At 55.0% G+C, this 57,671-nt stretch carries 52 protein-coding genes, 4 tRNA genes and 1 pseudogene (1 of these 57 running past the window's edge); 42 read left to right on the top strand and 15 right to left on the bottom strand.

Translation table 11 applies throughout. From position 1 onward, the window contains the following. The coding region annotated (locus tag IEX04_RS18955; RefSeq protein ID WP_456152230.1) for a transposase-like zinc-binding domain-containing protein crosses the window boundary (this coding region is incomplete at its 3' end): on the bottom strand, positions 1–17 show 17 of its 146 nt. 129 nt of the annotated region lie to the left of the window's left edge. A gap of 38 nt (positions 18–55) precedes the next feature. Continuing rightward, a complete protein-coding gene (locus IEX04_RS18100; RefSeq protein WP_188687446.1) occupies positions 56–538 on the bottom strand; it encodes a VOC family protein in 483 nt (160 codons plus the stop codon). A 367-nt stretch (positions 539–905) separates the two neighbouring features. On the opposite strand from IEX04_RS18100, the gene IEX04_RS18095 reads away from it, so the two are divergent. From IEX04_RS18095 to IEX04_RS18060, 8 genes are all read left to right on the top strand, one after another. Next, positions 906–980: transfer RNA gene (locus IEX04_RS18095), tRNA-Pro, on the top strand. A gap of 155 nt (positions 981–1,135) precedes the next feature. Further along, a tRNA-Pro gene (locus tag IEX04_RS18090) sits at positions 1,136–1,210 on the top strand. 87 nt (positions 1,211–1,297) lie between these two features. Beyond that, positions 1,298–2,626, top strand: coding sequence for a trigger factor (tig, locus tag IEX04_RS18085; protein ID WP_188687445.1), 1,329 nt, complete (start codon positions 1,298–1,300; stop codon positions 2,624–2,626). A gap of 246 nt (positions 2,627–2,872) precedes the next feature. Beyond that, entirely contained in the window at positions 2,873–3,472 is a 600-nt protein-coding gene (locus IEX04_RS18080; protein WP_096254622.1) for an ATP-dependent Clp protease proteolytic subunit, read from the top strand. A 51-nt stretch (positions 3,473–3,523) separates the two neighbouring features. Beyond that, the gene (locus tag IEX04_RS18075; RefSeq protein WP_096254623.1) at positions 3,524–4,183 is read left to right on the top strand and encodes an ATP-dependent Clp protease proteolytic subunit; all 660 of its coding nucleotides are present in this window, start codon (positions 3,524–3,526) and stop codon (positions 4,181–4,183) included. A gap of 167 nt (positions 4,184–4,350) precedes the next feature. Next, entirely contained in the window at positions 4,351–5,643 is a 1,293-nt protein-coding gene (clpX, locus tag IEX04_RS18070) for an ATP-dependent Clp protease ATP-binding subunit ClpX (RefSeq protein WP_096254624.1), read from the top strand. Positions 5,644–5,683: 40 nt separating this feature from the next. Next, complete coding sequence (locus IEX04_RS18065; protein ID WP_188687444.1) at positions 5,684–6,292, top strand: mycothiol-dependent nitroreductase Rv2466c family protein; 609 nt, start codon at positions 5,684–5,686, stop codon at positions 6,290–6,292. Between the two features lie 592 nt (positions 6,293–6,884). Next, on the top strand, positions 6,885–7,877 hold the full coding sequence (locus IEX04_RS18060; RefSeq protein WP_188687443.1) for a trypsin-like serine peptidase: 993 nt from the start codon (positions 6,885–6,887) through the stop codon (positions 7,875–7,877). A gap of 325 nt (positions 7,878–8,202) precedes the next feature. Here the strand turns inward: IEX04_RS18060 and IEX04_RS18055 are convergent, their stop codons facing one another. Then, positions 8,203–8,691: a DUF4870 domain-containing protein gene (locus IEX04_RS18055; protein WP_096254628.1), complete on the bottom strand. Its 489-nt coding sequence runs from the start codon at positions 8,689–8,691 to the stop codon at positions 8,203–8,205. 214 nt (positions 8,692–8,905) lie between these two features. After that, positions 8,906–11,524, bottom strand: a complete 2,619-nt coding sequence (gene valS / locus IEX04_RS18050) for a valine--tRNA ligase (RefSeq protein WP_096254629.1) — start codon at positions 11,522–11,524, stop codon at positions 8,906–8,908. A gap of 201 nt (positions 11,525–11,725) precedes the next feature. On the opposite strand from valS, the gene IEX04_RS18045 reads away from it, so the two are divergent. From IEX04_RS18045 to IEX04_RS18945, 13 genes and pseudogenes are all read left to right on the top strand, one after another. Next, the gene (locus tag IEX04_RS18045) at positions 11,726–12,490 is read left to right on the top strand and encodes an SDR family oxidoreductase (RefSeq protein ID WP_188687442.1); all 765 of its coding nucleotides are present in this window, start codon (positions 11,726–11,728) and stop codon (positions 12,488–12,490) included. A gap of 10 nt (positions 12,491–12,500) precedes the next feature. Further along, positions 12,501–13,193: a sirohydrochlorin chelatase gene (locus tag IEX04_RS18040; RefSeq protein WP_096254631.1), complete on the top strand. Its 693-nt coding sequence runs from the start codon at positions 12,501–12,503 to the stop codon at positions 13,191–13,193. Positions 13,194–13,293: 100 nt separating this feature from the next. After that, complete coding sequence (locus IEX04_RS18035) at positions 13,294–14,994, top strand: nitrite/sulfite reductase (RefSeq protein ID WP_096254677.1); 1,701 nt, start codon at positions 13,294–13,296, stop codon at positions 14,992–14,994. Beyond that, positions 14,991–15,701: a phosphoadenylyl-sulfate reductase gene (locus IEX04_RS18030; protein WP_188687441.1), complete on the top strand. Its 711-nt coding sequence runs from the start codon at positions 14,991–14,993 to the stop codon at positions 15,699–15,701. Before IEX04_RS18035 ends, IEX04_RS18030 begins: the two co-directional genes overlap by 4 nt. 16 nt (positions 15,702–15,717) lie before the next feature. Next, on the top strand, positions 15,718–16,641 hold the full coding sequence (cysD, locus tag IEX04_RS18025; RefSeq protein WP_188687440.1) for a sulfate adenylyltransferase subunit CysD: 924 nt from the start codon (positions 15,718–15,720) through the stop codon (positions 16,639–16,641). A gap of 1 nt (position 16,642) precedes the next feature. Beyond that, positions 16,643–17,938, top strand: a complete 1,296-nt coding sequence (gene cysN / locus IEX04_RS18020; protein ID WP_188687439.1) for a sulfate adenylyltransferase subunit CysN — start codon at positions 16,643–16,645, stop codon at positions 17,936–17,938. A gap of 91 nt (positions 17,939–18,029) precedes the next feature. Continuing rightward, positions 18,030–19,013, top strand: coding sequence for an ABC transporter substrate-binding protein (locus tag IEX04_RS18015; RefSeq protein WP_188687438.1), 984 nt, complete (start codon positions 18,030–18,032; stop codon positions 19,011–19,013). Beyond that, complete coding sequence (locus IEX04_RS18010; protein ID WP_096254636.1) at positions 19,004–19,744, top strand: ABC transporter ATP-binding protein; 741 nt, start codon at positions 19,004–19,006, stop codon at positions 19,742–19,744. Before IEX04_RS18015 ends, IEX04_RS18010 begins: the two co-directional genes overlap by 10 nt. After that, complete coding sequence (locus IEX04_RS18005; protein WP_096254637.1) at positions 19,719–20,576, top strand: ABC transporter permease; 858 nt, start codon at positions 19,719–19,721, stop codon at positions 20,574–20,576. Before IEX04_RS18010 ends, IEX04_RS18005 begins: the two co-directional genes overlap by 26 nt. Next, complete coding sequence (cobA, locus tag IEX04_RS18000; protein ID WP_096254638.1) at positions 20,569–21,348, top strand: uroporphyrinogen-III C-methyltransferase; 780 nt, start codon at positions 20,569–20,571, stop codon at positions 21,346–21,348. Before IEX04_RS18005 ends, cobA begins: the two co-directional genes overlap by 8 nt. 18 nt (positions 21,349–21,366) lie before the next feature. Next, positions 21,367–22,821, top strand: a complete 1,455-nt coding sequence (locus IEX04_RS17995) for an FAD-dependent oxidoreductase (RefSeq protein WP_096254639.1) — start codon at positions 21,367–21,369, stop codon at positions 22,819–22,821. Between the two features lie 257 nt (positions 22,822–23,078). After that, positions 23,079–23,504, top strand: a pseudogene (locus IEX04_RS18950) (3'-5' exonuclease); the annotation flags it as partial. Between the two features lie 107 nt (positions 23,505–23,611). Next, on the top strand, positions 23,612–24,082 hold the full coding sequence (locus IEX04_RS18945; RefSeq protein WP_229677246.1) for a BRCT domain-containing protein: 471 nt from the start codon (positions 23,612–23,614) through the stop codon (positions 24,080–24,082). A gap of 139 nt (positions 24,083–24,221) precedes the next feature. Here IEX04_RS18945 and IEX04_RS17985 read toward each other — a convergent pair whose 3' ends face one another. From IEX04_RS17985 to IEX04_RS17970, 4 genes are all read right to left on the bottom strand, one after another. Next, positions 24,222–24,665 (bottom strand): DUF2871 domain-containing protein, encoded by a 444-nt coding sequence (locus IEX04_RS17985; RefSeq protein WP_188687436.1) that lies wholly within the window; start codon positions 24,663–24,665, stop codon positions 24,222–24,224. Beyond that, the gene (locus tag IEX04_RS17980; protein ID WP_188687435.1) at positions 24,658–26,763 is read right to left on the bottom strand and encodes an MMPL family transporter; all 2,106 of its coding nucleotides are present in this window, start codon (positions 26,761–26,763) and stop codon (positions 24,658–24,660) included. The genes IEX04_RS17985 and IEX04_RS17980 overlap by 8 nt, the downstream gene beginning before the upstream one ends. A gap of 96 nt (positions 26,764–26,859) precedes the next feature. Continuing rightward, complete coding sequence (locus tag IEX04_RS17975; protein ID WP_188687434.1) at positions 26,860–27,477, bottom strand: response regulator; 618 nt, start codon at positions 27,475–27,477, stop codon at positions 26,860–26,862. Then, positions 27,474–28,754 (bottom strand): sensor histidine kinase, encoded by a 1,281-nt coding sequence (locus IEX04_RS17970; protein WP_229677244.1) that lies wholly within the window; start codon positions 28,752–28,754, stop codon positions 27,474–27,476. The genes IEX04_RS17975 and IEX04_RS17970 overlap by 4 nt, the downstream gene beginning before the upstream one ends. Before the next feature lie 203 nt (positions 28,755–28,957). Here IEX04_RS17970 and IEX04_RS17965 point away from each other — a divergent pair, with 203 nt between their 5' ends. From IEX04_RS17965 to ndk, 5 genes are all read left to right on the top strand, one after another. Then, entirely contained in the window at positions 28,958–30,160 is a 1,203-nt protein-coding gene (locus tag IEX04_RS17965) for a glycerophosphodiester phosphodiesterase family protein (protein WP_188687433.1), read from the top strand. Between the two features lie 489 nt (positions 30,161–30,649). Next, positions 30,650–33,889 carry an isoleucine--tRNA ligase gene (gene ileS, locus IEX04_RS17960; protein WP_188687432.1) on the top strand — a complete coding sequence of 1,080 codons (3,240 nt, stop codon included), beginning with the start codon at positions 30,650–30,652 and terminating at the stop codon, positions 33,887–33,889. After that, positions 33,886–35,241, top strand: a complete 1,356-nt coding sequence (locus IEX04_RS17955) for a bifunctional folylpolyglutamate synthase/dihydrofolate synthase (protein ID WP_096254646.1) — start codon at positions 33,886–33,888, stop codon at positions 35,239–35,241. Before ileS ends, IEX04_RS17955 begins: the two co-directional genes overlap by 4 nt. Then, on the top strand, positions 35,241–35,675 hold the full coding sequence (locus IEX04_RS17950; RefSeq protein ID WP_096254647.1) for a DUF4233 domain-containing protein: 435 nt from the start codon (positions 35,241–35,243) through the stop codon (positions 35,673–35,675). Before IEX04_RS17955 ends, IEX04_RS17950 begins: the two co-directional genes overlap by 1 nt. A 35-nt stretch (positions 35,676–35,710) precedes the next feature. Beyond that, entirely contained in the window at positions 35,711–36,127 is a 417-nt protein-coding gene (gene ndk, locus IEX04_RS17945) for a nucleoside-diphosphate kinase (protein ID WP_096254648.1), read from the top strand. Positions 36,128–36,328: 201 nt separating this feature from the next. Here the strand turns inward: ndk and IEX04_RS17940 are convergent, their stop codons facing one another. The 6 genes from IEX04_RS17940 to IEX04_RS17915 form a co-directional block, all read right to left on the bottom strand. Beyond that, positions 36,329–36,580 (bottom strand): type II toxin-antitoxin system Phd/YefM family antitoxin, encoded by a 252-nt coding sequence (locus tag IEX04_RS17940; protein WP_096254649.1) that lies wholly within the window; start codon positions 36,578–36,580, stop codon positions 36,329–36,331. A 222-nt stretch (positions 36,581–36,802) separates the two neighbouring features. Continuing rightward, positions 36,803–37,333: a GNAT family N-acetyltransferase gene (locus tag IEX04_RS17935; RefSeq protein WP_229677243.1), complete on the bottom strand. Its 531-nt coding sequence runs from the start codon at positions 37,331–37,333 to the stop codon at positions 36,803–36,805. Positions 37,334–37,407: 74 nt separating this feature from the next. Further along, positions 37,408–38,697 (bottom strand): AI-2E family transporter, encoded by a 1,290-nt coding sequence (locus tag IEX04_RS17930; protein ID WP_188687431.1) that lies wholly within the window; start codon positions 38,695–38,697, stop codon positions 37,408–37,410. A 196-nt stretch (positions 38,698–38,893) separates the two neighbouring features. Next, positions 38,894–39,478, bottom strand: coding sequence for a GNAT family N-acetyltransferase (locus tag IEX04_RS17925; protein ID WP_096254651.1), 585 nt, complete (start codon positions 39,476–39,478; stop codon positions 38,894–38,896). A gap of 168 nt (positions 39,479–39,646) precedes the next feature. After that, positions 39,647–40,030, bottom strand: a complete 384-nt coding sequence (locus tag IEX04_RS17920) for a ribosomal maturation YjgA family protein (protein WP_229677242.1) — start codon at positions 40,028–40,030, stop codon at positions 39,647–39,649. Beyond that, a complete protein-coding gene (locus IEX04_RS17915; RefSeq protein WP_188687430.1) occupies positions 40,014–40,634 on the bottom strand; it encodes a vitamin K epoxide reductase family protein in 621 nt (206 codons plus the stop codon). Before IEX04_RS17915 ends, IEX04_RS17920 begins: the two co-directional genes overlap by 17 nt. A gap of 496 nt (positions 40,635–41,130) precedes the next feature. On the opposite strand from IEX04_RS17915, the gene IEX04_RS17910 reads away from it, so the two are divergent. The 12 genes from IEX04_RS17910 (at position 41,131) to IEX04_RS17855 (ending at position 52,607) form a co-directional block, all read left to right on the top strand. Continuing rightward, positions 41,131–44,169: an Rne/Rng family ribonuclease gene (locus tag IEX04_RS17910; RefSeq protein ID WP_188687429.1), complete on the top strand. Its 3,039-nt coding sequence runs from the start codon at positions 41,131–41,133 to the stop codon at positions 44,167–44,169. A 231-nt stretch (positions 44,170–44,400) separates the two neighbouring features. Continuing rightward, positions 44,401–44,709: a 50S ribosomal protein L21 gene (gene rplU, locus IEX04_RS17905; RefSeq protein WP_096254656.1), complete on the top strand. Its 309-nt coding sequence runs from the start codon at positions 44,401–44,403 to the stop codon at positions 44,707–44,709. A gap of 50 nt (positions 44,710–44,759) precedes the next feature. Further along, the gene (gene rpmA / locus IEX04_RS17900) at positions 44,760–45,014 is read left to right on the top strand and encodes a 50S ribosomal protein L27 (RefSeq protein ID WP_096254657.1); all 255 of its coding nucleotides are present in this window, start codon (positions 44,760–44,762) and stop codon (positions 45,012–45,014) included. Between the two features lie 126 nt (positions 45,015–45,140). Further along, complete coding sequence (gene obgE / locus IEX04_RS17895; protein WP_096254658.1) at positions 45,141–46,724, top strand: GTPase ObgE; 1,584 nt, start codon at positions 45,141–45,143, stop codon at positions 46,722–46,724. A 2-nt stretch (positions 46,725–46,726) separates the two neighbouring features. Beyond that, positions 46,727–47,884 (top strand): glutamate 5-kinase, encoded by a 1,158-nt coding sequence (proB, locus tag IEX04_RS17890; protein WP_096254659.1) that lies wholly within the window; start codon positions 46,727–46,729, stop codon positions 47,882–47,884. A 10-nt stretch (positions 47,885–47,894) separates the two neighbouring features. Continuing rightward, a complete protein-coding gene (locus tag IEX04_RS17885) occupies positions 47,895–49,190 on the top strand; it encodes a glutamate-5-semialdehyde dehydrogenase (RefSeq protein ID WP_229677241.1) in 1,296 nt (431 codons plus the stop codon). Between the two features lie 121 nt (positions 49,191–49,311). Beyond that, a complete protein-coding gene (locus IEX04_RS17880; protein WP_229677240.1) occupies positions 49,312–49,506 on the top strand; it encodes a hypothetical protein in 195 nt (64 codons plus the stop codon). A 2-nt stretch (positions 49,507–49,508) separates the two neighbouring features. Continuing rightward, positions 49,509–50,114, top strand: coding sequence for a nicotinate-nucleotide adenylyltransferase (gene nadD / locus IEX04_RS17875; protein ID WP_096254662.1), 606 nt, complete (start codon positions 49,509–49,511; stop codon positions 50,112–50,114). Positions 50,115–50,196: 82 nt separating this feature from the next. Further along, positions 50,197–51,771, top strand: coding sequence for a hypothetical protein (locus IEX04_RS19050; protein ID WP_188687428.1), 1,575 nt, complete (start codon positions 50,197–50,199; stop codon positions 51,769–51,771). Positions 51,772–51,819: 48 nt separating this feature from the next. Continuing rightward, entirely contained in the window at positions 51,820–52,188 is a 369-nt protein-coding gene (rsfS, locus tag IEX04_RS17865) for a ribosome silencing factor (protein WP_105673914.1), read from the top strand. Between the two features lie 82 nt (positions 52,189–52,270). Next, positions 52,271–52,343: transfer RNA gene (locus IEX04_RS17860), tRNA-Ala, on the top strand. Positions 52,344–52,534: 191 nt separating this feature from the next. Next, positions 52,535–52,607: transfer RNA gene (locus tag IEX04_RS17855), tRNA-Ala, on the top strand. 144 nt (positions 52,608–52,751) lie between these two features. Here IEX04_RS17855 and IEX04_RS17850 read toward each other — a convergent pair. Continuing rightward, entirely contained in the window at positions 52,752–54,140 is a 1,389-nt protein-coding gene (locus IEX04_RS17850) for a DUF4232 domain-containing protein (RefSeq protein WP_188687427.1), read from the bottom strand. A 497-nt stretch (positions 54,141–54,637) separates the two neighbouring features. Between IEX04_RS17850 and IEX04_RS17845 the strand changes: the two genes are divergently transcribed. The 4 genes from IEX04_RS17845 (at position 54,638) to IEX04_RS17830 (ending at position 57,617) form a co-directional block, all read left to right on the top strand. Beyond that, the gene (locus tag IEX04_RS17845; RefSeq protein WP_105673918.1) at positions 54,638–55,732 is read left to right on the top strand and encodes a magnesium and cobalt transport protein CorA; all 1,095 of its coding nucleotides are present in this window, start codon (positions 54,638–54,640) and stop codon (positions 55,730–55,732) included. A 16-nt stretch (positions 55,733–55,748) separates the two neighbouring features. Then, positions 55,749–56,375, top strand: a complete 627-nt coding sequence (locus IEX04_RS17840) for a GyrI-like domain-containing protein (RefSeq protein WP_188687426.1) — start codon at positions 55,749–55,751, stop codon at positions 56,373–56,375. 6 nt (positions 56,376–56,381) lie between these two features. Beyond that, the gene (locus IEX04_RS17835; protein WP_188687425.1) at positions 56,382–56,849 is read left to right on the top strand and encodes a protein-tyrosine phosphatase family protein; all 468 of its coding nucleotides are present in this window, start codon (positions 56,382–56,384) and stop codon (positions 56,847–56,849) included. Between the two features lie 78 nt (positions 56,850–56,927). Continuing rightward, on the top strand, positions 56,928–57,617 hold the full coding sequence (locus tag IEX04_RS17830) for a DNA alkylation repair protein (protein WP_188687424.1): 690 nt from the start codon (positions 56,928–56,930) through the stop codon (positions 57,615–57,617). The last annotated feature ends 54 nt before the right edge of the window (positions 57,618–57,671 follow it).

Genomic DNA, 57,671 nt, shown 5'->3' with positions numbered 1-57,671 from the left:
TTCGCAACTTTTGCCACGGTACATGCTTTCAAAGCATGTGTTGGTGGTGTTAGCCCTAGTGGTTAGTTGTTTTGAGGGGTTTCTGTACACACTTTTTGGCACTTAACCCGCAGAATTCATTCCCCTCGGGATCTGAAAGCACTACGTGATCTAGATGTCCGTGCATGAAGTGTTTGGATAGTTCCTTAGCCCCGAGCTGTATTAGCTGCTCGACTTTCGCTTCAACTCGAGCCCCGCGTTGCTCGGCGGGCTGGTCGCGACCCAGTCCTATTTTCACGTCCAGATGAATACGATTTTTCGCGATTTTGGCTTCGGGCACCTTGAGCATTGAAATTTGCGGGCCGACACCGGTCGGGTCGCAGATGACTGCACCGTCATCCCATTCCGCTGGTGGCACTTCGCAAGCAATCAGCCAGTCCTCCCAGGAGACGAAGCCGGCGGGGGCTTCAGCGTCCACATATCCCAGCGCAGCCTTCCAGAAGCTAGCAAGTTGTGCAGGAGCTGCGCAATCAAAAGTCAGTGTCCATGTAGTCAGCATGGCTAAAAGGGTACTATTCACCGCTGTGTGGGCAGTGGAAGGCTACCAACAAACCCGGAAAGCACAGTTCGAAACGTAGGTCGGAGAGTTGACTGTGAGCGTTCCGGGCTATTTCTGTGAAGAACATGGAAAAAGCTTGTTACTCAACTCACCTTTTTCGGTGTTTTACCTCAAAAACAGACGTCAACGCCAGAAAACCCGCGTAAATTCGCAGAAGTTAGAAGTTTTGAACACGAGGAAGCCGATTTTGCTTTTAGCTCGAACCCGTGTAAATTTATTTCTTGTGATCACGCAGGGATAACAACTTCCCAGCAAAGATTCACAAGACGTTGGCTCAGGTGAAAAGCGATTTTCACACAGAGCACAACGGGGTATAGCTCAGCTTGGCTAGAGCGCGCGCTTTGGGAGCGTGAGGTCGCAGGTTCGAATCCTGTTACCCCGACTCATGAGATAAGTTCTTCGGAAATTGTTGCATGATAAAAAGATCTAAAGATAATTTAGTTCTTGTGATCACCGGAAACAATAAAAAGTATCTGGCAAGAATCGCAAACGATTAGTGGATACAGGATGACTCGGGTTAGACTGTTCACTGCTAATCGGGGTGTAGCTCAGCTTGGCTAGAGCGCGCGCTTTGGGAGCGTGAGGTCGCAGGTTCGAATCCTGTCACCCCGACTCTGTCGAACAACCCCGCAACGCCACCATGTTGCGGGGTTTTTTGCAGATAAAACCTAATTCTTAGACACTCAGGAGTACAACGCTGTGAAGAGCGCCGTCGAAAACGTCAACCCGACCCGGGTGAAACTGACCGTTGAGGTTCCTTATGAGGAACTGAAGCCCCGCGTCGATGAGGCGTACAAGACCATCGCTCAGCAGATTCAGGTTCCAGGCTTCCGTAAGGGCAAGGTGCCGACTCGTATGATCGATCAGCGCGTTGGTCGCGGATACGTCATCGAAACCGCTGTGAACGAGGGCCTGAACGACTTCTACCAGAAGGCTATGGTCGAGAACGAACTGACCCCGCTTTCCCGCCCAGAGGTTGACATCACCGAACTTCCTTCCATCGAGAAGGAAGGCGAAGGCCAGTTGGTCTTCACCTTCGAAGTAGATATCCGTCCGAAGGTTGAACTACCTGACTACAAGGGTATTGAAGTTTCCGTCGAGGCTAAGGAAGTTGCTGACGAAGACATCGATAAGGCCCTTGATGACCTGCGCGGTCGCTTCGGCACCCTGAAGGATGTTGAAGCACCAGCTGCTGCAGATTCCTTCGTCACCTTGGACCTGACCGCAGCGGTCGAGGGCGAAGAGGTAGACGCAGCTCAGGGCCTGTCCTACCAGGTTGGTTCGGGCAACATGCTTGAGGGCATGGACGAGGCTGTTACTGGCCTTTCAGCAGGCGAAGACGCCACCTTCGAGACCACCCTTGCCGGTGGCGAGCACGCAGGCAAGACCGCGATCGTCAAGGTTGTTGTCTCTGCGGTCAAGACCCGTGAGCTGCCAGAAGCAAACGATGACTTTGCTCAGCTAGCTTCCGAGTTCGACACCCTCGCAGAACTACGCGAATCGCTGTCCAAGGATGCTGCCGAAGGCAAGATCACTGAGCAGGGCGTAGAAGCTCGCGAGCTAGTTCTCGACAAGCTGGTTGAACTGGTTGAGGTTCCTGTTCCTGCTTCCGTAATCGACGAGCAGATCGAACAGCACTTCAACGCACCAGATGCTGAAGCTGACCACGACACCGAAGAGCACCGCGCAGAAGTTCGCGAGAACACCGAGCGTGCTTTCAAGAACGAAATCATCCTTGACGCCGTTGCTGACGCCGAGGAAGTTGGCGTTGAGCAGTCCGAGCTGATCGACTACATCGTGCAGACCGCAGGTCAGTACGGCATGGAGCCAAACCAGTTCGCGCAGATGCTTGACGGCGCCGGCCAGGTTCCAATGTTGATGGGCGAAGTTCGCCGTCGCAAGGCACTTGCCAAGGTTCTTGAATTCGCAACCGTCACCGATTCGAACGGTGCCGCTGTGGACCTGACTTCATTCGTGAAGCCAGCTGGCGAAGAAGAAGCTGTAGAGGAAACCGCAGAGGCTAAGTAGTCTCGCAACCTCGGTAGCCACCTACCCACTTGGAAACAAGTTGGTAGGTGGCTACTTTTGTGTTCGCTGTCGGTATAGTCATGCGCCGTGAGCGAAACAAGGGCATGAAACCGCGCATCTAGCAGTTGAAGTCAGTAATCTCAAAGTAACCAGTTGCAGCTTTGGGATTCGAAAAAGAATTTCAAAATCTGATCTACACGTTTGGAAGAGGTAGAGAACATGTCAAATGATTCGCGCACTCCCACCATGGCCTCCGTTGACCCGGCCGGCCGTGAGGATTACATCTACAACCGCTTGCTCAAAGAGCGCATCATCTGGCTGGGCTCCGAAGTCCGCGATGACAACGCGAATGCGATTTGCTCACAGCTGCTCTTGCTCTCTGCGGAGGATACTGAAAAGGACATCTACCTTTACATCAACTCCCCAGGCGGATCGATCACCGCAGGCATGGCTATCTACGACACCATGAACTTCATCCCGAACGATGTGGTGACCGTGGCAACCGGTCTGGCCGCATCGATGGGCCAGTTCCTGCTGTCCTCGGGTACCCCAGGCAAGCGCTATGCGACCCCTAACGCTCGCATCCTCATGCACCAGCCTTCGGGTGGCATTGGCGGAACTGCTTCGGACATCAAGATCCAAGCCGAACTGATCATGCACATGAAGAAGGTCATGAGCGACCTGACCGCGGAGCAGACCGGGCAGAGCGTCGAGCAGATCCTGATCGACAACCAGCGTGATAAGTGGTTCACCGCTGAGGACGCGCTGGAATACGGATTCTTCGACCAGATCGCAAAGCATGCCGGTACGGTCACCGGTGGCGGCGGCGTCGACGCCGGCAAGTAGTCGGCCTTAGCTATCGCCCTGAACCCCAAAGATTTGTCCAAGGAGAAAACCATGAACTTCAATCCGGAAGCCGTTAGCGGTCAGATGCCGTCGGCTCGCTACATCCTGCCACAGTTCGAAGAGCGCACCCCGTACGGGTTTAAGCGCCAGGATCCATACGCCAAGCTGTTCGAGGATCGTATTATCTTCCTCGGCGCGCAGGTCGATGATGCATCGGCAGATGACGTCATGGCCCAGCTGCTGGTTCTTGAGTCGATGGACCCAGAACGCGATGTCACCCTGTACATCAACTCACCAGGTGGATCCTTCACCGCGATGACCGCGATCTACGACACGATTCAGTTCATTCGCCCAGAAGTACAGACGGTCTGCCTCGGCCAGGCGGCCTCCGCCGCGGCCGTACTGCTAGCCGCCGGTACCCCTGGCAAGCGTCTGGCCCTGCCAAACGCGCGCGTGCTAATCCACCAGCCATCGATGGGTGGCGGCGAACGCGGTACCGCGACCGATCTGCAGATTCAGGCCGAAGAAGTTATGCGCATGCGCTCGTGGCTCGAAGAAACCATTGCAAGTCACTCGGGCCAGAGTGTCGAGAAGGTCCGCGACGACGTTGAACGCGATTTGTTCATGACTGCTGCCGATGCCAAGGAATATGGCATCGTCGACGAGGTGCTTACTCCACGTAAGCTCACCCGCGCAGTTCTTGGTCACTAGGACTTACTCGGAATAATTACTGAGTACTGGCGGTTTACCTTGTAGGTGTGTTCTCCACAAGAGGATTGCACCACGCAGGTAGACCGCCATATTCAGCTAATTTGGGGGTTACCTGACCTAGAATTGGGATAGTCCACGGCAACTCAAGCAAACAGGAGATCGGTGCGATGGGACGTATGGGCGAAGGCTCGGATCTGTTGAAGTGTTCTTTCTGCGGAAAGAGCCAGAAACAGGTAAAGAAGCTAATAGCAGGCCACGGAGTCTACATCTGTACCGAATGCATCGAACTGTGCAATGAGATCATTGCCGAAGAGTTTGCTGAAGAACAGGTCTCCGAAGATTTTTCGTTGCCAAAACCACGAGAAATCTTCAATTCCTTGGAAGAGTACGTGATCGGTCAGGAGAACGCTAAGCGTGCTCTATCCGTCGCCGTGTACAACCACTACAAGCGAATTCATGGTACTCAGGAGCATTCTCCTGTTGCTGCCTTGAATAGCGAGAACCCTCTAGATGATGTTGAGGTTTCGAAATCTAACATCATGCTAATTGGTCCCACCGGTTGCGGTAAGACCTACTTGGCGCAGTCGTTGGCTAAGAAGCTGAACGTTCCGTTCGCCGTAGCCGATGCAACCAGTTTGACTGAGGCCGGTTATGTCGGTGAAGACGTTGAAAATATTTTGCTGAAGCTGATTCAAGCCGCAGACTTTGACGTCAAGAAGGCCGAAACTGGCATTATCTACATTGACGAAATTGACAAGATCTCACGAAAGAGCGAGAACCCTTCAATTACTCGGGACGTTTCCGGTGAAGGCGTTCAGCAAGCTTTATTGAAGATCCTTGAAGGTACCGTCGCAGCAGTTCCGCCTCAGGGTGGACGCAAACACCCACATCAGGATTTCTTGCAGCTGGATACGACGAACATTCTGTTTATTGTGGCTGGTGCCTTTGCAGGACTCGAGGAAATTATTTCCTCCCGTGCTGGTCGAAAGGGTATCGGTTTCGGGGCGCCACTGACCGCAATTAAGTCTGAGGCTCCGTCTTATTCCGATGTTCGTCCCGAAGACTTGCTGAAGTTCGGGTTGATTCCAGAATTCGTTGGACGCTTACCGGTGATTGCTACGGTAGAGCATCTTGACCGTGGAGCATTGATTCGAGTTCTCACGGAACCCAAGAATGCACTGGTCAAGCAGTACCAGAAAATGTTCCGTATGGACGGCGTTGAGCTGAGCTTCGAACCACAGGCCTTGGACGCAATTGCTGAACTGGCAATTGAACGTGAAACCGGCGCACGTGGGCTTCGCGCAATTTTGGAAGAGACTTTGGGTGGCATCATGTTTGAGCTGCCTAGCTTGGAAGATGTAGCAGAGGTAGTCGTGACTCGTGGAACTGTCTTGGATAAGGATGAGCCGTTGCTCCTTTCCCACGAACTTGCAGCGAAGCGCAACAAAAAATCCGCATAGTTTAGAGTTCCATTAATTTTTCGTAGGAAGTTGAAGGTTCATGCCACAACGCACACAAGTTGATTTCTGGTTCGACCCAATCTGCCCCTTCGCTTGGGCCACTAGTCGTTGGATCAAGGAAGTTGAAAAAGTTCGTGACATCGACGTTCGGTGGAGTGTGATGAGCCTTTCGGTGCTCAACGAAGGTCGTGACCTTCCTGAAGATTACCGCGCATCAATGGATAACGCCTGGGGTCCAGTACGAGTGATCATCAAGGCCGCGCAAGAGCATGGCGATGAGGTTATAGACCAGCTCTACACCGCAATGGGCGAACTAATTCATTATGAGAAAGTTGAAGACCGCGCTGATGTCATATCCCGCGCGTTAGCAAAGGTCGGGCTTCCAGCTGAACTAGCGCAAGCTGCCGGCACCGATGCCAATGATGCAGCACTACGGGCAAGCCACGAAGGTGGTATCTCCAAGGTTGGTCAAGACGTCGGCACCCCAGTCATCGCAGTGGACGGAGTAGGGTTCTTTGGTCCGGTCATTACCAGAATCCCAACTGGCGAAGACGCGGGCAAGATGTTTGATGCTGCGGTGCAGCTGGCATCTTTCCCTTACTTCTTTGAAATGAAGCGCAGTCGGACCGAAAGTCCAGTCTTCGATTAATCCGCGCTCTACAAGCCTCGTGCAATCTGCTCAGTCATATTATGGCGGGTCTGATTGTACGAGGTTTTTGTTTAATTAGTGCCAGCAACAATCTTCGTAGACCTGTTATGCGTTAGTTAATGAAGTTGACCTATCATAAACGAGAGATAACCGGGGGAGCGCTCTCACTGACTACTTGAGAGTTAATGTTTCGCTCAGTGGTAACTTTTCGTGAATAAATTTTGGCTGACTTTCGAATTTCCAGAATATGAAGTGCGTCACTGTTGTTTCACAAATTTTAATTGCTTCAAGTCTTGCATGGTGCGTACACCTACTGATAAGTAGGTTTCATTTTCCAAGCGATTTCTTGCGCAGGATCGAGAGACTCCCGTAAATGAGATGCCCGTGCTCCGATTTTTTGTTGGGATCGCTCTTAGTTTTTTGTTACAAGAAATTCGTAGCTTCATAGTTTTTACCAATTAGCGTGTTGAATGTATAAAATTCTTCGCGAACGGTCCTATGTATTACTTGAAAGATGTGTTTGACTAACTCCCACAGGTGCTCCGGCACATGCTTTCGACGGCGGCCCCCATCCGCCACACAGGGAGAAATCGTGCAAGACAAAATCCAAAACCATGCCCCCAAGGCAAGCCTGCGCAAAGGTCGAGCAATAGCTGCACTTTTGCTTGCCGGCGGACTGATCGGTGGAAGTGCTTCAATGGCCATGGCTGCCCCCACAGCCCCCACCGACAAAGTCGAATCAACAACCATCAGCCAGGCAAAGGCTGAAAATGCGATGAACTACTGGACCTCCTCGCGTATGAAGAACGCCAAGTCCGCTGACGTTCTCACGCACGGGAAATCCGCTACCAAGGGTGCACAGAAGGCGGGGGAGTCAAAGAAGATTTCCGGCCAGAAAGCAACGAACCCGAAGAATAAGGGTCAAAAACCGAAGAAATCATCATCGGTCACTCCGGTGTCCCACATTGGTAAGGTGTTCTTCACCCTCGGTGGCTCCGATTATGTGTGCTCGGGTAACTCAGTTGTTTCGGCCAATGAATCAACAGTTTCCACTGCTGGTCACTGCGCCAATGAAGGCCCTGGTGCCTTCGCAACCCGCTGGGTCTTCGTGCCTGCGTACGAAAACGGTAACGCACCGTACGGATCTTTTGCCGCAACCGAATTGGTGACCCCCACCCAGTGGAGCAACGGCGGAGATATTACCTTTGACACTGCCTTTGCCGTGGTCTCCGATAATAGTGGAGTCAGTTTGGCTGATCAGGTCGGAGCTTCTGGCGTTGCGTTCAACCAGGCTCGTGGATTAACATACACAGCTTTCGGTTACCCGGCAGCGAGCCCATTCAATGGCGAGACGTTGCAGTCATGCTCTGGTTCGGCAATTGATGATCCATATGGACAGAGCGATTCTCAGGGCATCCCATGCGATATGACCGGCGGATCTTCGGGTGGTCCGTGGTTCCTTGGCGGATCCAGTGCCTATCAGAACTCAGTCAACAGTTTTGGCTACAGCGGAGTGCGTAACACGATGTTCGGGCCCTACTGGGGCACCGTCATCGAGCAGGCATATAATTCTGCACAAAACTAGCAGGAAGTGAGTTGGGCGGAATGTCGAAGAAGACATTCCGCCCAGCTTGGTTAAGGATGAAGTGATGGAATCACGAGACGATGACGCGGTGACAGGCGAGAACGATTCAACTATCGTTCACAAGATAGCCCAACCGGTTAGTGAACAGGTTGCCCATTTTAACGAAGTAAACCGACGCAAAGCGAAGCCGATGCAACGGATAATAGCTTGTTCTGAAGAGTCAGATAAACCTGCCTCTGAGAAGTGACCCGGGGCCGCACCAATTCCCGTATCCGGCCAACGAGAGGCAATAACCGATGCTCGGCGACGAACAGTTTCGACAGTTTTAGCTTACAAACGCGAAATTAATTGGATACTTGTACGCGCGTCCGGCCTGGTACTCATCTGGTGCTTTGACTGCGGCCATAATAGCAATAACAAAGCAGACGATGCCGCCGAGGACACCAATCACCCATCCAATGACAGGTATGAAAGCTAGCAAGCCAATAATTGCGCGAATGATGCTGAAGTTCAGTGTCTGCTGATGAAAGTCGCGAACCAGCGGATTGCTTCGTTCCTTATCGATCACAAAGAAAATGAGTGCCGGAATGATTCCAAAGAATGCCGAAAGCCATCCATTAAGTTGAATGCGTTGGAGGCTGTCGTCTGCGATTTGTCCTGGCTGAGGAGCTGGAGGAATACCTTGCTGTCCATAATATGTACCGGTCGACTCAGCGCTGGGATTCCCAGTTGGTGAATTGTTTGTTGGGGGAGTTGTTGAACCGCCCTCATCATCTGGTTTGAACTCGTTGGGGTCTTCCGGTGTGGTTGTCATTTGAGCCTCTCAAGAGTCGAGCCTGATTGCTTACTCTGACCGTACACCGTTAAACCAACGTTCCGTTTAATAGAGATCAAATCGTTATTACACTTGATTTTGTCGTAGTTCAACAGCTGTTAAACTACGAGGAACGAATCGTGAACTATCTCAGAAACAACGAAGGCCGCCGAGAAGAAAATCTCGACGGCCTTCGTGTCGTAGCTAATGAAGATTAATCTTCTTCGGCAGGAGCCAATTCCACGTTCACAACGGTGAGATCGCCCTCGGCTTCAACCAAAGTCAGTTCACGTGCGTTTCCGGCGGACTTTAGGTCGGTGAAGCCTGCACGCAACTGCTCAATCGCAGCTGCTGGTGCGTGGATTTCACCAGAAAGCACCTCGGTGCGTTGTTTGACCTTAGCGTCTGACTTAGCCTTACGGATACCCGACAGTGCGTGGCCAACGGTCGGAAGAACCATGGCATCAGCACCTTCGGTGGCTGCGCTGAGATGAGCAACGCTTGGCCACTGCGACAGGTGAACCGAACCGGTGCGCCACCAGCCCCAAACTTCTTCGGTAGCAAACGGCAAGAACGGTGCAAACAAGCGCAGTACCGAGTCAAGGGTCGTTGCGAGCGTTGCGAGAACGCTGGCCTGTTCAGCTTCACCATGACCGCCATAGGCGCGATCCTTGATCAATTCAACATAATCGTCAGTGAACGACCAGAAGAACGACTCAGTGATATCCAGAGCACGCGCATAGTCGTAGTTTTCAAAGGCACGCTGAGCATCCTCGATCACGGTCGACAGACGTAACAGCAATGAACGATCCAGACCGTTGGTGACCAATGATGCGTCATTGGTCAGCACATTTGCCTCGGTGGCACCCAAGTTCAAGACGAACTTAGAAGCGTTAAGAATCTTGATCGCCAGGCGGCGGCCAATCTTCATCTGGTTGATTTCGTAGGCGGTATCGGCGCCCAACTTGGCACTAGCGGCCCAATAACGAACCGCGTCGGAACCAAACTTCTCCAACACCTCGTTTGGTACCACTACGTTGCCCTTGGACTTGGACATTTTCTTCCGGTCTGGATCTAGAATCCAGCCGGAAATGGCAGCATGCTTCCAAGGAACATCGTTGTGCAGCGCATCGGCACGCACCGCAGTTGAGAACAACCAGGTGCGGATGATGTCGTGGCCCTGTGGGCGTAGATCAAACGGGTATACCTTGGAGAAGAACTCGTCATCGCGTCCCCAACGGCCCACAATCTGAGGGGTCAGCGAGCTCGTTGCCCAAGTATCAAGCACATCGGCATCACCGATGAAGCCGCCAGCTACACCACGCTGGTCTTCGGTATAACCGATTGGCGCATCAGCTGCCGGATCAACCGGAAGCTGTGCAGTCTCAGGCAAGATCGGAGCGTCATAGTTAGGCTCGCCATGCTCATCAACCTTGTACCAAACGGGTACAGGTACGCCGAAGAAGCGTTGGCGGGAAACCAGCCAGTCACCATTTAGGCCAGAAACCCAGTTCTCATAGCGCGAGCGCATGAACGATGGGTGGAATTCGATCTCCTGCCCGCGGGCAATCATTTGCGTACGACGCTCTTCGTCACGGCCACCATTTCGGATGTACCACTGACGTGAGGTGACGATTTCCAAAGGCTTATCGCCCTTTTCGAAGAAGTTCACCGGACGTGAAACTTTTTTAGGTTCACCATCTAGTAGATCTGCTTCGCTGAGCATCTTGACGACGGTTTCCTTCGCGGAGAACACGGTTTTCGCCGAGATCTCTGCGTAGGCTGCCTGACCGGCCTCGGTGGTGATCCACTCCGGGGTGTCTGCCAAAATACGGCCGTCACGGCCAATGATGGCACGAGTTGGTAGCTGCAGTTCACGCCACCAAGTTACGTCGGTCAGGTCGCCGAAGGTGCAGACCATGGCGATACCCGAACCCTTGTCTGGCTGAGCCAGTGGGTGTGGGTAAACGGTAACCGGCACGCCGAAGATCGGCGAGGTGACGGTTTTGCCGAACAGGTGCTTGTAGCGCTCATCGTCTGGGTGAGCGACCAGGCCGGCACAGGCTGCGAGTAGTTCCGGGCGAGTGGTCTCGATGAAGACCTGTTCGCCACCGTCAGCGTTGAATGCGTAGCGGTAGTAGGCGCCTGGCATTTCGCGGTCTTCGAGTTCTGCTTGGGCCACCGCGGTACGGAAGGTGACATCCCACAGAGTCGGAGCTTCGGCCATATAGGCATCGCCCTGCTTTAGGTTTTCCAAGAACGCTCGCTGAGACACCGCACGGGCGTTGTCGTCAATGGTGCGGTAGGTCATGCGCCAGTCAACGGACAGGCCAAGGGTGGAGAAGAGCTGTTCGAAGACCTTCTCGTCCTCTACTGCTAGTTCTTCACAGAGTTCAATAAAGTTTTTACGGCTGACCACATCCCAGTCGCGCTGGTTTTTGGCCGGCGACTCGGGCGGGCGATAACCCTCGATATATGGTTTGGTCGGGTCGCAACGAACACCGTAGTAGTTCTGTACGCGACGCTCGGTTGGAAGACCATTGTCATCCCAACCCAGTGGGTAGAACACGTTCTTGCCGCTCATGCGCTGGAAGCGGGCCAGCACGTCGGTCTGCGTGTAGGAGAACATATGTCCTACGTGCAGGGAACCGGAAGCGGTTGGTGGGGGAGTGTCAATGGAGTAAACGTCCTCGCGGGTCGTGTCCTCGTTGAAGTGATAGGTGCCCTCGGTGCGCCACCGGGACGAAAGACGTTCCTCTAGGCCTTCCAAAGCGGGCTTGTCAGGAACGGAAACCGTTGCGGGCGTGTCTGTGCCCAAGTTGTCTTCTGCCATGTTTCTATTCTTTCATGTTTCATAGGCCAAGGAAGCATTGAAGTTCATGGTCTGGGCCACTTGAGCCAGGGATACATGACTAGCGTAGACAAATGGGCGAAACTTAATCTGTAGGGCGTCATCTCGAGGCCGGATAAACGGCTTACGTAAGAGAAATTCATCGCTTCGCATACGGGCACCCCAAAGTTCTAAAGTGGGCATATGACTAATTCTCAAAATCAGAACAATTCACGCTCTGCCCTCGTCACCGGTGCTTCGAGCGGCATCGGTCAGGCCACCGTCCGTGCCTTGCGCGCACAGGGCTGGAACGTTTTTGCAGTGGCACGTCGTGCAGACCGGCTGGAGTCCTTGGCCGCCGAAACCGGCGCAGTTGCACTGACTGCAGATGTCAGTGTTCAAGCCGATGTTGATGCGCTGGTCAGCGTCGTTGAAGCACAAGGCGGGGTCGATACGCTCATCAACTGTGCTGGCGGAGCACGCGGTAGTGATCACTGGGCCGAAGCAAAAGATGAAGACTGGGAATTCATGTGGCAGGCAAACGTCATGGGAACCATGCGGTTGACTCGGGCGCTATTACCTTCCTTGCGTACCAGCGCAGGCACCATTTTGAACGTTACCTCGACCGCCGCACTTTCCAGCTATGAGGGAGGTAGCGGATATAACGCCGCTAAAGCAGCGCAACGAGCCATGACTCAGGCGCTGCGCCTGGAAGAAGTTGGCAACGGGGTCCGTGTCATTGAGGTTCTTCCAGGACTCGTCCACACCGAAGAATTCGCGTTGCGCCGGCTCGGAACGAAAGAAGCGGCCGAGAAGGTATATGCCGGGGTCGCCGAACCGCTCACGGCCGAGGACGTGGCAGAGGTGATCCGCTACGCGGTCAGCGCCCCGTCACATGTGAACCTGGACGAAATCGTGATTCGGCCACAGGCTCAAGCCGCCAATCACAAGCTGATCCGCCAGAGCTAATAAACCGGTGATGAAGAAAACCCACGTCCTCGCTGCGTCCCATGGCACCGATAATCTTCGCGGTCAACAACTGATCCACGACTTACGTACACAGCTCGAAGAACTGGCACGTAGTGAGATACACACCGAGTTGGTCTGGCACGAGGCGTATGTTGATGTTCAACAGCCGCAACTTGCTCAAGTGCTCGCCTCATTGCCCGAGGGGGAAGCCGCGGTAGTACTGCCGCTGCTGGTCGCCGACGGAGTACATACGACTCAGGACATCGCCCAGGCAGTAGCAGCACGGCAAAACACGGTCGCGGCCAGTCCGTTAGGTGCTTTGCCAGAACTTGCTTACCTACTAAGTCAGCGCGCCATGGCTCAGCTGGAGCCGAATCAGAAGGTTCTCCTTGCTGCGGCCGGGACCCGGCTAGAGCAAGGCCAAGAGCAACTCAGGGACTTAGCAGCGCAGATCTCAACGCATCTGGGTCAGGAAGTTCAGGTGACCTACTGTGCTGGGGCCAAACCGCTGATTAATGAACTGCTTTCCGAGGAACTGAAGCCAAAGACGCTGGTACTTAGCGCGTTGTTGGCCGATGGACTCTTTCAAACACGGCTAGTTAGCATGGGTGCCCGGATCACCACAAGCCCATTGCTCCCTGACGTCATGATCGCTAAATGTTTCCTCATAAGACTGCAAGTGGCCCTGAAACAGAGCTCATAATTGTCCTCAGATGACGAAGTTCGCGGTGATTAAGTAAAGCGCGTTCATGTGACTACTCGTGGTTGCCAGCCCCCGGGGGCTGGTTTCTACGCTGGCTTACATGACGCAAACTACTGCACCCGGTCGCCCCAAGCGGGCAGCCAAACCCCAAGGTCAATGGAAGATTGACGGCAAAGCACCGCTCAACCACAACGAGGAACTCAAAGCCGCCGACGACGGTCTGAACGTCCGCGAACGTATCGAGCAGATTTACGCGCTTAAGGGTTTCGACTCAATTGATCCAGACGACCTGCACGGGCGCTTTCGCTGGTGGGGCTTGTACACCCAACGAGCCCAAGGCATTCCCGGTGGTAAGACCGCCACGCTGGAGCCGCACGAACTTGAAGACAAATACTTCATGCTTCGGGTGCGCATCGACGGCGGAGCACTAAGCACCGATCAGCTTCGGGTGATCGCCGGGATCTCTACCGAGTTCGCCCGCGACACCGCGGACTTCACCGACCGCCAGAACATTCAGTTGCACTGGGTAGATGTGGTGGATGTACCCGAAATCTGGCGCCGACTCGAAGCCGTGGGGCTGAACACCACCGAAGCCTGTGGAGACGTACCCCGAGTCATCCTAGGTTCGCCCGTGGCAGGCATCGCCAAAAATGAGATCATCGACCCAACTCCCGTGATCCAGGAGATCGCTCGGCGCTATGTGGGCAACCCGGATTTCTCCAACTTGCCGCGCAAGTACAAGACCGCCATTACCGGCCACCCAAACCAAGATGTCGTCCACGAGATCAATGACTTCGCGCTAATCGGCGTTGAACATCCGGAACTTGGCGTCGGCTATGACCTCTGGGTCGGTGGTGGGCTCTCCGCCAACCCACGCTTGGGCGAACGACTCGGCACATTCGTCCGCGCAGAAATTGCTGCCGACGTTTGGGAGGCAGTCACTTCCATCTTCCGAGACTACGGCTATCGGCGGCTGCGCAACCGGGCACGCCTGAAGTTCCTGCTCGCCGATTGGGGCACCGAGAAATTCCGTCAGATCCTCCAAGACGAGTACCTGGGGTTTGAACTTCCCGACGGGCCGCCGGCGCACAAGCCACAGGACGCGGGAGATCACTGCGGAGTGCACGAGCAGAAGGACGGCCGGTTCTTTATCGGGCTGACTCCGCCGGTTGGACGCGTCTCGGGAACCATTCTGAACAAGCTGGCGGACCTGGTTGAAGCGACCGGTTCTACCAGGCTGCGTACCACCCCACACCAGAAAATCATCGCCCTAGACATCCCCGCAGACCACGTTGATGCCTTTACCAGCGCGGTGCAAGAACTGGGCTTGGACCCGTTTCCCGGCTTAATCAAGCGCTCCGCTATCGCTTGCACCGGCATTGAGTTTTGCAAGCTAGCCATCGTGGACACCAAGGACACCACCATCGAGGCGGTGAAACAAATCGAATCAAGGCTGGCGGACCACAAAGGAAAACTTCCCAAGGCCCTGTCCTTGCATGTTAATGGTTGCCCAAACTCCTGCGCGCGCATCCAAACCGCCGACATCGGTTTGAAGGGGCAACTGATCACCAACGCGCAGGGCGAGCAGGTTTCCGGCTTCCAAGTACACCTAGGTGGAACACTGGCCGGATTTGAAAACGGTGAGGCTGGCTTAGGCCGCACCGTTCGCGGACTGAAGGTCGCGGCAGATGAGCTTCCCGAGTACGTGGAACGAGTTGTCAAAAGCTATTCAAGGAAGTCAGAAGAGAACGAATCTTTCGCTGCCTGGGCACACCGCGCCGACGAGGAGGACCTGGTATGAGCACCGTGCAACGCAGCGAAGCAGAATTGCGGAAGATCGCCGCAATCGGAGCCGAAGAGCTTGGTTGGGACTCTACCGCCGAACAGGTCATCAATTTTGCGGCCAACCATTTCGCGGTCCGTGAGATCGCGGTTGCCTGTTCCATGGCTGACGCGGTCTTACCGCATTTGGTTTCGGCCGCGATTCCAGATGTTGACGTGCTGTTCCTTGAGACCGGGTATCACTTCGCCGAAACCATCAGCACCCGCGACGAGGTCGCCCGGGCTCTGCAGGTACGCATCATCAAGGTACTGCCAGAACTCACGGTGGATGAGCAAGATGCGAAATTCGGCAGGGAGCTCTTCGCGCGTGACGCGGCAGCCTGCTGCCAGATGCGAAAAATGGATCCGCTGAAAAATTCCTTGAAAGACTATGGCGCCTGGTTCACCGGGGTGCGTCGCGAGGAGGCGCCGACCAGAGCCAACACGCCGCTGGTGGGCTTCGACGAAAAACACGGGCTGGTGAAATTCAACCCGCTGGCCGCCTGGTCCTTTGACGAACTGATTGGCTACGCCACCGAGCACTCGGTGCCGGTGAACATGCTGCTCACCCAGGGATACCCCTCCATTGGATGTCAACCATGTACCAGGCCGGTAGCCGAGGGCGAAGATCCCCGCGCCGGCCGCTGGGCAGGCCTAGCAAAAACTGAATGCGGCATACACATCTAGTGAAGGAGAGAAGCAAATGACCATCACAGTCAATGCACCCAGCCAAGCACGGCGCAGCGTCCTCGACGAGCTCGAAGCCGAATCAATTCACATCATCCGTGAAGTGCTCGCCGAATTCGAAAATCCCGGTTTGCTCTTTTCCGGAGGTAAAGACTCGGTGGTAGTACTACACCTGCTGGCTAAAGCAGTGTTTCCGGCCCGTGTGCCGATTCCTGTAGTGCATATCGATACCGGCCACAACTTCGGCGAGGTACTGAAATTCCGCGACCAGGTCGTGGCTCGCTACGGGCTGAACCTCGTAGTTGGTTCGGTACAGGAATATATCGACCGCGGGGAGCTGACAGAACTGCCAGATGGCACCCGAAACCGTTTGCAAACCCGGGTGCTATTAGACACCATCGAGGCCAACCGCTTCGATGTGGTCTTCGGTGGGGCCCGCCGCGATGAAGACAAAGCCCGGGCCAAGGAACGCATCTTATCGCTGCGCGATGAATTCGGAGTCTGGGATCCACGTAACCAACGCCCGGAAATCTGGAATCTCTACAACGGGCGCCACGCACCCGGTGGGCACGTCCGCGCCTTCCCGATCTCCAACTGGACCGAACGCGATATCTGGGCGTACATCAACCAAGAACAAATCGAGTTACCGCCAATCTACTTTGCCCACAAGCGCCAGGTCTTTGAACGAGACGGTATGTGGCGAGCGGTCACCGGCGTCTCGCTGCCGGCCCAGGGAGAAATCGTCAGCATTCGCCAGGTGCGCTATCGGACCGTAGGAGACGCCAGCTGCACCGGTGCGGTGCTCTCGGCCGCCGACACCGTACCGAAGGTACTGGACGAGTTGGCCTTGGCTACCGTAACCGAACGCGGCGCCACCCGCGCCGACGACCGAATTTCAGCGGCTGGAATGGAAGACCGCAAGACCGAAGGGTACTTCTAAAATGACCACCACACTGTTACGTATCGCCACCGCTGGCTCGGTAGACGACGGAAAATCAACGCTTGTCGGACGGCTGCTCCACGACGCCAAAGCAATTCTCGCCGACTCGCTAGATGACATTGCGCGCACCAGCGCTGAACGTGGTTTTGGCGGTGAAACCCCGGCGCTGGATCTGGCGTTGGTCACCGACGGACTACGCGCCGAACGCGAACAAGGCATCACCATCGACGTGGCCTACCGGTATTTCTCCACCGCCAACCGCTCCTTCATTCTGGCCGACTGCCCGGGGCATGTGCAGTACACCCGCAATACTGTCACCGGCGCCTCAACCGCAGACGCAGCGATTGTGCTGGTGGACGCGCGACACGGAGTACTGGAACAAACCCGCCGCCACCTTGGCGTGCTTTCCCTACTGCGGGTGCCGCAACTGGTAGTAGCCGTGAACAAGATGGACCTCGTGGATTGGAAAGAGCAACGCTTCAGCGAAATTGAAACGCAAATTCTGGATATCACTGCCGAATTGGGCATCAAGCGCACCGCAGTCATTCCCGTGTCGGCGTTGAATGGCGACAACATAGTTGATGCCTCGGCGCATAGTGACTGGTATGCCGGGCCAACGTTGCTCGGATTACTGGAAGCCCTTGAACCCGAACGTGGACAAGGGACTGCCCGTCTTGACGTGCAGTATGTCATCCGTCCACAGGGTGCATTGGCTCCTGGACTTGATGCAGAACAATATCGCGACTTCCGCGGTTACTCCGGCACGCTAGCCGACGGAGAGTTGAGTGTGGGCGACACCGTCCAGATTATCTCCAACGGGCAGCCAGCAACCAGCACCATCAAGTCCATTCGCAACTCGCACGGCGAAGTGACCACGGCGCTAGCTGGAGAAGCGGTGCTTGTGGAACTAACCGGTGAGATCGACATTGCCCGCGGCGACACCATCATTGCGGGGGAGCCCGAGGTGCCGGTTCGTCAGATCGAAGCGAATATTTGTGTACTGTCCCCGAACAAGATCACCGCCGGTCAGCTGGTGCTCATTAAACACGGCACCAAGGTTGCTCGGGCGAAGGTTCAAAGCCTTGATCACGTGATCAATGTGGTTGATTTCTCCCGTAGTGCGGCCACCGAATTGCAGCTCAATGATTTGGCACGCATCACGGTTCGTAGCTCCGCGGCTCTGGCCGTGGACGAGTACCAAAATTCACGTACCGCAGGTTCCTTCTTACTAATTGACCCCAATAGCGGAGCCACTTTAGCTGCAGGAATTATTGAGGCCCAGAATGCCGCCGCTTGAGCGAGAAACTCCAAGACGACAGCGGTTCACCTCTACTGCGGAAGCTACTAACTCTCGGGCACGCAGGGCGGCTCTGTGGATCGTGGGGTTCTTGGCAATTTTTGCCGTGGGTACCGCGTTTGTTCCGCCCCTGGGTGAGGCGAAGGCTCAGGTCTCGGCGACAAGTGCCGCGAAGGAACTACGTCTGGGATATTTTGCCAACGTCACCCATGCTCCGGCGCTCATTGCGGACCACCAGGGCTTTCTAGAATCCGCCCTAAAAAGTGACAATACACAGTTGGAAACCCAAATTTTCAACGCTGGTCCGGCAGCAATCGAAGCGCTAAATAGTGGGGCACTGGACGCGGCTTACCTTGGCCCGTCACCGGCATTGACCAGCTACCTAGCCAGCGCGGGAAAGTCATTAAAAATCGTGGCAGGGGTGACCAATGGGGGAGCGAGTTTAGTGGTCTCCAAGGACATTAGAAGCGTTGAAGATTTGCCGGGAACCGAGCTGGCAACGCCGCAATTCGGTGGAACTCAGGACGTGGCGTTGCGTCATTACCTCTTGGACCAAGGACTGGGCGAGCAGGTGACTGTGACCCCAAGTTCAAACGGTACGGTGCCGCAACTATTTGCTCGTCAAGCTATCGACGGGGCCTGGTTGCCGGAACCTCACGCTTCTTTGTTGGTTAAGGAACACGAGGCTCACCGGTTGATCAATGAATCGTCGTTGTGGCCCAAAGGCAAGTTCCCCACCACGGTATTAGTCGTCAGCCAGGATTTCTTGGCCGAACACCCACAGAGCGTCGCGAAACTTGTGGCAGCCAATGCGCAGTCTATTCATTGGCTCAACTCGGTTAGCGCCGCTGAACGGCTCAGTGCAGTACAAGCGGCCTTGAACAAGATCAACGGAAGTAGCCTCTCTGACGAGGTAATCAATTTGGCGCTGGGCCAGGTGAGCTTCGATGAGATCCCGCTGGAAGATACCTTCAAAACTCTGGTCGCGCATCAGTCCGCGGTGGGTATTGGAGAGCCTGGCGAGGTAACAAACATCGTGAACGACCAATGGATTGGACAACGTCCATGGGAGTAGAACTTCACGAAGTCTCACTGAGCTATCCAGGAACCGATCTGGTGATCGATTCGCTCACCGCACAGATTGACGATGGCGAGTTTGTTGCCGTTCTTGGTGCTTCAGGATGTGGTAAATCTTCGTTGCTGAACATGATTGCCGGGCTGTTGCAGCCCACCTCCGGGTGGCTTGAAGTTCCACAGGATGGGGCGGCCTTCATGTTCCAAGATGCAAACCTGCTTCCGTGGCTGAGCGCGGCCGATAATATTTCGCTCGCATTAAAACTTGGGGGATACCCGGCCGACTTACGCGATGCGCGTGTAGCGCAGTTGCTCAACCTAGTTCAGTTGGGGCATGCAGGACAGAAAAAACCTCATGAGCTCTCCGGGGGGATGCGCCAAAGAGTGGCCTTGGCTAGATCCTTGGCTCAAGACCGTCAGGTGCTGCTGATGGACGAGCCCTTCGCGGCGCTTGATGCGATTACCCGCGACATGTTGCATGAAGAGTTACGCAGCCTCTGGCAACAGACGGGCAAAACCATCATCTTCGTCACCCACAATGTACGCGAAGCGATTCGGCTCGCCGGACGTATTTTGGTGTTGTCCTCCCACCCGGGACGAATCCTTGAAACCCGACGGATTTCGGCGCAACTGCGAAACGATCCAGCCCAAGCGGCGGCTTTGGCCGACGAACTGACAACAATCCTCAGAAAGGAGCAACGAAAACATGAGCGCACTAGCGCAGCAGGCTAGCGAACCGACGGTCAAGGCCGACAAGTTACGGCTGCCAAAGACTTCACTTGATTCGGTCCTTGCGCCGGTCATCACCGTCATCGTGCTCCTGAGCCTGTGGCAGATTGCTTCCTGGGCTGTTCCCATCCGTTCAGACCTATTCCCGGGGCCCGGCGCCATCGTGGCCAAGCTGCCCGAGATGTTGGACAACGGATCACTACTCGGTGCCGTAGGAACCTCACTTTTTAGGGCGCTGTCCGGATTTTTGCTAGCTGTGCTGATCGCAACCCCCATCGCGTTACTGCTGGCGCACCAACCCTTACTGCGTAAGGGACTAGGGCCACTGATTTCAGCGATGCAGGTACTTCCATCCATCGCATGGGTACCGGCTGCGATCATCTTGTTTGGGCTGAGCAACGCAACCATCTACATGGTGCTCCTCCTTGGTGCGGTGCCCTCGATTATCAATGGACTGCTTTCTGGCATTGACCTGATCCCGCACCAGTACCGGGCGCTATCCCAAGTCTTGGGCGCAGATAAGCGCCAGCATATTTGGCATGTTGAACTGCCTGCTGCGCTACCAGGCTATGTGGCCGGGTTACGTCAAGGCTGGGCCTTCGCCTGGCGCTCCCTAATGGCCGCCGAATTGATTGCGGTGGGCGGGTCGCTCGCCCTTGGTGTGGGCTCGTTGCTGCAACGTGGACGGGACCTCGCAGATTTACCGTTAGTGATCTTAGTCATACTTGTTATTTTGCTGGTTGGCGTCTTGATTGAACTTTTATGTTTTGCACCCGTGGAACGCAAGCTTTTGCGCGACAGGGGCATTAACCGCACTGGAGGAAAAAATGTCTAAAGGAAAAATTACGCTCATTGGAGGCGGGCCGGGTGATCCTGAGTTGATCACGGTTGCTGGCTACAAGGCTCTGCTTGCCGCGGATGTGGTGCTTGCGGACCGACTTGGACCCATTGCATTGCTGGAGGAGCTGCGTCCCGAAGTTAAAGTTATTGATGTGGGAAAGGCGCCGGGTTGCCACGTAAAAACACAGGATGAGATCAATGATCTCCTAGTCAAATATGCTTCTCAGGGTCTGGACGTGGTCCGCTTAAAAGGTGGGGATCCCTTCGTGCTAGGGCGTGGTGGCGAAGAAATGATCTTCGCCGCGGAACATGGGATCGCTACGCGTGTAATTCCCGGAATTACTAGTTCCATTTCCGTGCCGGCCGCAGCAGGGATTCCGGTAACCCACCGAGGAGTCGCCGCCGGTTTTACCGTCATTAGTGGGCATGAGGATCTTAGCGATGTTCCGCTACGCGCCGACCACACCCTGGTAGTGCTCATGGGGGTGTCGAATTTGGCACAAATTGTTGAGACATTACTTACCCGGGGTTTACCGTTTAGTACGCCAATTGGGATAGTGGAGCGAGGTTACTCACAGACGCAGCGGACAACTATCGGTACGCTAGAGGAGATTGTAGTGCGCGCCCGTAAGGCCGCCGTGGCGAATCCGGCCGTCATCGTAATTGGTGACGTTGTACGTCTGGCACCTGAAGCTTCAACCCAGTTGGTTGAGCTTCAGCCGCTGGACACGGTCGACGTCACAGCGTCGGTCTCATTCGCTGACTAAGAAAGTAGATGTTGTTTGATGAGTGAAGTTCACGTACCTGAACATTTGACCTCCCGCGCCCTGCGCGTTGCCATTGTCGGTGCCGGTCCCGCAGGTATCTACGCCGCGGACATGCTCAATAAGAGCGAGCCGGTTTCTTCTGGCGAACTATCGCTGAAGGTAGATCTCTTCGATGAGCTACCTACCCCGTTCGGCCTGATCCGTTACGGCGTATCCCCGGACCACCCACGCATTAAGGGCATTATCAATGCCCTGCATAAGGTGCTGAACAACGACTGGATCAACTTCTACGGAAACGTTGGACTGGGCCGGGACATCACCCTTGACGAATTACACGAGCGCTATGACGCGGTCATTATCGCGACAGGTGCCCAAAAAGACGCCGACCTGAACATCCCAGGCATTGAACTTACCGGCTCTCACGGTGGCGCAGACTTTGTATCTTGGTACGACGCGCATCCGGATGCCGCGAAGGATTGGGACCTTTCCGCCACTGAAGTAGCAGTGATCGGTAATGGCAACGTAGCTTTGGACGTCGCTCGTATTCTCTCCAAACATGCTGACCAGCTGCTAGAGACCGAAATTCCAGCTCACGTATATGAGCAGCTGAACGGCTCCGCGGTCACCGATGTACATATCTTCGGCCGCCGTGGCCCCGCACAGGTGAAGTTCACCCCGCTGGAGCTTCGCGAACTATCGCATTCCAAAGATGTAGACATCGTCTTGTACGAAGAGGACTTTGACTTCGACGAAGGTTCGGAAGAAGCAATCCGCACCAGCAACCAAACGAAGACCATGGTCTCGACCCTGACCAACTGGTTGATTGAACAGGAAGAGACCGAGGAAACCGCAAGTGCTTCACGTCGACTGCATCTGCACTTCCTGCAGACCCCGGTTGAGGTGCTCGGTGAAGACGGCAAGGTCACCGGTCTGAAGCTTGAACGCAACGAACTAGACGGCACCGGAAATGTGAAGGGCACCGGTGAATTTACCGAGTATCCAGTACAGGCCGTATACCGTGCAGTTGGCTACTTCGGTTCTGCCGTAGACAACATCGAATACGACGGAAACCGCGGTGTCTTGCCAAACGTTGAAGGCCGAGTCTTGAACGCTGAAGGCACCCACATCGATGGTTTGTACGCGACCGGTTGGATCAAGCGTGGCCCTATCGGACTAATTGGCCACACCAAGGGTGACGCCTTGGAGACCATCAACCACCTGCTTGAAGACTTGGCGAACCTGCCGGTTCCGTCCTCGAACCAGAGCATCGAAGAGCTGCTGGAGTCCCGTGGCGTGGACTACGCCGACTGGGATGGCTGGATGAGCCTGGACGAGCAAGAAAAGGCTCTGGGTGCCGAAGCCGGTACCGTGTCGACCCGCTTCGGTGAGATCACCCGTGACCGCATCAAGCTAGTTGAGCGCGAAGAAATGCTGGAGTTTGCACGAGCAAAAAAATTAGCTAAGAGCCTGTAAGTTCTACCCCAGGCTCAGAACATTATGGGCGGTGTCCCTCAGTAATAGCTGAGGAGCACCGCCCATAATGTTCTAATTTGCCACCAGGAAGAACATATCCGGGTCGCTGAGGAGACCTTTATATTGCCATATTTGAAACTTTCAACAGTTGTCCTGCTTCATGTAACTTTCGCTTCGGGAGGTAGAACCCAACTTGTCGTGGCAATGGTAGAGAATGGCTTAAAGGATCGTATTTGAGCTGAGAGTTGAGGCAATGGATGTTGGACTTTACTGCGATTGATTTTGAAACGGCAAATTCGTATAGGGGATCTCCATGTTCAGTGGGGCTTGTCCGGGTTCGAGATGGCCAGATTGTGGAGGAGCGTCACTATTTGATCCGTCCACCAGAAGGTGTGGACTCCTTCGATGCATGGAATACCACGATTCACGGCATTACAGCCGACATGGTCGCCGATGCCCCACGCTGGAAAGACGTGCTGCCGCTCATTGTTGATTTCGTTGGGAATGACATTCTCGTTGCCCATAATGCTGCCTTCGATACTGGCGTCATCCGCTACGCTTGCACCGTTGATGGTATCGAAAGCCCAGAATTCAACTTTCTGTGCACACTAGTGACTGCCCGAAAAGCCATGGAGCTGCCTTCTTATCGCCTCCCCTTTGTCGTGGAGTCTCTTGGTTTTTCGTTGGAGAACCACCATGATGCACTCGCGGATGCTCGAGCTGTCGTGCAGATTGTTAGCAAGCTGGCCGAGCAACATGCATTGTTAGCAAGCTGGCCGAGCAACATGCAGTGTCAGATCTTCAAGAGCTTGCCGACACTGTTGGTGTACGTTTCGGATATATGGCCCCGGGAATTTATCAGGGAGGCACAGCGCGCCGGCAGTCAAATTCCAAATCAATCATCGAGGTTCAGACCAACACCGATGCGGATCCCGACGGTTATTTGTACGGACGTGTGGTCGTCTTTACCGGTGCACTCCAATCAATGTCTCGAGACGTCGCACGGCAGGAGTGCGCGAGAGTCGGTGCGGTCCCGGAGAACAATACGACCAAGCGCACTAATGTTTTGGTCTTCGGTGACATCGACCCCTCCGTTTTGCGACCAGGTTCGGATCTCACTGGAAAGGCGCGTAAAGCCTTTGACCTTCAAGAAAAAGGGCAAAATATCGAAGTAATGACGGAAGATGACTTCCTTCGATGCCTCGGTGGAACACAACTTGGCGGCGTAGAAATTGTGCTTCCTGACTCAACGTCTAACTAATAATCGAACCCTAGTACCTTAGAACCTGACGTTCTAGAAAGTTATAGTTCGTATGAAGGTATTTTCGGATTAATATGCTCAGGGTGGCTCAGACTAATAATGTCTGAGCCACCCTGAGCTGTAGAACCTTGTCGTGAGGTTAGCTTGCTACGGCTTCCTGCGGAGTCTGTTTTGTGCTTCCGACGCTGCGACGCAACATGATGAACAGCAAGATCATTCCAGCGGTCAACGCCATGTGGCCAAGACCTGCGATTCCGGAGATCATGGCAGAGGATTCAATGTCCAGCACCGTGAGCATTCCGTGGGTCAGCTGCATTCCCGCGGTGATGATGACACCGGCATGGTACGTGCCCATGAACCATGCGTAGAGCTTGCGGTGGGAGCTAATGTTGAATGCCTTCTCCAGCAGTAACACCAGCAAGGTGACGACGAAACCAAGGACCAGCAGGTGTGTATGGACTACCGAAAGCTGGGTCCAACCACCTTCGGGGAAATCGTTCATTTTGGTGAATTCGCGGAAGAACAGTCCGGAGGCGACGCCTACGAGCATGTAGGCAAAGGCGATGTTGATGAGCTTACGCATGAGTTTCACTTTCAATGAGTTGGGTGTTTGAAGAATTTTCTTTGGTGTTGCTGTTGCCGCGGTATCCGAAGACCGGAGATTTTGTGCGGCCCAACAAGATGAACAACGCCGGTAGTAGCAAGGTGCGTACGACGAACGTGTCCATAAGTACTCCGAGACCAACGATCAGACCAAGCAGCCCCAAGACCATCAGCGGCAGACTGGACAAAGCCGCAAACACTCCTGCCAAGACCACGCCTGCGCTGGTGATGACCGTTCCAGTCCGGCTGGTGGCATTGATGATTGCATCCGCCAGAGGCATGCGAAGGGCATCTTGTTTGACTCTCTGTGTCAGGAAGATCGTGTAGTCGACGCCGAGGGCGACGAGGAAGACGAAGGCAAGTAGCGGAACCTGAACGTCCAGAGCAGAGGTTTCAAAAACCATGGATCCGATTAGGGATCCCAAGCCCACCGCGGCGGCGGCACTGAGCAAGTTCGTCAACGAGAGCAGTAAGGCGGTGCGGAACTTTCCGGTGACAATCCACAACATGATGAGGCAGACCAGCAAGATCAGTGGCGCAATGACCAGGAAGTCACGCAGGTGGCTTTGGTGCGAGTCGTAGGCTTCGGCAATGATTCCGCCAACGAGGGCCTCAGCGCCGGGAATCTGCTCGAACACGGTTCGCAGTGACTTGATCAGTTCGAAGCTTTCCGGAGAACCTGATTCGCTGTTGCCGATTATCATGATGCGGTCAGATCCGCTGTCTGGCAGTGCTGGCAATTGTGTCGCGCGTTCTACTCCGTGGACAGCTTTAGCCGCGGTAGTGACCGCTTCGCCGGTACCAGGGGAAGCAAGGACGGTGATGGGCGCGGTCTCTCCGACGGGGAAGTGCTCGGCCAGCCGTTGGGTCGCCGAAGTCGATTCGGTGGCCGTACGGAACTGTTCGGTTTGGCGTAGTCCCACACTGGTAGCACCTAGCGCGGATGCCAAGATACCAAGAATGAGTACCAGCGCGCTCAGGTTGACTACCGGACGCTTGATGACCGCCGCTGCGGCTTTACCCCAGATGGAACGTTTAGCAGTTTCATGATCCGGGCGGGGAACTAGCGGCCAGAAAACTCTTCGGCCACACAGTGCCATCACTGGGGTCAGTACGAACAAGTTGAACCCGGCAGCGATCAGTAGACCTACAGCGCAGACAATACCCAAGCCACGGGTGTCCTCCATAACGGCCAGGGCCATCGTGGCCAGCGCCAAGACTACGGTCAAGTTTGAGGAAACAATCGCTTCAAAGCTGTTGCGCCAGGCGCTAGCAAGAGCAGCTCGGTGATCGGTGTGCTGGTGTAGCTCATCACGGTAGCGGGAAATGAGCAATAGTGCATAGTTGGTGCCGGCGCCGAAGACCAGGACGCTGAGCACACCGGAATCAAAGTGTAGGTTGAAAGGCTCGCTGAGTGCGTTAGCGATGAGGCTCGCACTGCGATCTGCTAGCCCAACGACAGCCAAGGGAATTAGCCAGAGAATCGGCGAGCGGTAGGTGAGAATCAACAGTACCGCCACAATGCCGATGGTCACTGCCAACAAGGTGAAGTCTGCTCCGGCGAAGGTTGCCGACAAATCCAGCCCAAAGGCTGGTGCTCCGGAAACCTCGATGAGTATCCCGGCGTTTGCATCGGTGCTGATCTGCTCACGCAGATCAGTGACCATCGCACGGTCAGCGTCGGTGCCTGCGCTGTCCCAGGAGGCGGTCAGCAAAGAAAGCTTGCCGTCCTCGCTGACTAGCGGCTTGGAAATCTCGACATTTAGTTCATTGCTGAGCTTGCTGGACAGGTTGTTTAGTCCTGCGAGGTCTGTGTTGCTCAGCTGTTGCTGATCGGGGTGTCCGGCAACGAGTAATGCTGACTCTTTACCGGAATCGGGGATTTGTTCGAGAAGCTTGGCCACTGTGGCTGAGTCAGAGCCTGCGACTAATGAACTGGTGCTGCGTTCGGCTGCCGGAATGGAACTGAGCAGACCGAAAACGGCAAGGATGACAGCGAGCGCCCCGAGAAGCCAGAGGCGTGCACCGCGACGTGAGGTGAGCGAATTCGCTACCGATGTGAGAACTGGAGATTTCATACTTCTAGTCAATGCCAAATTGAGGTTTAGCAAATCGTGAAAGCGTTCGAACTCTATCTCAACCCTTCGGTTGATACGCCTACTAGGAGCGGGCTGCTAAAGTAGTCCGTGGTTGCGTGCAGCCTGCACCGCGGCGGTGCGTGTAGGAGCCTGCAGCTTGTCAAAAATATGCACCAAGTGAGTCTTCACGGTCGCTTCGGAGACGAAGAGCGTCCGTGCAATTTCGCGGTTACTTAGGCCCGTGGCTAGGTGTTTTAATACTTCGGCTTCACGGCTGGTCAAGGCAATTTTTGGTTTACGCAACCCGGCCACTACACGTTGGGCCATCTCGGGGGCCAACACCGTGTGCCCGGCAGCCGCCTGGCGGACCGAATCGATGATCGTTTGTGAGGCGACATCTTTGAGTAAGTACCCTGCGGCTCCGGCCTCGATGCACTGTAGGATCTCGGCATCCTTATCAAAGGTGGTCAAAATGAGAACCTGGGGCGGACTGGGTAAAGCGCGAAGCGCCGCGGTAGTAGCCACACCATTCATGCCATCTCCCAGCCGGAGGTCGCACAAGACCACGTCTACCGGGACTTGGGAGGCTAACTTAACTGCCTCTTCACCGCTGCCAGCTTCGCTGAGCACGGAAATGTCCTCATAGTTTTCAAAGAGTGCGCGCAGTCCGGTGCGCACGATTGGGTGGTCATCAACCAGCATAAGGTTAATCAATTTCCGGCCTCAGGGTTCTTTAATGGGACATAGGCCGACAAAGCGGTACCTTCGCCCAGCGTACTTTCAATGTCCAGTCCGCCGCCTAGTTCGCGTAAACGTTGGCGCATGGCGGGTAAGCCGAATCCACCGGATTCTAGGTTTTTTCCCACGTTGGATTGCCATTCTTTAAGGCTGAATCCAATGCCGTCATCAACGATATCTAATCTGATGGCATCACCGGTATCTGCCAATGAGACTACCGTCCGTGTGGCTTTCGCGTGGCGACGCACGTTGGCAAGCGCGGACTGGGCGGTGCGTAGTAGGGCCACCTGAATTCCGGGATCTAACACTGGAAGGTCGACATCCACCCGTAACTCGCTGGAGACCTCACAATCCTTTTCAAAGTCTTCGAGCATACGCCGCAGTGCTCCGGCGAGCGCTTGGGAATCTAATTCACTTGGTGACATGGCGGCAATGATCCTGCGTAGGTCAGACAGCCCTTGCCCGGAGAGCTCTTCGATTCTTTCTAAGGCGTTGGTTGCTTGGCCAGTTTGCTGCGTGTGGAGGGCGGCTTTGGCATGGAGCCCAATGGAGGAGAGCTGTTGAGCGATGGTGTCATGGATTTCTCTGGCCACTCGGGTACGTTCGGCGAGTGCGCCGGCTTCATGCTGGGAGCGTGCCAGTTCCTCTTGAAGATCAGCCATTTCCTGATGTGCGCGTAAGAGTGAGGAGACAAGCTCGTTGCGTTCGGCGATATCACGTTCGAGCTGTAAATATCCGCGGGAGATTCCCCAAGCGAAGGTGCCACCAACCAGTGGGCCAACTACTCCGGAGACTGTGGTTGCACCATGGTGCAGGAAAGGAGCCACAACGGTGAGTACATATACTGCCGCGCACCAGACAACGGAAAGCCCTAAGGCTAATTGGTGGCCAATGAGTAGCCAGAGGCTAAAGGCAACCCACATGAATTCCGGTGAGGCGCTCATCCCTAGGGCCCAGATGGCGACGAGCACGGCGAGCCAATATCCCGGTAGTCGGGTACTTCCCTTGGAACGGAGAACTACGAATCCGAAGAGGTACCACAGAGCAAAAAGTCCTGCCGCGGCGATGGCTAACCAGAGACTGGATGCTGTGGTCGATGCTGCACGAAGTAGCGCGACAAGGAGCAAAACCGCAGTAATTAGGTGTTGCCCCCAGCGCAGAGCACTCACCGAGAGCGCTCGTTGTTGTGCGATTTTAGGCGAAAACCTCGATTTGCCGGATGCTGGCACGGTGGCTTCGCTGGGCATATTCATGACTTACCCACCCATGGTCTAAAACTCATGACTCTGACTCTATCGAAAGCATTTGCCCCCGCGCAGTTGCGCGTGGAGCTTTGGTGACGTGGCGGGGGACTGAACAAGACTTTAGCTCTGCTTCATCTTGCGTTTGATAACGAGTTGTTTACATCGGGAAGGGTGAGCCGCGAAGCATTCTCAAGCCAAAGGACATTGTAGAAATGAAAATTCGTTCCCTAGCAGTTGGCGCCCTGACCGCCTGTTTAGCCGCTACCGTAGTAAGCCCGGTACTGGCAGACAGTCCAAAACACAATGGTGAGACTATCTTGATAGGTCATCGTGGTGCAGCAGGCGTCGCGCCGGAGAACACGATTTCGGCCATTGAAACCGGAAGCCGCTCGGGAGCAGGGTTTGTGGAGATTGATATTCAGCTCTCTGCAGACGGCGTGCCGTTTATTTTCCACGATGATACTCCCGCGCGCACCAGCAACGTGGCTGAGGTCTTCCCGGGCCGTGAGAATGATCCGATTACCTCCTTCACCTGGGATGAACTTCAGCGCCTAGATGTTGGTTCGTATTTCTCAGAGCAATTCGTTGGCGAAAAGATCCCGCACTTTGACGACGTGGCTGATGCACTGACCGGCGAAACGGGAGTGTTCATCGAGATCAAGTCCCCGGCGAAGTCCCCCGGGGTAGAACAGGTTGTGGCCGATTATCTTAAAACCGATCCGCAATGGAGTGCGCTAGAAGCGGGAGGAAAAATTGAGGTTCTTAGCTTCGATGCAGCCTCGAACAAACGATTCGCCGCGCTCGCTCCGGAGGTACCGTTGCAACAACTGCTTGGTTCCGTGCCAAGCGCTACGGAACTGGAGGAAATTGCCAGCTACGCAGATTCATTCGGTACTAGCTACCGCACGCTTGACGCGGCCGGTGCAGAGCGAGTGAAAAATGCCGGGCTGGGTCTCGGGGTCTACACTGTCAATTCTGTGCAGGCCGCCCAGGCTTCCTTGGAGTTGGGGGTGGAGCGTTTGACCGGAGACTTCCCCGCGCAGATTCACCGTCACTTGAAGGGGCAAAAAGTTTTCCCCTCGAACAATGGTGTGGTGATCGAGGACTCGGTCAACGATGTCCCGGGCAATGACGTTCAAGCCGAAACCGGTGAACATGTGGTGCTGACTAATAATTCGAAGCGCACGATTGACGTATCGGGATACCTGCTTCGAGATGCCGGGAATAACGTGCTGTCCATCGGTGAGGGTTATGCGCTGCAGCCAGGCCAAGAGCTGCGTGTCTACACCGGCCCGGGGACTAACTCTGCACAGGCGTACTACAACGGCGGCACTGCTAGTGTGCTGAACAACGGTGGAGATTCGGTGGCATTGTGGACAGCAAAAGATAAGCTGGCCGATACTTTCGCCAACTAATCCCGGGTAAGGGATCGTTCGCCGGGCCACGGAGTAGCATCTTCGCGACCCGGCGAACTACGTGAGCTACTCATCGAGTCAGTTGTCCAATAGGTCTTTTCCTATCGGCTACGCGATGACATCAGCCAGTGTTTGTGGCACTAAAAATACGGGGCTTAAAAGTAGGCTCAAGCCCAACCAGGTTGACAGAAGTGATTCAGCTTTCATCGATGCTGATTGAGTTTTCAGCGTGGTCAATACGCGCTAGACTGGTAGGTACGCGACATTGATCCGGATATCACCGGGGAGTCCTTGGAAGAAGAATCAGGATGCAGATTTGCACTTGATCCAGTAGAACCAAGCGGGACCAGCCCGTCATAGCTGATGAGAAGCGGTTTTTCACTTTTTGCGTGAGCATCACGGTGGGAAATAAGCGGGGTGGTACCGCGGCCAAGTGTCGTCCTCGTAGGCAAGATTTTTTGACCCTACGCTTGAAGGATGGCCATTTCGATGAGCTTCTACCCAAAGGTCACTACCGACCCGACCGGTTCAACCCCGGCCTCACCGCGTTTCCCAGAAATTGAGAAGCGAGTCCTCGAATACTGGAAGAATGACGGCACCTTCCAGGCCTCCATTGACCAGCGTGAGGGTGAAGAGTTCGTCTTCTACGATGGTCCTCCTTTCGCTAACGGCCTGCCGCACTACGGCCACCTGCTCACCGGCTACGTCAAGGACCTGGTGGCCCGCTACCAGACCCAGCGTGGCAAACGCGTAGAACGCCGCTTCGGCTGGGATACCCACGGATTGCCAGCCGAGCTGGAAGCCATGAAGCAGCTGGGCATGACCGACAAGCAGCAGATCGAGTCGATGGGTATCGACAAGTTCAACGATGCTTGCCGCACCTCGGTGATGAAATACGCCGATGAGTGGAAGCAATACGTCAACCGCCAAGCACGTTGGGTTGACTTCGAAAATGACTACAAGACCCTGAACGTTGAGTTCATGGAATCGGTCATCTGGGCCTTCAAGCAGCTTTCGGACAAGGGCCTGACCTACCAGGGCTTCCGCGTCCTGCCTTACTGCTGGAAAGACGAAACCCCGCTGTCCAACCACGAGCTGCGCATGGACGACGACGTGTACAAGAACCGCCAGGACCAGACGGTCACCGTCGGCTTCACGATTCGTGCCGGGGAAACTGAAGTTTCCAAGGAACTTGCCGGCGTTCAGGCATTGGCCTGGACGACGACCCCTTGGACCCTGCCGACTAACGCGGCCCTGGCCGTGCACCCAGCGATCGAATACGTTGTTGTGCCTGCAGGTGAGGCCGGTGTGAAGGCTTCCGCTGCCGCCGGACCATTCTTGCTGGCCAAAGACCTACTTGGCTCCTATGCAAAAGATCTTGGCTACAAAGACGCGAAGGAAGCCGCCTCGGCGATCACCGCGAGTTTCCAAGGCTCCGAACTTGCGGGGGTCCGCTACGAACCACTGTGGGACACCTTTACCGATACCGAAAAATACGGTACCGAAAACGCTTGGCAGATTGTTACCGCTGACTACGTCACCGTGGGTGACGGTACCGGTATCGTGCACCAGGCCCCGGCTTACGGCGAAGACGACCAGCAGGTCTGTGAAGCACACGGCATCCCGGTAGTGCTCTCGATAGACGAGGGTGCGAAGTTCCTTCCACTGTTTGCTGGCGGCCCACTGAACGACATCGCCGGCGTGCAGGTTTTCGACGCTAACAAAACCATCACGAACGTACTGAAGGAAGACGCCCGCTTGGTTAAGCAGGCTTCCTATGAGCACTCCTACCCACACTGCTGGCGCTGCCGTACGCCACTGATCTACCGCGCCATCTCCTCGTGGTACGTGGAAGTCACCAAGATCAAGGACCGGATGGTCGAGCTCAATGAGCAGATCAACTGGATCCCAGGCAACGTGAAGCACGGCCAGTTCGGTAAGTGGCTGGAAAACGCCCGCGACTGGTCCATCTCACGCAACCGCTACTGGGGTTCGCCAATCCCAGTATGGGAATGCTCGGGCGTTGAGTGTACCCACCGCGAGGTTTTTGGCTCGCTTGAAGAGATCAAGAACTTCTTCGGACGCCTTCCGCTGAATCATGAAGGACAGCCAGACCTGCACCGACCATTCATCGATGAGCTGACCAAGGCTCACGAGGGTTGCGCCGAAGGCGGCACTCTCTCACGCGTTGAAGACGTGCTTGATGTCTGGTTCGACTCAGGTTCCATGCCTTACGCACAGGTCCACTACCCATTTGAAAACGGTCAGTGGTTCGACTCAGGTCACCACCCAGCAGATTTCATCGTGGAGTACATTGGCCAGACTCGTGGTTGGTTCTACACCATGCACGTGCTGTCCACCGCACTGTTTGACCGCCCGGCCTACACCAACGTCATCTCCCATGGCATTGTGCTCGGATCCGACGGGCAGAAGATGTCCAAGTCGTTGCAGAACTACCCGAACGTCAACGAAGTTTTGGACCGCGACGGTTCCGACGCGATGCGTTGGTTCCTGATGGCCTCACCAATTCTGCGTGGTGGCAATCTGGTAGTGACCGAGCAGGGTATCCGCGATGGCGTGCGTCAAGTCCTGCTGCCCCTATGGAACGTCTGGCACTTCTTCAACCTGTACACCAACTCCGCGAATAACGGAGCCGGCTACGAAGCTAAGCGTTCAACCAGCTCTACTGACCCACTGGATCAGTACATGCTCGCGGCCACCGGAGAACTCGTTCGCGAAGTCACCGAAGCACTGGACACCTATGAAGTATCGGATGCTACCGAAGCTGTTCGTCACTACATGGACACGCTGACCAACTGGTACGTGCGCCGTTCGCGCCAGCGCTTCTTCGACGAAGATACTCAGGCCTTCGACACGCTGTACACCGCGTTGGAAACCCTCGTGAAGGTTTCGGCATCGCTGTTGCCACTGGCCAGCGAAGAAATCTTCCGCGGGCTGACCGGGGAACGCTCGGTGCACCTGACCGACTGGCCAGATGCCAATGAGTTCCCAGCCGATACGGTGTTGCTGGAAACCATGGACACCACCCGAAAGATCTGCTCTGTAGGCTCCTCACTGCGTAAGGCCAAAAACCTGCGCGTACGCTTGCCACTGGCAGAGCTGAAGGTAGTACTCACCGACGCAGCGCGTCTAGAAGGCACCTACGCTTCGATCATCAAGGACGAACTGAACCTGAAGTCAGTCACCCTGATCGATGCTGCCGGAGTGGACACCGCAAGTTATGGCATCAGCCAGCAGCTGGTGGTCAATGCTCGTGCTGCCGGTCCACGCTTGGGCAAGAACGTCCAGCAAGCTATCAAGGGCGCTAAGTCCGGGGACTGGTCGGTGACCGCTGGCGTGGTCACCGCTGGAGGCCTAGAACTGGCCGAGGGTGAATACACCTTGGACACCGTAGTTGATGAGGCGGCCGAAATTGCGGCAGCCGTCATCGACGGAGGCTTCTTGGTATTGGATACCGAGGTCACCGCGGAACTTGCTGCCGAAGGTACCGCCCGCGATATGGTTCGCGCCATCCAGTCGGCCCGCAAGGAAGCAGACCTGCAGGTTTCGGATCGTATTCGTACGGTCATCACCGCTACCGCGCAGACCGTTGAAGCGTTGGAAAGCAACCGCGAACTGATCAGCAGTGAAACCTTGACCGACGTCTTGGACCTGGTCATTGATGAGTCGCAGGTTGAAACGAAAATTGAAGTGGAGCGCACCGTATGAGTGATCTAGAGCGCGTCTACGCCCAGTTACTGGCTCGCGCGCCAGAAAACAAGATCGAACCACGCATGGACCCGATGTTTCGTGCCATGGAAATCTTGGGGGAGCCGCAAAAGGCTGCGCCGGTTATACACATCACCGGTACCAACGGAAAAACTTCCACCGCACGCATGATCGAGTCGCTGCTGCAGGCACACGATATCCGTACCGGACGCTACTCCTCGCCACATCTGCTGAAGGTCACCGAACGAATCAGCATTGACGGGGAACCAGTTGATGACGAGACGTTCGTGCGCGTCTGGGATGAGATAGCCCCGTTTCTGGACCTAGTCGACGCGGAACTTGCCGAGCAATCAGAGAATCGGCTGACCTACTTCGAAGCGGTGACCATCCTCGCCTTCGCGATTTTCGCCGAGGTACCGGTGGAAGTTGTTGTGTTGGAGGTAGGCCTTGGCGGAATTACCGACGCGACTAATGTGGCAGATGCCCAAGTGTCCGTGTTCACCCCGATTTCGTTGGATCATACCGATTTGCTGGGGGATACCACCGAGCTCATCGCCGAAGAAAAGGTTGGAATTCTTAAGCCAGGCGGTTACCTAGTCTCCGCACGGCAACCAGAAGACGCGGCCGAGGTATTGGTTTCTAAGGTGCGTGAACTGGAAGTTCCCATGGCCTTTGAAACCAGGGACTTCAAACTCATTGACCGCACCATGGGCGTTGGCGGACAGGTATTGTCCATAGAGGGGCAGGCGGGTCGTTACGACGAGATCTACCTGCCGCTATACGGTGCACACCAAGCACAGAACGCTGTCGTTGCACTGGCTGCCGTTGAAGCTTTCCTCGGAGGTGGCGAACGCGAACTCAACGTGGAACTTGTCCGTGATGGCTTTGCCGCCACCACCAGCCCGGGCCGACTAGAGCTGGTGCGCAGTGCACCGAGCATCTTGGTTGATGCCGGACACAATCCCGATGGTATTAAAGCCAGCGCGGAAGCAATCAAAGAATCCTTCGGCTTCTCCCGCTTAGTGCTCATGGTCGGCATCCTGCAGGAAAAGGACGCCGAAGCGATGCTATACACCATGCGTGAAGAGTACGGCGATCTGGTTGATGACCTTTGCTTGACCCAGTCCTCTTCACCACGCGCAATTCCTGCTGGCGAACTGTCCACCATGGCTATCGAGGCTGGGTGGCCGGAGGAAGACCTACACGTCACCGAAAATCTTGAAGACGCGGTGGAGTGGTGCGTGGGACGCGCCGAATCCGGAGACGACCTGGCCGGAGGCGTACTTGTCACCGGTTCGATTACACTGGTGGGCGAAATCTCACTACTGCTCAAGGGAGGGCAGAGCTCCTAATGGCCAAGTTAACTAAGGCGCAGCGCGAGTGGCGTCCGGGGATGAAAAAGAAGCCCCGATCCACCAAGGTGATGTTTGCTTCCACGGTGTTGACCTGTGAGGCGTTTCTCGCCATCTTTGTCACCCTGGCAGCTTTCGGGCTCAAGCGCGCCGAACCTGCGGTAGTGCTTAGCCTGGGTGCCGCGATGGCAGTACTGTGCATCGTCACCTGCGCGCTATTGCGTAAGCCTGCCGGCTACTTAATCGGCTGGATCCTTCAGGTGCTGTTCTTCCTGACTGGGTTCATCCTGGTAGACATGTTCTACCTGTCGGTCTTCTTTGGCCTGTGCTGGTGGTACGCGCTGAAGAAGGGTGGCGAAATGGACGTTGAAGACAAACGCCGAGCCGCTGCACAAGCCGAGTGGGACCGCGCCCACCCAAACGTAGAATCTTAATAAACCAAAGTATCTAGGAACGAAGAGGTAGAAACATGACCGAACGTACTCTCATTCTCGTCAAGCCAGACGGTGTGAAGCGCGGCCTAACCGGCCAGATCCTCGCTCGCATTGAAGCGAAGGGCTACACCATCGCCGAGTTGCAGCAGCTGAACGCAACTCGCGAGTTGCTGGCCGAGCACTACGCAGAGCACGAGGGCAAGCCATTCTACGAGCCACTGGTGGAATTCATGCTCTCGGGCCCAGTTGTTGCGATTGTTGCCGAAGGCCAGGGAGTCATCCCAGGTTTCCGCTCGCTTGCAGGTACTACCGATCCAACCAGCGCAGCACCGGGCACTATCCGTGGTGACTTCGGACGCGACTGGGGCCTGAAGGTTCAGCAGAACCTGGTTCACGGTTCGGACTCGGTTGAGTCTGCAGAACGTGAAATCGGCATCTGGTTCGCCAAGTAAGCCACGTTGTATCGCTCTTCGACGAGAGCAAAAATCCCTGTCTGCCCTCTAAAGGGCGGACAGGGATTTTTAGTATCCAGCCCGGGCTAAGCAACGCTAAGAAGCGCGAGCAGAAAAGAAATATTAAGCTGGACGGCTGAGGAAGGAGCAATGTTGCAAGCACTCAATTCACTGCTTCATGCTCAGGAGCTCCGCTGGAACTTAGAACCAGTCATCCAGGGAGTTATGCGAATGCGGTACAAGTGATGCGCTTGGAGCGGGGGATGAGCTCCATGAAGCATGAGCCGAGGCCGGTACCGAAGACTGACGAATGGAATCATAATCATCTTTGGAGAGCATGACGACAGATTCTTTGGGGGACCTGGAAACAGAGACAACTGCATGTTCGGTCACGACATTATCGACCAAACTAGAAAAATTCTTTAGTGCATCCTCATAGCTGAAATTCAGCATGAGTACCTCCTAAATATCGCAGTGAGCGCTCAAAGGCACTTCGTTGGTGTAGTCAAGCGTGGCCTGCGTTGAGATCAGATCTAACTAAAAACCGGATCTTGTTGCTGTGACAACGATTCTCCAGGCGCCGCACTTGTCACATAAAGCCGCTTCTTTCACTTGAGTCACATTAAACACATCACTAGAAGAAAGCGCAACGTTGCAGGTCTCCAGATGACGGCCCTAATCAGTTCTGAGCTTTGCGAATAGCAATGAATCGCGGCGCTGAGAATTGATGAGTTTGTGTCCGCGTAACAGCCCCTCATAGTTCAAGCCAGCCTTTTCCAAGACCCGGCGGGAAGCGGTATTCTGTGGCGCGCACGTGGCAGTGAGGCGATGCAGATCAAGAGTGCCAAAGCCTAGTTCAAGGAGCAACTGTGCCGCTTCGGTAGCGTATCCGCGACCCCAGTAGCGCTGGTTGAGGCTGTAGCCAAGCTCGCCGCACCGGTGTCGCTCGTCGGTGGTCCACACGGCCGCGGCCCCAATGAGCTGACCTTCGACGAGCATTGCCAGAGTTAACGCCTCTGTGGACGGCGTACAGGCCTCCAACAGGTACTCGTGAGTCTGCGCTTCGGTGTTCGGGCCCCATTCGGCATATCGATAGACCAGCGGGTCGGTGGCGTACTCATGTACGGCAGCAAAGTCCGAGGGCAGAAAACGACCTAGGGACACCGTTGTATGCGTGGTGATGATTTCACGTTTTATTCCAGGCACGTCTACTCCTTTCAATACAAAAAAGTCTTGGCCCCACCACAATCGGTGAGGCCAAGACAATGCACTATCGAGTTCTAGCTTTCGGCACCTCGGGGGGTGCCTTCGGGAAGAGAATCGTCGGTGTCCAGCGATTTTTTATTATCTTCTGGTTTGACCTCCGCCTCGATGTCCTTCTTGGCATCATCAACGGCATGCGAGTTATCTCTATCCGTCCAGACCTTGACCACTGCCCAAGCAGCTGCGGTCAATGGCACAGACAACACGGCGCCGATAATGCCTGCCAGCACGGTGCCGGCGGCCAGAGCGATCAAGACTACAAGAGCATGCAAGTTCAGCGCGTTGGCCATGACCACCGGCTGAAGGAAGTTACCTTCTAGCTGGTTGACGATGATTACCGCTGCCAGCACGATCAATGCGACGACTGGACCGTTGGTTACCAAGGCGATCAGCGTAGCCAAAATACCGGCCACGGTGGCACCAACCATCGGAATGAACGAACCGAGGAAGACAATAACCGCCAGCGGCAGAGCCAAAGGAACTTGCAAGATCAACAACGTCGCTGCGATACCCAGAGTATCTACGGCGGCGACTGTTGCGGTTCCACGAATGTATCCGCCGAAGGTGCGCAGAGCACGATCTCCGGAAAGAATCCACTTGTTGCGGTAGTGCTTTGGCGTCCAAGAGACGGCAAAAGCCCAGATCCGGTCGCCGTCCTTCAGGAAGAAGAACAATATCACCAGCAGTAAGACCAGTCCGGTCACGAAGCTACCGGCGGCACTGAGCGTGTTGAGCGCGCCTGTTCCGAACTGCGAACTTGTCAGGAACGAGGTGACGGAATTTACGACACTATCGATCTGCGATTGATCAATGGATAGTGGCATATTGCCAATGAAACCTTGGACCATGTCGTTGAGCTGATTAAAGCCCTCGACCGCCTGATCAACAAGCCTAGGCCATTCTTTGATGACCGAGAAGACTAAGCCGGTACCAATTCCGCCAAGCACCAATAATGAACCGAGGAAGACAATCCATGCGGAAAGCAAGGGGGAGAAGACCTTGCGCAGTTTCAGTACCAGTGGCCACAATGCGCAAGAAATAATCACCGCGAGCAGGGTCGGGATAACGATCACTGTGAGGCGCAACAAGCCAATAATAAAGAACGCTGCTAGTGTTCCGACGATTAGCAACTGTGCGCTGCGAATACCCAGACGACCGAGCATGTCCGTCCATAGCCCGGGTACTGTGAAGTTGGGCTTAGCCGCTTCAGACTCGTTGAGAAGTTCACCTACCGGAGGCTCTGGGGATGCTGACGGAGCGGCTTTTGGCTGACGCTGCGGCAACTTAAGTTTACGGAGAAAATCCATGGGTACTCCTTGTAACTGACACTAACTAGCTTCAACAATAGGCTAACGAGTGGATTAGCAATCGCCACAACGCCGAGAGAAGCTAATTTCGGGTCTGGCTTTTGTGTTTATAAGCCACTGGAGCAACAAAATGGGGTGTTTATCCACGAAAACGTGGACAAGCACCCCATCAGAGCTAGTTTGAGTCAGTAGGGGATTAGTTCCCGAAATACTCCTCGGCGAGCAAGCTCATCAGAATACGGTCATGGAATGCTCCATCGTGGAATCCTGCCTGACGGTGGCGGCCTTCCTCGCGGAAGCCGGCACGAGAGAACGTGCGCAGTGCGCGTTCGTTGTATGCCCAGATTCCCAAGCCGATTCGGTTCAGTCCCATTTCTCGGAAGCCAAAGTCAACGATCATCTTCGTTGCGACGGTGCCGTATCCCTGGCCGACGTTTGAGCCGCCAATCATCAGCATGAGTTCAGCCGAACGTGCCGGAGCGTTGAAGTTATAAAGTGCGGTGTGTCCAATCAAAGTGTCATCTGGCAGCGTCACGGACAGACCCACACCATCTTTGGTCCCACGGTTCAGGCTCCAGCTCTTAAAAAGGCTGGCAGCTTCAATTCCTGGATGAGGCAGGACAATATTTCCTTGCAGTGCCATGAATTCTGGACTGTTCCACCACTGGGTCAGGATTGGTAGATCATCGTCTTGTAGCTCACGGAGCCTAATTGTGTCCGAGATCAGTAGATTGATGCCGTAATCTTGGGCATTTTCTGTATTCCAATTGTCGCTTCCCATGACCCTAATCTAGTCGCTTTGAACTCGCTTGGGGTGATTTGGCTCATGGTGAGCAGTCGATGCGGTATTGGGCCTAAGCGAAAAATTCCCTGATTGCGCGGGGGAGTAAGCGAAAATTCGTGGGGCACCGGTGCATCAAGGTTTTCGCTAATAGCGCGAATTGGTGATTCATCGTTGCCAAATCAAATCAACTAGAAACGCGAAAAGCACACCGAAGAAGTAAGCCACTAGATCGGTTGGCGCAAAACCGGTCCCCAAAACTAACCGTGCGGGTGGGAATAAGTCCGCCACGGAGCTTGGGAAAGCAGTTAATTGCAATAGTTCCACCGCTACGCACCATCCCAGTGCCCACAATCCCACGGTAATCTGTGTGCCTGTCGGGACTAGGAACGCCACCAAAACATAGATTAAACTCGCGTAGAGAATTCCTCCGGATAGATCCGAGAGCAAACCCCAGGGCTGAAAGCGCAGGAATAAACCGATGGGGATCAGCGCCACGGCACTGATCCCCATCATGAGTCGACGCTGGCTGAGACTAGCCAAAGAAGGCATTCGGGAATCGCATGACGATTGAGGCCGCAACCAGGACCCAGAGGATTGCGGTGATAATCCAGCTCCATTCGGTGACAAACTTTTTCAGTCCTGCCGAACCTGGGATGATGCCTCGGACAATATTATGTGAGGTGGTGAAGACGAAGAGGGGAATCATGACCGCCCAAACCACCATGCAGTAAGGGCATAGCGCGTTAATCTCGTAAAGTGCCTGAGACCAGAGCCAAATTACGAATACCATGGCGATGGTTACGCCGGCTTGGATGCCAATCCAGAACCAACGCTGGAATTTGGCGCCTGCGAGCAAGGCCATGCCGATGGTGATCAGTACGCCAAAGAGCACAATTCCCAGAAATGGGTTGGGGAATCCTAGGAGTGCCGCTTGGCTGGACTTCATTACGGTGCCACAGGAGACCCATGGGTTGAAGTCACAGCTGGTGATGTAATCGGGATTCTTGTAGAGCTCTAGGCGCTCTAAGACCAAAATGCCTGAAGCGATCCATGCGATCGTTCCGGTGAGTACAGCGAATATTCCATAGCCGCGCTCTTTTGCCCACCAGGGCAACACGCCCGAGTTCTGCGGACTCTCAAGTGATGAAACCATATCTTGACTATTCCATATGTTCAGTCGAATGCGGGTCAACGCGCAACTTGCATAGCTCATACTATGGAGCTTTTCTGTGCAATATATATGTGTTTGTGAACTTGCAATGAACTAAATATGAGAGAATGGAAATGGTTGTTCGCGGATCCACAGTCTGCTTTCAACCCGACGACAGACTTTTGAAACGACAGATCGTCTTGCGATGCATCGCTTCGGTTGAGTGCCCATTACGTGCGCCTCCCGAGGGAATACCGCGGATCGTAGGGCTGCAAAGGAAAGCAGCCGGTTTTCAACGGCCACGTTGAGCCGCAGCAAGTGCATATCGGATCAGTTAAATGGACCGGCATGAAACAAGCTGCGGAACACACAAGGACTTTTGTGTCTGGCCGACTCATCGAGGACGGCCTTAAGACACGTGACGAATGTTGTTTCAGCCTAGGCACCGTCTGTGGAGGTCGCCGAAGCGGGAATTTAAACTAGGAGTACGCGAATTTAAATGAGCGCATCAAATCAGCGAAAGGGAGGGGCGCAGTCAAATAAGCGAGGCAATCGTTCGCGAGCCCGCCGTACCACTGTAGCCACCACCCCCTCACGTCCACTGCGACGTGCATTAACTCTGGCCGAACTCAATGCCGCAGCCGGCGTAGAGGAAAGCCCGTTCCGTTGGCGCGCCACGCGCCGCACACAGGTATCCACTCCTGACTCGGTCAAGCGCCTGAGCCGCCAAGCCGAACGCCGCCAGCAAGTGGCTCGTGACGCCGTCGAGCAAGCAGCCGCAGCGTCTGAAGAGAAGATTGCCTCACAAGAGACAGCAGTCGAGGTTGAGGTTGAGCAGGTTCCGGAAGAAACCGGTCCGAAGCTTGCCGCGGCAGTCACCGAGCCAACCAAGGGATCCGCGGCCAGCGAAGTTTCGCCCGAGGACCACACCGGTGCCTTGCTTGCAGAGCACGGCAACACGATGATCATGAACCCGTTCGCAATTCCAGAGGCAGCTCACACGGTAGTGCAGCATGCGGTGGCTAAGACCGCTAACCCGGTGAAGACGCGAACCCCACGCCAGCAGCACAGTGAAGAGACCGAAGACGAAGATGTCACCTCGCGTCGTCGTCGCCGTCGCCGCCGTGGAGATGTCGATCTTGAGGTTGAAGGCGGCTCGCAGGATGATCCGCCAAACACTGTGACCCGCGTTCGCGCCCCACGCGCCAGCGTTGAGTCACAGATTCCAGCATCGGACCGCGTGACCTCGGTTCGCGGTTCCACCCGTCTGGAAGCAAAACGTCAGCGTCGCCGCGAATCGCGTGAGACCGGTCGTCGTCGTCAGGTGATTACCGAAGCCGAGTTCTTAGCTCGTCGCGAATCGGTAGAGCGCAAGATGATTGTGCGCCAGCGCGAAGATCGTATCCAGATCGGCGTGATGGAAGACGGAGTGCTCGCCGAGCACTTTGTCTCCAAGACTCAGCAAGATTCATTGATTGGCAACGTTTACCTGGGCAAGGTTCAGAATGTGTTGCCTTCTATGGAAGCTGCATTCGTGGATATTGGTCGCGGCCGTAATGCGGTGCTTTATGCCGGCGAAGTGAACTGGGATGTTGCAGCACTTGAGGGCCAGCCACGCCGCATTGAAAATGCGTTGAAGGCCGGAGATTCGGTCCTCGTGCAGGTCACCAAGGATCCAGTGGGCCACAAGGGTGCACGTCTGACCAGCCAGGTGTCCCTGCCGGGTCGTTACCTGGTTTATGTGCCAGGTGGCTCGATGACTGGTATCTCCCGCAAATTGCCAGACGTGGAACGTCAGCGCCTGAAGAAGATCTTGAAGGATCACCTGCCGGAAAACGCTGGCGTCATCGTACGTACCGCGGCCGAGGGCGCATCTGAAGAAGAGCTGACTAACGACATCAACCGCCTGCGAGCTCAGTGGGAAGGTATCGAAGCACAGTCTTCCTCAACCAAGACCCTAGCTCCAGAGCTTCTGTACTCGGAACCTGACCTCACCATCAAGGTGGTTCGTGACGTCTTCAACGAAGACTTCACCAAGCTGATAGTCTCCGGCGAACAAGCTTGGGACACCATCGAGGCTTACGTGATGTACGTGGCACCGGATCTGATGAGCCGCTTGGAGAAGTGGGAACAGTCTGAGGATATCTTCAACAATTTCCGCATTGACGAACAGATCAACAAGGCTTTGGATCGTAAGGTCTTCTTGCCATCGGGCGGTTCGCTGGTTATTGATCGTACCGAAGCAATGACCGTTATTGACGTGAATACCGGTAAGTTCACCGGCTCTGGCGGAAATCTGGAAGAAACCGTCACCAAGAATAACTTGGAAGCGGCCGAAGAAGTTGTCCGCCAGCTGCGCTTGCGTGACATTGGTGGCATTATCGTCATCGACTTCATTGACATGGTTTTGGAAGCCAACCGCGATCTGGTGCTACGCCGACTGGTCGAGTGTCTTGGCCGTGACCGCACTAAGCATCAGGTAGCCGAGGTCACCAGCCTAGGACTGGTACAGATGACGCGTAAGCGCATGGGTACAGGTTTGCTGGAGGTCTTCGGTGAAGAATGTGAAGCATGTTCCGGTAGTGGCTTCATCACCCATGAAGAGCCAGTAGAACACCGCAAATCCTTCAACTCTTCCGGTGAAGCTCACGCAAAGAAGTTCCCGGAGAAGTCTTCGTCTCAGCGTCCGGAGCGTCGTCGCCGTCGTGGCAACGAACGTGAAGACGTGAAGCCAGCAGAGCATAACGCCGCGCATCATGAATCTGAACCTAGTGAGAAGAACGAAGTTACTCGCCACGCGTTAGCCAATATTGCTGCGGCATCGCACCTTGAGCAACCTGTTGAAGCTGGTTTGAAGATTGACGGAACGAACGTCCCGGTCACTAAGGGTGAAGCTGCACAGGCTTCCTCCGAGGAGAACTCGGTAACTCTGGAAGCCTTGGAAGCCGCCCTTCCGGGCGGAGCCGAAGGGGAAGATCCGGAAGGCCTTGAGGCTGGTCGCAAGCCACGTCGCCGTTCACGATCACGTTCACGCGGACGTGGCCACGCGGACCAAGGACACGGATCCGAGCAGGCCGAAGTACAGGCATCCGCTCCAGAAACCGAAACTGAAACCTCTCAGGTTCCGGTTGCCGAAAAGCAGCCAGAACCAAATGCACGCAAGCGTGGCTCACGCCGAGCTACTCGCGCGCAGAGTGAATCCGTAGCTGTGCCCAGCTCGTCCGGACAGCCAATGCTGACTGGGCTTGCAATGCCAGCCTCGCAGGGAGCGCAGGTAGCCCAAGCTGCCGCAGCCGCTCCAGCAGCCGCAGCAACCGCTGTGGCCCCACAGAGTTCCACTAAACCAAAGCGACGCAGCCGTCGGGCCACCTCGGTCCAGGGCGATGCGCACGCAGAGGTTAGTGTGGCCGAGGTATCTGCTGCCACCGGTTCGGTGGTTCAGATGGATACCAGCAGTGCACGAAACGTAAAGCCAACAGCGGCTGCCGGGCAACCGGTAATGCTTGGTGTTGGAGTTCCGGTTCGTGAACTGAAATAAGATGAACTTGATCACGCTTCACCCGCTGGGGCAGTTTCTATTTGCCCCGGTGGTGTTGACTAGCGTAATCTGGTTGATCGGTGCTAAACGCCAAGATCACGGATTTCTGATCCGCTCGGCGTCAAGGCACAAGCGCATGAGATCCCTGATTCAGGCATCTAATTTATTAGATGTTCGGGTTGATTTCTGCGCCGGTAAGACAATAAACGTCGAGTAGAAGCGAGTACCCACGTGGTGTACGCAATTGTCCGCGCAGGCGGCCACCAGGAAAAGGTCTCCGTTGGAGACCTCATCACCGTAGACCGTCTTCGGGCTACCCCAGGTAGCTCTATTGAGCTTCCAGCCTTGTTGTTGGTAGATGGCGAGAAGGTAACTTCCGCCGCTGCTGACCTGGCTAAGGTCAAGGTTTCCGCTGAGGTTGTAGAAAACCTCCGCGGCCAGAAGATTGTTATCCAGAAGTACAAGAACAAGACCGGTTACAAGAAGCGCCAGGGCTTCCGTGCCGCTCTGACCAAGGTCAAGGTCACCTCGATCGCCTAATTTGGGCTGATCGTAATAACCAATTTTTGTAGCGAAAGAGGCTAAAAGGCATGGCACATAAGAAAGGTGCGAGTTCCACTCGCAACGGTCGCGATTCCAACGCACAGTACCTAGGCGTAAAGCGCTTTGGTGGACAGGATGTCAAGGCAGGCGAAATCATCGTCCGCCAGCGTGGCACCCACTTCCACCCAGGCGCCGGCGTAGGCCGTGGCAAGGATGACACCCTGTTCGCATTGGCTGCTGGTGCAGTCGAGTTCGGCACCCGTCGTGGTCGTCGCGTAGTGAACATTGTGACTGCTGCCTAACTTTAGGCGACAGACAATTATTTCAGTGCACAAGGGGTGGGCCGATTTCGGCCCGCCCCTTGTGTGCGTATAGATAGACTTTAAGCGAGCATAAGCTCGCACCCCGTTATAGGAGAAGATGGCCCCGTGGCTGCATTCGTTGATCGCGTAACTCTAGATGTCACCGCAGGTAATGGTGGCCACGGTTGTGTGTCCATCAAGCGTGAGAAGTTCAAACCGCTCGGTGGGCCAGACGGTGCAGCAGGCGGCAATGGTGGCAACGTCTTCTTGCGCGTTGACCCACAGGTCACCACCTTGCTGGACTTCCATCACCTGCCACACCGCAAGGCTGCCAATGGCGAGCCAGGTAAGGGCGATCTGCGCCCGGGCAAGCAGGGTGAGGACCTGATCCTTGGCGTCCCAGCGGGCACCGTGGTGAAAACCAAGGATGGCGACATCATTGCAGACCTAGTCAAGGTCGGTGACGAATACCGTGCTGCCGTAGGTGGCCTCGGTGGTCTGGGCAACGCGGCTATCGCCTCGGATAAGCGTAAAGCACCGGGCTTCGCCCTACTTGGCACCCCAGGTACCAGCCAAGAAGTAGTGCTGGAACTGAAGTCAGTGGCAGATATTGCCCTGGTTGGCTTCCCATCGGCCGGTAAGTCTTCGTTGATCGCCGCCGTATCGGCTGCCCGACCGAAGATTGCTGACTACCCATTCACCACCCTGGTGCCAAACCTTGGCGTCGTCATGGCAGGCGAAATTCGTTTCACCGTAGCCGATGTCCCTGGGCTGATCCCCGGTGCGTCCGAAGGCAAGGGGTTGGGTCACGAATTCCTACGCCACGTTGAACGCTGTGCCGCTATTGTGCACGTGCTTGACTGCGGTTCCCTAGAGTCGGATCGCGATCCCATTGGCGACCTGGAAACCATCGAAGCCGAATTGGCGGCCTACGAAGCCGACTCGACTTTCGCCGGAACCGACGGCAATATTATTCCTCTGACCGAGCGTCCAAAACTTGTTGCGCTCAACAAAGTGGATATGCCTGATGGTGCCGACATGGCCGAGTTTGTGCGCCCAGAGCTCGAAAAACGTGGCTACCGCGTCTTTGAAATCTCGGCTTTGGCACGTAATGGATTACGTGATTTGACCTTCGCCATGGCTGAATTGGTAGAGAAGGCACGCTCCGAGCGTGTCGAAGAATCCCCGGTTGTGGAAGTTCCGATGCTGCGTCAACGCACCGGAAAGAAGACCGAATTTGTTATTCGCCGTGAAGAGGTGAGCAACGAACCGCTCTGGCGTGTCATTGGTGAAAAGCCTGAACGCTGGATCGTGCAGACCGACTTCCGTAATGACGAAGCAGTCGGCTACCTGGCAGACCGCCTAGCGAAGCTGGGTGTTGAAAACCAGTTGTTTAGGGCCGGGGCAAAGCCTGGCGACGCCGTCGTGATTGGCTCCGAAGAAAACTCGGTGGTCTTTGACTGGGAGCCAACTATGGCTGCCGGTGCAGAATTGCTCGGCTCACGCCGTGGCGAAGACATCCGTCTGGAAGACCGAAACCGTAAGACTCGTGAACAGAAGCGCGCAGAGCACGAAGATCGCCGTGCCGCGAAGGCCGAGGCACGTGCGGAGCTTGAAGCTGAACGTCGCGCTGGCATCTGGACCGAGTCTGTACATGCTAAGAATGCTGAACGCGCTGCGAAGGATCGAGCAGCAGAAAAGGAAGACTAAGTATGAATGTGCGAGCAACCAAGACATTATCTTCAATTTCCTCACTTCGAGATCTACCTCAAGCACGAAGACTAGTAGTCAAGGTGGGATCCAGCTCGCTGACAACCGTCAGCGGGGGAATCTCCCATGAGCGGCTGAAGTTCCTGGCCGACACTCTCGCACAAACCGTGCACGACGACACTCAAATCGTTTTAGTCTCCTCCGGCGCTATTGCCGCTGGACTGTCGCCGCTGGGATTGGACAAGCGTCCTAAGGACCTTGCCACCCAGCAGGCGGCAGCAGCCGTAGGCCAGGGGTTACTGCTAGCGCAGTACACCCAAGAATTTGCCAAGTATGACCTGAACGTCGGGCAGGTCTTGTTGACTGCCGATGATCTGATGCACCGCACCACGTACACCAACGCGCTGCGTTCACTGACGCGCCTGTTGAATCTGGGCGTCTTGCCGATTGTCAACGAAAATGATGCGGTAGCCACCCGAGAAATCCGTTTTGGCGACAATGATCGTTTGGCCGCCCTGGTAGCCCACCTGATCAAGGCCGATGCGTTGCTGCTGTTCTCCGATGTTGACTCGGTTTATGACGCGCACCCGAAGGACGGCGGAAGCCGCATTTCGCATGTGGGCCACCCCGACGAACTTGATACCGTCGACCTGGGCACCCCAGGGTCGGCAGGCGTGGGCACCGGTGGCATGATCACCAAGGTGGACGCAGCCACCATGAGCTCCGCCGCGGGCATCCCTACCCTGGTGACCAGCACCGACAACGCCGCCCGCGCACTTGCCGGCGAGGACGTCGGAACCTGGTTTGCGGCGCGCAACACCCGCCGTTCGGCCCGTGACGTGTGGCTTGCTCATCTGGCCTCCGCCGAAGGTCGTTTGATCTTGGACGCCGGTGCGGTACGTGCCGTCGCCGATGGAACGAACTCATTACTTGCCGCAGGCATCACCGCAACTCGTGGAGAATTTGAAGCCGGAGACGCGGTAGAAATCTGTGATGCAGACGGAAACATTATCGGACGAGGCCTAGTGAATTACTCCTCCGAAGAACTTCCCGCAATGCTAGGGCGCACCACCGGTGAGATCGCCGACTCCCTCGGTGAAGGTTACGAAAAAGCCGTCGTGCATATCGACGATCTGGCTTTGATGGACGTGGGTCAATAGAATGGCAAATATGAGTCTAGATTCAGCCGAAACCAAGACCGAATCCACCACCGACGTTGCTACGTCGGTCAACCAGCTGGCAGATCGGGCCCGCCGGGCATCGCGAACACTTGCGCGAGCAAACCGTGATTGGAAAGATAAGGCGCTCCGCGCCATCGCTGACACCATCGATGCTCACCGTCAGCAAATTATGGCTGCAAACGCCAAAGACCTAGAAAATGGTCGGGAGCGCGGCACGAGTGCTGCGATGCTTGACCGACTCAAGCTTGATGATCAGCGTATTGACGGACTGATCTCAGCCCTTGAAGAACTTATTGGCCTACCCGATCCCGTCGGACGTGTAGTGCGTGGAGAGACCCTCCCTAACGGCTTGCGAATGCGTCAGATCAACGTTCCAATGGGCGTTATTGGCACCATTTACGAGGCGCGTCCCAACGTGACCGTAGATATCGCGGGGTTGTCGCTAAAGAGTGGCAACGCGGTATTGCTCCGTGGTGGTTCCGCTGCGCTGAACTCAAATGTCGCATTGGTTAACTACATCCGCAACGCCTTGGAGTCTGTCTCCTTGCCACGAGACCTAGTGATCTCCGTGGACGAATACGGACGCGAAGGCGCCGACGCGATGATGGCAGCACGTGGCCGTATCGATGTGTTGATCCCACGTGGTGGTCGAGAATTGATCCAGCGTGTAGTGACCACGGCCAAGGTTCCAGTGATTGAAACCGGCGAAGGCAATGTGCACATTTTCATGAGCGCAAGCGCCGATGAGGAAATGGCTACCGACATCTTGCTCAACGCGAAGACTCACCGTCCCAGCGTGTGCAATACGGTAGAAACCCTGCTGATCGCTAAAGATGCTCCGGCAGCACCGGCGGTATTGAAAGCTCTCGCGCAGGCTGGCGTCACGCTGCATACCGACGCACGTGTTGCCTCCTTGGTGCCAGGGATTGAGACTATTGCTGCCGGAGAAGATGACTGGCGTAATGAGTACTTAGACCTGGATATCGCGGTCAAGCTCGTAGATACGATGGATGAGGCGCTGGAACATATCCGCGAGTACTCCACCGGGCATACCGAAGCAATCATTACTTCATCACTGGCAGAGTCCGAGAGATTCATTGCGGAGATTGAATCTGCCGCAGTGATTGTTAATGCTTCGACTCGATTCACCGACGGTGGACAGCTGGGCTTAGGCGCCGAAGTAGGTATCTCCACACAGAAGATGCACGCCCGCGGTCCTATGGGTCTGACCGAACTGACGACAACTAAATGGATCGTTCAGGGCGACGGGCATATTCGTAAATAGTTTATGTTCTGTGTTTTCGGTAGGATGTAGAAGAATCGTACCGTTACTTTTCGGACCAGTGTTTGTCGTACAGGCATGGTCTCGTTAAAACGTTTGGAGAAATAAGTTGAACGCGTTGATTATGGCTTCTGAAGCTGCATCCACCGGCATGGATCCGCACACCATGGCAATCATCATTGGTGGTGGCATCTTCCTTACGCTGATGGTGTTGTTGCTGGTCGCCGTTTCCTACACCAACGTGGGTATGCGTCACGCGGATCACGCTGAGGGTGAAGATGTTCACCGTCAGTTCAAGGTTCACGGCGACAAGCACTAGCTTTGGCTGATCCAAAAGACAAGAACCGCCCATTGCGCCTCGGCGTGATGGGCGGTACTTTTGATCCTATCCATAATGGTCACTTGGTAGCAGCCAGTGAGGTTGCTGCTGAATATGATCTGGATGAAGTGGTGTTCGTTCCTACCGGACAGCCTTGGCAGAAGTCCACACGAGATGTGTCTGCCGCCGAGCATCGTTACCTGATGACGGTTATTGCTACCGCTTCGAACCCGGGTTTCACGGTGAGCCGAGTCGACATTGACCGTGAAGGCGCAACGTATACGCACGACACCTTGCTTGATCTTCGTGCCGAACGTCCCGAAGCGGAGTTGTTCTTTATCACCGGTGCCGATGCGCTGAGTCGTATCGCCAGTTGGAAAGACATAGATCAAGTCTGGGACTTGGCGCATTTTGTCGGTGTAAGTCGTCCAGGACATGTGCTTCCGGAACTTCACCAAGAGAACGTTTCATTATTAGAAATCCCAGCATTGGCGATTTCCTCCACAGATTGTCGCGGTCGAGTAGCCCAAGGCAAGCCTGTCTGGTACTTGGTTCCGGATGGTGTGGTGCAGTACATTGCAAAATATGGGCTCTATACCGAGTCGTAACCTCACATTGCTACCTCTAACACGGCATAATCTCTAGGTAAGGGTGACGGTATTTTGTCTACGCGGTCGGGAGAAGAACAGGATGAGCGATAACACGCAGCCGGCTTCAAGCCGGCGAGCATTGCGTGAAAAGCGGCGCGCTGAAATGGAAGCCATGCTGGCCAGTAGTAAGGCCGAGCAGGAAGCCAAGAAGCTAGCCGATCAGCAGGCAACTGAAAAGAAGGATGTCAAGCCTTCGGCAGGTGCCAGCCCAGCTGACCCGAAAACTGCCGCTCCATCTGATTCAAAGCCTTCGGCGAAACCGGAAGTAAAGACACCACCGGCTAAAGCACCAGCGAAGCCTGCCTCGGTAAAAGCGCCGGTTGGTAAAATCTCATCCGGCGTGCCGGACAAGTCATCCACCGAAGCAAAGAAGCCAGCAGGTAAGCCTGCCGTTGCTCCAAAGGCCGGTCCTGCCCCTAAGCAGGCAACGGAATCTAAGACGGTCCCTTCAGCTCCCAAGCCAGCTGTAAAGCCAGCTGTAAAGCCGGCTGATAGCGCCGTGAAGCCTGCGTCAGCACCAAAAACTGAGTCTGCTGCAAAGCCTGACGAATCATCCGATAAGCCAATGGGGGAGCGCGCATCGCTGCGTCGTGCCCGTGACCGCGAAGCACTACGCGAACGCCGTCGCCTTGAAGAAGAAGTCGGTGCGCTCACCACAAACGTTCCCACAGTGGAACCCGCTGAAGAGCCAAAACCGTTGACCCGACGCCAGCTACGCTTGCAGTCGCTGGCAGACCAAAATCCTGACTCGGCGAATCAGAAGCCCAAGGCCGCTAAGCCGGCTTCGAAACCGAAGTCAACCGATGATTCACCGGAAACCACGGTGATGAGTGTCGAAGAAGCCTTAGCTGCTCGACGCTCCCACGATCCCAAGACTCCAGTCGATCCGAATCTTTTGAACGAAGATGATGGTGAGATTGATCTCGAAGTACTCGCTCATCAGCGGGAAATGGCGGCTCGTGCTGCAATCATTTCTCGTCGTGCTGCAGAGCGTGAACGACTACGTATTGAGAACGCAAAGAAGGGTAAAGAGCAGCCGCTCTCCGATCCTTTTACCGGCGCCCTGGGCAATATTCGCGAAGTCGAAGACCGTATCGCCAAGACTGGCGTGCAAGGTCCTAAGACTGAAAGCGTCTCGCTGGATCTTGATTCCAGTGGGAAACTCTCTGACAAACTGAAGCATAATTCGCAGGCATCCAAGAAGCCAAGCGTTGGCAAGATGCCTCCAAAGCCTGCCGCGAAAACTGTTAAGCCGGTGGTCAAGCCAGCTTCAACGGTTTCACCAGCTAAACCAGCACCGGCAGCGGCGAAGCCACAAGCCGTACCTGCGCCTAAACCTGCGACTGGCCAAGCGGTCAAACCAGCGGCAAAGCCGCAAGTAAAAACAGCTGGCTCAAATGATCAATCGACTGCTCAAGCTTCGGCGCCGCAAGCGAATGTGGAAATGCCACGTATCGAGGCGGTAAATGCTCAAGGGCTGCAGCCACTAGATGCTCAAACTCATGGCGTTCGGCGTGCAAATAACATGCTGATTGCTATGATCGCTGCACTCAGCGTGGGCGGTGCCGCACTCATTGCGGGTATTGTTATGTTGATCAGTTCGCTGTCTTCGTAGGACAATTAAGTTCTCGATCTATACCTCTATAAGGAGACACCCCACTTCATGGGAGCACACGCAGACTCTATCGCCCTCGTTCAGGTGGCCGCTCAGGCCGCATCTGACAAGTTGGCAGAAGACATTGTGGCACTTGATGTCGCCGAACGTATGGGCGTAACTGACGCGTTCCTGATCGTCTCCGGTGGCTCTGAGCCACAGGTCAACGCAATCGCTGACGAGGTCCAGGCAATGGTCCTCGGAAAGTTTGACCTTCGTCCGGTACGCCGCGAAGGATTCGGCTTGGGCCGTTGGGTACTTCTGGACTACGGCGACGTGGTCGTTCACATCCAGCACCAGGAAGACCGTGTCTTCTACGCCCTGGACCGACTGTGGTCGGACTGCCCGGTCATCGAAATCACTGCAGAAGCCAAATAGTCTTAAGTGAAAACCGGATTTGCTTCCTAGATTAGAGCTCACTTATGATTAGTAAGTTGCCTGATCAGGGAGCAATCCTTTTGGGGGTATGGCGCAGTTGGTAGCGCGTCTGCATGGCATGCAGAAGGTCAGGGGTTCGAATCCCCTTATCTCCACAAACTAAATTCAAGAGTCCCATCTCGTTACTCACGAGGTGGGACTTTTGTGTTCTGCCAGGTATGAGATCCGTATTTAGAGAGTTTCAATGTCTTGAATTACGCGGCATAAGACGCACGGTCTTCCTGTGCCATCGGTGGGGTGATTTCATCTGAGATGAAATTTACAGGAGTAAGGTCGAAGGTATCGCGGGGCTATAGCTCAGTTGGTAGAGCGAATCGTTCGCAACGAAGAGGTCAGGGGTCCGATTCCCCTTAGCTCCACTGCCTGCGTTGAGTCGCAGGCCTTTTGAATATCTTCAGATACATTGTCGTTACTCAGTTCTGGAACCGGTTGCTAGCTTCCCAAGCCCGGTCTCCAGACGTAGCTGAAGTAGCCAGCATAGCCTTGACGAGAGTCGGACAAGACTAGTTAGGCTTGCTCCATCCCGCCAAGGCTTGCACCCACGGACTAATGCGAATCTTCGCACCGTCGAGAATATCTAACGAGGTGTCGGCACCTTCAATTTGTGGCGTCAGCTTGGTCGGTTCCAGTCCGGGCAGTAAAGAGATTTCCAGACGCGTAGTTTCATCGGGATCCTGAGAAGTCGACATGGCGCCCCATTTCATTGTGGTCATCGCCGTTTCTCCTTCGGGAATGACCACCAATTCTGGAGAGATTCCCGGATCTGCTGTCACCGTAACATTTATTTGGGGTTGGCCCTCTTCGTTGAAAAACTCCAGATTAGCCACGCCTTGAACCGCACAAGGTGTATCCGAAATGTTCGTGGCGTAGACCGATAAATACCGGGAACCAAGAGCCGCGTCAGGCGCACTGAGTTCGAACTTCACATCGTTAGTCGTACAGTAATTGGCATTTGGATCTTGTTTCCACGCCTTGGTTCCCTCAGGCAAAGGAGCAGGCACTGGGATTAACGAATCCGGGAGTATTTTGCCAATCCACCCCTCAAGGATTTTTGCGTAGCCAGGGGAGGAAACGGAGTACTTCAATGGTTGATTGTGTGGAGGCGTGTGCTGCTCCAGCCATTGTTGAATGGCGCTGGTTTCAACGGTGCTATCGGCAGTGGCGCTGTGAACGGAAAGCATTTGACTGCCGTAAAGGGCTGTTTCGACGTTCGGTAATGCTCCCGCATCGATAACGAGAGCCACTTTTTCCATATCGATTGTCGGATCGGGGGTATAGCGCACTTTTTGATCCTCGGTTTCTAGGCTGACATCGAAACCGTGTTCTTTGGCGAAACTGGCTATCCGTTGCAAGTCTTGTGGATTGACAGCGACCGCGGACGAGTTGGTGACGCGTAATGCCCCAGCATTTCTGAGCATGAAAGCTTGGCGCAATTCGCTCTTCAAATCCTCAAAGGGGGAGACGCTCAGCTCATAATATTGACCTGTTTTTGCTTCGGTTTTGATGACCTGTGGTATCCCGAGCACGTACTGAGAGTAATTTTGTAGCTCTACGGTGGGAACCACCGTTCCCTGCAGGATCTTTTCTGCGCGAACCGCAGATTCGATTGCTACGCTATCTTGTTGATTTTCTGACAGATTCACAGTCCAAGTGGCGGAGGATCTACCTCCGTCCTTGAGATTAATAGCTATCGTCTCGTAGTCGACTTGTACTGAGGCTATGCCATCTAGGCTCTGGATCTTCTCGAAATTTTCGCATATCGGTTGAGGCGCATCGCAAGATTCCCATGGATTCCAGATGACAAGCCCCACGGCGACAATAAAGAGCACCGAGACCAGTGCGACTATTCGAGACTTCTTCACCTCGTTACCGTACCAAAAGTTCAAAGTCATTCATCCGTTGGAATACCACTGCGGACACGTGAGGCCAGAAGTATCGGCATGAAAATGATATTCGCATGCAATAGCCTTCCCCGGTTGCTTAGAGTGCTAAAGCGCAATGTGGCCCATTCCTAAACCATCAGCAAGGTAGATTGCGTTGGGGAATTTGAACAGCTATTTATGTCGAAGCCGTAGTTCATCGCGGCAGGCGTAGCACGAACATTGGCGTTGAACCGAGAGTGTACCAGCGCGAAGATTCCTGCGATCGCGCCGTAAAGCAGAGATCCCCAAGAAAGCAGACGCGACCAGTGCAGCGGTGATGCCTCCGAGGAAATATCTGATGGCGGGAAATGACTACTAACAGCCGAAAAGACGCGTGTAGCGCCGATAATTTCCCCAGTAGCCCTATAACTTAGAGGGATACGATACGTTGAAGCCCGTTTGGTTCACTGGAATGCCGCGGAATTCGTTTACGCCCAAGTTTCGTTGGATTTTGGACAGGAGCCCAGATGAGGGAACCAACCCGCAAAGTATTACACCGTACTAATCGAGCCAAAGATGCTCTGAAGTATGAACATGCGCCTTTTATGGTGAGATTCGTTGAGGACGGTTCGGTGCGAGCGGCGCCAGCTGCTACTTCGCCTACCAACGCACTGGAATACGCAGACAGTGCCGCGGGACGCGTGTCACTGAGCCTATATCCGACGCCAGATGAACAAGATATTCACGAGCTCGCACAAGCCTGGGAATTGCACCCGGTCCTGGTAGATGACTTGATGCATGCGCGGCAAAGACCGAAACTGGAACGCTATGGGAACGTACTGCTCTTAGTGGTGCGTTCGGCACGATACTTAGACGATCTTGAAGAAGTCGAGCTTTCGGAATTTCACATCCTTCTTCGACCGGGTTCCATTGCGGTGCTTTGCCAAGACCATCGCTGGATCGATGGCACCCCTGGGCTAAAGCTTGAAACCTCGGTGGCAGACGAATTTGTGGCCCGGGATCGGACATTATTAGCTGATAACAAACTACTGAGCATGGGCGCCGAAGCGGTGCTCTATAGGTTGCTAGATGAGATTGTCGATGGCTACGTGCCCGTCTTGCAAGGCTTGGGAATTGATAAAGAACAGATCGAGCGTCAGGTATTTAGCGGCGATGCAGCGGTCACCGAACGTATCTACCGGTTGAGCCAAGAGATTATCGATATGCAGCATGCGACGGCCTCGTTGCTTGAAGTAGTACGTTCGCTATCGGATGGCTTCAATAAATACGACGTACCCAATGAGTTGCAAACCTATCTCCAAGACGTCACCGATCACCTGACCCGGGCACATGTGCAGACCGTGGAATATCGTGATGCGCTCTCCCAAATCCTGAATGTGAATTCAACGCTGGTGGCGCAACGTCAAAACGAGGATATGAAAAAGATTTCCGGGTGGGCTGCGATCTTGTTCGCGCCGACCCTGATAGCAGCGATCTACGGAATGAACTTTGACGTGATGCCCGAACTGCACTGGGCTTTGGGTTATCCGGCGGCAGTAATCCTGATGATTGGGTTCGCGGCGACCCTTTATATTGTCTTCCGACGCCGTGGCTGGTTCTAAGAAAGGGGCGCAAGCGATGGCTGAGAAAGTCGACCTAAAGAAAAGTTTGCTCGGGTATCAAGCGAAGCATGAAGAGTTTGCACTACTTGAGCTACCCGAACGCAGATACCTGATGATTGATGGGTACGGGGATCCGAACACTTCGCCAGCCTATGCTCAAGCACTGCAGGCGCTGTATCCGGTGGCCTACAAGCTGAAGTTTTTCAGTAAGCGTGAACTTGGCCGTGACTACGTGGTGATGCCCTTAGAAGGGCTCTGGTGGGCGAAGGACATGTCTTCTTTTACCGAGCACCGGGACAAGTCGTTGTGGCACTGGACCATGATGATCATGGTGCCCGACTGGGTAGAGCAAAGCATGTTTGAAAGTATCAAGGAAGACTTAGGGCGCAAAGATCCGCCGATAGATCTCGCAAAGGTGAGATTCGAAATTTTCGTCGAAGGGTTATGCGTACAAACCCTGCATATCGGTCCCTATGACGATGAATCCCAGACACTACGCCGATTGCATCAAGAATTCATTCCTGCCTATGCTCTTGAGCTGACCGGGAAACATCACGAAATTTATTTGAATGATCCGCGACGTGTTGCAGCGGAAAAACTCCGGACGATCCTTCGTCAGCCCGTGCAGAGCATAGCCGGATAACCAGATATGCAGAAGGGCCCAGGGCAGTGGACAGATGGATCGCAATGGCCGGCAGACGAGCCTGGTCTGGTGCGTTTGCCAGATGGAAAGCAACTTCGAGGTGCCAGCCTAAAACGTAGCAAAGCCTTGAACCCTCCTGATTTTGGGGTGTATCTACTAGGCCGGGATCCTCAATTTTCGGACCGCGAATACCGGTGGGTCCAATGGCGAGATTTTTCGACACCCAAGTCAACCCAATCCGCCGTGGCTGCGCTGCGCGAAGCATACCGGCGGGCCTCGTTTCAACGTGTTGAGGTCTCCTGCCGCGGGGGAGTAGGCAGGACCGGAACTGCCCTAGCGGTACTGGCCGTGCTCGGCGGCGTATCACCAGCAGATGCTGTGCCTTGGGTCAAAGAGAACTATCATCCCCAGGCAGTAGAAACCTTCGGGCAAAGACGCTGGCTGAAACGCCTGCTACCCGTACTTGCACGGTAGATAAATCGCTGAAGCAACACGCACGGCTACCTTGATGTAGTTGATGATCCGAAGCCAGATATCAGGGAAGATAAGACCATGAGTACCGACATTGAACTGAGTCCTTCGAGTAATGTTGCCGACGTACAAGGGGCGCTGGAATCCTTAGAAGATCCACGGATCCGCGCCATCAACGAAAAACACGGGGACGACTACGGAGTAAATCTTGGCAAACTGCGCGCCTTGGCCAAGGCACTGAAAAGTAATCACGAACTTGCCACCGAGCTATGGCATACCGACCAGACAGGATGTCAGCTGCTCGCCACTCTCATTTGCAAGCCGCGGGCGTTCACCATTGATGACTTAGAACAGTGGGTCAGGCAGTCCCGTACGCCAAAGGTTCAAGCATGGTTCCTGAACTATGTGGTGAAAAAGAGCAAGCATCTTGAAGAGCTTCGCCGAAGGCTCGTGGACGATCAGGACCCAGTGGTCGCAAGTGCAGGATGGGAGCTGACGGCCCACCAGGTGGTTAAAGCTCCAGAAAACCTTGACCAATCCGCATTGCTTGATGTTGTCGAAGCCCAAATGCTTCACGCCCCACAGCGTTTGCAGTGGGCCATGAACAACACCCTGGCCCAGATTGGTATCGAGAACGAAGAACTACGCCCTCGCGCTTTACGTATCGGAGAGTCCTTGCAGGTTTTAGCGGACTATCCCACGCCTGCCGGGTGCACGTCACCCTTCGCTCCGATTTGGATTAATGAAATGGTCAAACGCCGATCGGCCTGAAATGTGTAAAGAAAAACCGGGAAGCCGGCGGAACCAAAAGGTTCCGCCGGCTTC

Origin of the sequence: Glutamicibacter ardleyensis (assembly GCF_014644555.1) — a bacterium.
In the GTDB taxonomy this organism is placed as follows: Bacteria; Actinomycetota; Actinomycetes; order Actinomycetales; family Micrococcaceae; genus Glutamicibacter; species Glutamicibacter bergerei.
This window is presented reverse-complemented; position numbering and strand designations above follow the sequence as displayed.

Bases quoted from the DNA above. Each gene is read 5' to 3' on its own strand.
- IEX04_RS17970 (WP_229677244.1), bottom strand. From the start codon at position 28,754: ATGAATATGCCCAGCGAAGCCACCGTGCCAGCATCCGGCAAATCGAGG.
- IEX04_RS17835 (WP_188687425.1), top strand. From the start codon at position 56,382: ATGCAGAAGGGCCCAGGGCAGTGGACAGATGGATCGCAATGGCCGGCA.
- IEX04_RS17925 (WP_096254651.1), bottom strand. From the start codon at position 39,478: ATGGGAAGCGACAATTGGAATACAGAAAATGCCCAAGATTACGGCATC.
- IEX04_RS18065 (WP_188687444.1), top strand. From the start codon at position 5,684: ATGCCACAACGCACACAAGTTGATTTCTGGTTCGACCCAATCTGCCCC.
- IEX04_RS17955 (WP_096254646.1), top strand. From the start codon at position 33,886: ATGAGTGATCTAGAGCGCGTCTACGCCCAGTTACTGGCTCGCGCGCCA.
- IEX04_RS17915 (WP_188687430.1), bottom strand. From the start codon at position 40,634: ATGGTTTCATCACTTGAGAGTCCGCAGAACTCGGGCGTGTTGCCCTGG.
- IEX04_RS17845 (WP_105673918.1), top strand. From the start codon at position 54,638: ATGAGGGAACCAACCCGCAAAGTATTACACCGTACTAATCGAGCCAAA.
- IEX04_RS17920 (WP_229677242.1), bottom strand. From the start codon at position 40,030: ATGCCTTCTTTGGCTAGTCTCAGCCAGCGTCGACTCATGATGGGGATC.
- clpX (WP_096254624.1), top strand. From the start codon at position 4,351: ATGGGACGTATGGGCGAAGGCTCGGATCTGTTGAAGTGTTCTTTCTGC.
- IEX04_RS17910 (WP_188687429.1), top strand. From the start codon at position 41,131: ATGAGCGCATCAAATCAGCGAAAGGGAGGGGCGCAGTCAAATAAGCGA.
- IEX04_RS17830 (WP_188687424.1), top strand. From the start codon at position 56,928: ATGAGTACCGACATTGAACTGAGTCCTTCGAGTAATGTTGCCGACGTA.
- IEX04_RS17980 (WP_188687435.1), bottom strand. From the start codon at position 26,763: ATGAAATCTCCAGTTCTCACATCGGTAGCGAATTCGCTCACCTCACGT.
- IEX04_RS17950 (WP_096254647.1), top strand. From the start codon at position 35,241: ATGGCCAAGTTAACTAAGGCGCAGCGCGAGTGGCGTCCGGGGATGAAA.
- IEX04_RS18005 (WP_096254637.1), top strand. From the start codon at position 19,719: ATGAGCGCACTAGCGCAGCAGGCTAGCGAACCGACGGTCAAGGCCGAC.
- IEX04_RS17880 (WP_229677240.1), top strand. From the start codon at position 49,312: ATGGCTTCTGAAGCTGCATCCACCGGCATGGATCCGCACACCATGGCA.
- IEX04_RS17885 (WP_229677241.1), top strand. From the start codon at position 47,895: ATGAGTCTAGATTCAGCCGAAACCAAGACCGAATCCACCACCGACGTT.
- valS (WP_096254629.1), bottom strand. From the start codon at position 11,524: ATGGCAGAAGACAACTTGGGCACAGACACGCCCGCAACGGTTTCCGTT.
- IEX04_RS18035 (WP_096254677.1), top strand. From the start codon at position 13,294: ATGACGCAAACTACTGCACCCGGTCGCCCCAAGCGGGCAGCCAAACCC.
- IEX04_RS18010 (WP_096254636.1), top strand. From the start codon at position 19,004: ATGGGAGTAGAACTTCACGAAGTCTCACTGAGCTATCCAGGAACCGAT.
- IEX04_RS18030 (WP_188687441.1), top strand. From the start codon at position 14,991: ATGAGCACCGTGCAACGCAGCGAAGCAGAATTGCGGAAGATCGCCGCA.
- IEX04_RS18075 (WP_096254623.1), top strand. From the start codon at position 3,524: ATGAACTTCAATCCGGAAGCCGTTAGCGGTCAGATGCCGTCGGCTCGC.
- IEX04_RS17995 (WP_096254639.1), top strand. From the start codon at position 21,367: ATGAGTGAAGTTCACGTACCTGAACATTTGACCTCCCGCGCCCTGCGC.
- IEX04_RS18080 (WP_096254622.1), top strand. From the start codon at position 2,873: ATGGCCTCCGTTGACCCGGCCGGCCGTGAGGATTACATCTACAACCGC.
- rpmA (WP_096254657.1), top strand. From the start codon at position 44,760: ATGGCACATAAGAAAGGTGCGAGTTCCACTCGCAACGGTCGCGATTCC.
- cysN (WP_188687439.1), top strand. From the start codon at position 16,643: ATGACCACCACACTGTTACGTATCGCCACCGCTGGCTCGGTAGACGAC.
- cysD (WP_188687440.1), top strand. From the start codon at position 15,718: ATGACCATCACAGTCAATGCACCCAGCCAAGCACGGCGCAGCGTCCTC.
- IEX04_RS17840 (WP_188687426.1), top strand. From the start codon at position 55,749: ATGGCTGAGAAAGTCGACCTAAAGAAAAGTTTGCTCGGGTATCAAGCG.
- ndk (WP_096254648.1), top strand. From the start codon at position 35,711: ATGACCGAACGTACTCTCATTCTCGTCAAGCCAGACGGTGTGAAGCGC.
- rsfS (WP_105673914.1), top strand. From the start codon at position 51,820: ATGGGAGCACACGCAGACTCTATCGCCCTCGTTCAGGTGGCCGCTCAG.
- IEX04_RS17930 (WP_188687431.1), bottom strand. From the start codon at position 38,697: ATGGATTTTCTCCGTAAACTTAAGTTGCCGCAGCGTCAGCCAAAAGCC.
- ileS (WP_188687432.1), top strand. From the start codon at position 30,650: ATGAGCTTCTACCCAAAGGTCACTACCGACCCGACCGGTTCAACCCCG.
- IEX04_RS18045 (WP_188687442.1), top strand. From the start codon at position 11,726: ATGACTAATTCTCAAAATCAGAACAATTCACGCTCTGCCCTCGTCACC.
- cobA (WP_096254638.1), top strand. From the start codon at position 20,569: ATGTCTAAAGGAAAAATTACGCTCATTGGAGGCGGGCCGGGTGATCCT.
- IEX04_RS18055 (WP_096254628.1), bottom strand. From the start codon at position 8,691: ATGACAACCACACCGGAAGACCCCAACGAGTTCAAACCAGATGATGAG.
- IEX04_RS18100 (WP_188687446.1), bottom strand. From the start codon at position 538: ATGCTGACTACATGGACACTGACTTTTGATTGCGCAGCTCCTGCACAA.
- IEX04_RS17965 (WP_188687433.1), top strand. From the start codon at position 28,958: ATGAAAATTCGTTCCCTAGCAGTTGGCGCCCTGACCGCCTGTTTAGCC.
- IEX04_RS17850 (WP_188687427.1), bottom strand. From the start codon at position 54,140: ATGACTTTGAACTTTTGGTACGGTAACGAGGTGAAGAAGTCTCGAATA.
- IEX04_RS17985 (WP_188687436.1), bottom strand. From the start codon at position 24,665: ATGCGTAAGCTCATCAACATCGCCTTTGCCTACATGCTCGTAGGCGTC.
- IEX04_RS19050 (WP_188687428.1), top strand. From the start codon at position 50,197: ATGAGCGATAACACGCAGCCGGCTTCAAGCCGGCGAGCATTGCGTGAA.
- IEX04_RS17940 (WP_096254649.1), bottom strand. From the start codon at position 36,580: ATGCTGAATTTCAGCTATGAGGATGCACTAAAGAATTTTTCTAGTTTG.
- proB (WP_096254659.1), top strand. From the start codon at position 46,727: ATGAATGTGCGAGCAACCAAGACATTATCTTCAATTTCCTCACTTCGA.
- IEX04_RS18040 (WP_096254631.1), top strand. From the start codon at position 12,501: ATGAAGAAAACCCACGTCCTCGCTGCGTCCCATGGCACCGATAATCTT.